The 52326-nt window shown below is 49.2% G+C and carries 77 protein-coding genes and 3 pseudogenes (2 of these 80 cut by a window edge); 18 read left to right on the top strand and 62 right to left on the bottom strand.

Going from position 1 to position 52326, the window contains the following annotated elements; all coding sequences use genetic code 11:
• From HVZ39_RS26220 to HVZ39_RS26180, 9 genes are all read right to left on the bottom strand, one after another.
• Nucleotides 1-38, bottom strand: the 5' end (the start) of a protein-coding gene (locus tag HVZ39_RS26220) for a hypothetical protein (protein ID WP_008786584.1). Its footprint begins 232 nt before the window's first position; only the first 38 of its 270 coding nucleotides appear in the window; it begins with the start codon at nucleotides 36-38; its stop codon lies beyond the left edge, outside the window.
• 46 nt (nucleotides 39-84) lie between these two features.
• Entirely contained in the window at nucleotides 85-606 is a 522-nt protein-coding gene (locus tag HVZ39_RS26215) for a hypothetical protein (RefSeq protein ID WP_007372310.1), read from the bottom strand.
• 455 nt (nucleotides 607-1061) lie between these two features.
• A complete protein-coding gene (locus HVZ39_RS26210) occupies nucleotides 1062-1313 on the bottom strand; it encodes a hypothetical protein (RefSeq protein WP_024196080.1) in 252 nt (83 codons plus the stop codon).
• 487 nt (nucleotides 1314-1800) lie between these two features.
• On the bottom strand, nucleotides 1801-2577 hold the full coding sequence (locus HVZ39_RS26205; RefSeq protein WP_249419404.1) for an HNH endonuclease signature motif containing protein: 777 nt from the start codon (nucleotides 2575-2577) through the stop codon (nucleotides 1801-1803).
• A gap of 567 nt (nucleotides 2578-3144) precedes the next feature.
• Nucleotides 3145-3309: a hypothetical protein gene (locus tag HVZ39_RS26200; protein ID WP_007372306.1), complete on the bottom strand. Its 165-nt coding sequence runs from the start codon at nucleotides 3307-3309 to the stop codon at nucleotides 3145-3147.
• A gap of 286 nt (nucleotides 3310-3595) precedes the next feature.
• Nucleotides 3596-4039: a hypothetical protein gene (locus HVZ39_RS26195; protein WP_007372305.1), complete on the bottom strand. Its 444-nt coding sequence runs from the start codon at nucleotides 4037-4039 to the stop codon at nucleotides 3596-3598.
• Nucleotides 4040-4098: 59 nt separating this feature from the next.
• The gene (locus HVZ39_RS26190; protein ID WP_007372304.1) at nucleotides 4099-4377 is read right to left on the bottom strand and encodes a hypothetical protein; all 279 of its coding nucleotides are present in this window, start codon (nucleotides 4375-4377) and stop codon (nucleotides 4099-4101) included.
• The gene (locus HVZ39_RS26185) at nucleotides 4349-5191 is read right to left on the bottom strand and encodes a hypothetical protein (protein ID WP_007372303.1); all 843 of its coding nucleotides are present in this window, start codon (nucleotides 5189-5191) and stop codon (nucleotides 4349-4351) included. Before HVZ39_RS26185 ends, HVZ39_RS26190 begins: the two co-directional genes overlap by 29 nt.
• A 41-nt stretch (nucleotides 5192-5232) precedes the next feature.
• Entirely contained in the window at nucleotides 5233-5550 is a 318-nt protein-coding gene (locus tag HVZ39_RS26180) for a hypothetical protein (RefSeq protein ID WP_007372302.1), read from the bottom strand.
• A gap of 148 nt (nucleotides 5551-5698) precedes the next feature.
• On the opposite strand from HVZ39_RS26180, the gene HVZ39_RS26175 reads away from it, so the two are divergent.
• From HVZ39_RS26175 to HVZ39_RS26165, 3 genes are read left to right on the top strand one after another with little or no spacing between them, the layout of a single operon-like run.
• Nucleotides 5699-6145, top strand: coding sequence for an antitoxin Xre/MbcA/ParS toxin-binding domain-containing protein (locus HVZ39_RS26175; RefSeq protein WP_008786588.1), 447 nt, complete (start codon nucleotides 5699-5701; stop codon nucleotides 6143-6145).
• Nucleotides 6142-6600: an RES family NAD+ phosphorylase gene (locus HVZ39_RS26170; RefSeq protein WP_007372300.1), complete on the top strand. Its 459-nt coding sequence runs from the start codon at nucleotides 6142-6144 to the stop codon at nucleotides 6598-6600. The genes HVZ39_RS26175 and HVZ39_RS26170 overlap by 4 nt, the downstream gene beginning before the upstream one ends.
• 43 nt (nucleotides 6601-6643) lie before the next feature.
• Nucleotides 6644-6874: a hypothetical protein gene (locus HVZ39_RS26165; protein WP_007372299.1), complete on the top strand. Its 231-nt coding sequence runs from the start codon at nucleotides 6644-6646 to the stop codon at nucleotides 6872-6874.
• 67 nt (nucleotides 6875-6941) lie between these two features.
• Here HVZ39_RS26165 and HVZ39_RS26160 read toward each other — a convergent pair whose 3' ends face one another.
• From HVZ39_RS26160 to HVZ39_RS26145, 4 genes are all read right to left on the bottom strand, one after another.
• Nucleotides 6942-7208 carry a hypothetical protein gene (locus tag HVZ39_RS26160; RefSeq protein ID WP_007372298.1) on the bottom strand — a complete coding sequence of 89 codons (267 nt, stop codon included), beginning with the start codon at nucleotides 7206-7208 and terminating at the stop codon, nucleotides 6942-6944.
• 49 nt (nucleotides 7209-7257) lie between these two features.
• A complete protein-coding gene (locus HVZ39_RS26155) occupies nucleotides 7258-7812 on the bottom strand; it encodes a hypothetical protein (protein ID WP_007372297.1) in 555 nt (184 codons plus the stop codon).
• Between the two features lie 158 nt (nucleotides 7813-7970).
• Complete coding sequence (locus tag HVZ39_RS26150) at nucleotides 7971-8312, bottom strand: hypothetical protein (RefSeq protein ID WP_007372296.1); 342 nt, start codon at nucleotides 8310-8312, stop codon at nucleotides 7971-7973.
• Nucleotides 8313-8430: 118 nt separating this feature from the next.
• A complete protein-coding gene (locus HVZ39_RS26145) occupies nucleotides 8431-8874 on the bottom strand; it encodes a hypothetical protein (protein WP_007372295.1) in 444 nt (147 codons plus the stop codon).
• Nucleotides 8875-9111: 237 nt separating this feature from the next.
• On the opposite strand from HVZ39_RS26145, the gene HVZ39_RS26140 reads away from it, so the two are divergent.
• Nucleotides 9112-9450 (top strand): hypothetical protein, encoded by a 339-nt coding sequence (locus HVZ39_RS26140; protein WP_007372294.1) that lies wholly within the window; start codon nucleotides 9112-9114, stop codon nucleotides 9448-9450.
• 362 nt (nucleotides 9451-9812) lie between these two features.
• Here HVZ39_RS26140 and HVZ39_RS26135 read toward each other — a convergent pair whose 3' ends face one another.
• The 39 genes from HVZ39_RS26135 to HVZ39_RS25945 form a co-directional block, all read right to left on the bottom strand.
• Nucleotides 9813-10139: a hypothetical protein gene (locus HVZ39_RS26135; protein WP_007372293.1), complete on the bottom strand. Its 327-nt coding sequence runs from the start codon at nucleotides 10137-10139 to the stop codon at nucleotides 9813-9815.
• Nucleotides 10140-10222: 83 nt separating this feature from the next.
• Nucleotides 10223-10621, bottom strand: coding sequence for a hypothetical protein (locus HVZ39_RS26130; protein ID WP_007372292.1), 399 nt, complete (start codon nucleotides 10619-10621; stop codon nucleotides 10223-10225).
• Between the two features lie 10 nt (nucleotides 10622-10631).
• Nucleotides 10632-10919, bottom strand: coding sequence for a hypothetical protein (locus HVZ39_RS26125; protein ID WP_016241556.1), 288 nt, complete (start codon nucleotides 10917-10919; stop codon nucleotides 10632-10634).
• 301 nt (nucleotides 10920-11220) lie between these two features.
• Entirely contained in the window at nucleotides 11221-11691 is a 471-nt protein-coding gene (locus tag HVZ39_RS26120; RefSeq protein ID WP_007372290.1) for an HAD domain-containing protein, read from the bottom strand.
• Between the two features lie 82 nt (nucleotides 11692-11773).
• Entirely contained in the window at nucleotides 11774-12391 is a 618-nt protein-coding gene (locus HVZ39_RS26115) for a hypothetical protein (protein WP_007372289.1), read from the bottom strand.
• A gap of 69 nt (nucleotides 12392-12460) precedes the next feature.
• A complete protein-coding gene (locus HVZ39_RS26110) occupies nucleotides 12461-13015 on the bottom strand; it encodes a hypothetical protein (protein ID WP_007372288.1) in 555 nt (184 codons plus the stop codon).
• A gap of 154 nt (nucleotides 13016-13169) precedes the next feature.
• Nucleotides 13170-13328, bottom strand: coding sequence for a hypothetical protein (locus HVZ39_RS26105; RefSeq protein ID WP_016241558.1), 159 nt, complete (start codon nucleotides 13326-13328; stop codon nucleotides 13170-13172).
• A gap of 20 nt (nucleotides 13329-13348) precedes the next feature.
• Entirely contained in the window at nucleotides 13349-13657 is a 309-nt protein-coding gene (locus HVZ39_RS26100) for a CcdB family protein (protein ID WP_007372286.1), read from the bottom strand.
• Nucleotides 13658-13659: 2 nt separating this feature from the next.
• Entirely contained in the window at nucleotides 13660-13899 is a 240-nt protein-coding gene (locus HVZ39_RS26095) for a type II toxin-antitoxin system CcdA family antitoxin (RefSeq protein WP_007372285.1), read from the bottom strand.
• A 138-nt stretch (nucleotides 13900-14037) separates the two neighbouring features.
• Entirely contained in the window at nucleotides 14038-14502 is a 465-nt protein-coding gene (locus HVZ39_RS26090; RefSeq protein ID WP_008786596.1) for a hypothetical protein, read from the bottom strand.
• On the bottom strand, nucleotides 14499-15173 hold the full coding sequence (locus HVZ39_RS26085; RefSeq protein ID WP_008786597.1) for a hypothetical protein: 675 nt from the start codon (nucleotides 15171-15173) through the stop codon (nucleotides 14499-14501). The genes HVZ39_RS26090 and HVZ39_RS26085 overlap by 4 nt, the downstream gene beginning before the upstream one ends.
• 457 nt (nucleotides 15174-15630) lie before the next feature.
• On the bottom strand, nucleotides 15631-16263 hold the full coding sequence (locus HVZ39_RS26080; protein ID WP_007372282.1) for a hypothetical protein: 633 nt from the start codon (nucleotides 16261-16263) through the stop codon (nucleotides 15631-15633).
• Nucleotides 16264-16278: 15 nt separating this feature from the next.
• Entirely contained in the window at nucleotides 16279-16419 is a 141-nt protein-coding gene (locus HVZ39_RS26075) for a hypothetical protein (RefSeq protein ID WP_007372281.1), read from the bottom strand.
• Between the two features lie 147 nt (nucleotides 16420-16566).
• The gene (locus tag HVZ39_RS26070; RefSeq protein WP_008786599.1) at nucleotides 16567-17025 is read right to left on the bottom strand and encodes a hypothetical protein; all 459 of its coding nucleotides are present in this window, start codon (nucleotides 17023-17025) and stop codon (nucleotides 16567-16569) included.
• A gap of 52 nt (nucleotides 17026-17077) precedes the next feature.
• The gene (locus tag HVZ39_RS26065) at nucleotides 17078-17275 is read right to left on the bottom strand and encodes a Lar family restriction alleviation protein (RefSeq protein WP_032155220.1); all 198 of its coding nucleotides are present in this window, start codon (nucleotides 17273-17275) and stop codon (nucleotides 17078-17080) included.
• 22 nt (nucleotides 17276-17297) lie between these two features.
• On the bottom strand, nucleotides 17298-17993 hold the full coding sequence (locus HVZ39_RS26060) for a hypothetical protein (RefSeq protein ID WP_007372278.1): 696 nt from the start codon (nucleotides 17991-17993) through the stop codon (nucleotides 17298-17300).
• 130 nt (nucleotides 17994-18123) lie between these two features.
• Nucleotides 18124-18315 carry a hypothetical protein gene (locus tag HVZ39_RS26055; protein WP_016241560.1) on the bottom strand — a complete coding sequence of 64 codons (192 nt, stop codon included), beginning with the start codon at nucleotides 18313-18315 and terminating at the stop codon, nucleotides 18124-18126.
• A 181-nt stretch (nucleotides 18316-18496) separates the two neighbouring features.
• Complete coding sequence (locus HVZ39_RS26050) at nucleotides 18497-18892, bottom strand: hypothetical protein (protein ID WP_024196081.1); 396 nt, start codon at nucleotides 18890-18892, stop codon at nucleotides 18497-18499.
• Nucleotides 18893-18918: 26 nt separating this feature from the next.
• Nucleotides 18919-19083, bottom strand: coding sequence for a hypothetical protein (locus HVZ39_RS26045; RefSeq protein ID WP_007372277.1), 165 nt, complete (start codon nucleotides 19081-19083; stop codon nucleotides 18919-18921).
• Nucleotides 19084-19164: 81 nt separating this feature from the next.
• The gene (locus HVZ39_RS26040; RefSeq protein WP_024196082.1) at nucleotides 19165-19587 is read right to left on the bottom strand and encodes a hypothetical protein; all 423 of its coding nucleotides are present in this window, start codon (nucleotides 19585-19587) and stop codon (nucleotides 19165-19167) included.
• An 87-nt stretch (nucleotides 19588-19674) separates the two neighbouring features.
• Complete coding sequence (locus HVZ39_RS26035) at nucleotides 19675-19995, bottom strand: hypothetical protein (protein ID WP_016241561.1); 321 nt, start codon at nucleotides 19993-19995, stop codon at nucleotides 19675-19677.
• Nucleotides 19996-20015: 20 nt separating this feature from the next.
• Nucleotides 20016-22088, bottom strand: a complete 2073-nt coding sequence (gene dinG / locus HVZ39_RS26030) for an ATP-dependent DNA helicase DinG (protein ID WP_181633727.1) — start codon at nucleotides 22086-22088, stop codon at nucleotides 20016-20018.
• A 94-nt stretch (nucleotides 22089-22182) separates the two neighbouring features.
• Nucleotides 22183-22476, bottom strand: a complete 294-nt coding sequence (locus HVZ39_RS26025; protein ID WP_007372274.1) for a hypothetical protein — start codon at nucleotides 22474-22476, stop codon at nucleotides 22183-22185.
• Between the two features lie 12 nt (nucleotides 22477-22488).
• Nucleotides 22489-22794, bottom strand: coding sequence for a hypothetical protein (locus HVZ39_RS26020; protein WP_016241563.1), 306 nt, complete (start codon nucleotides 22792-22794; stop codon nucleotides 22489-22491).
• Between the two features lie 154 nt (nucleotides 22795-22948).
• Complete coding sequence (locus HVZ39_RS26015; RefSeq protein WP_007372272.1) at nucleotides 22949-23221, bottom strand: hypothetical protein; 273 nt, start codon at nucleotides 23219-23221, stop codon at nucleotides 22949-22951.
• A gap of 114 nt (nucleotides 23222-23335) precedes the next feature.
• Nucleotides 23336-23611, bottom strand: a complete 276-nt coding sequence (locus HVZ39_RS26010; protein WP_007372271.1) for a hypothetical protein — start codon at nucleotides 23609-23611, stop codon at nucleotides 23336-23338.
• A gap of 74 nt (nucleotides 23612-23685) precedes the next feature.
• Nucleotides 23686-24162 carry a hypothetical protein gene (locus HVZ39_RS26005; RefSeq protein WP_007372270.1) on the bottom strand — a complete coding sequence of 159 codons (477 nt, stop codon included), beginning with the start codon at nucleotides 24160-24162 and terminating at the stop codon, nucleotides 23686-23688.
• A 35-nt stretch (nucleotides 24163-24197) separates the two neighbouring features.
• A complete protein-coding gene (locus HVZ39_RS26000; RefSeq protein ID WP_007372269.1) occupies nucleotides 24198-24656 on the bottom strand; it encodes a hypothetical protein in 459 nt (152 codons plus the stop codon).
• Between the two features lie 108 nt (nucleotides 24657-24764).
• Entirely contained in the window at nucleotides 24765-25031 is a 267-nt protein-coding gene (locus tag HVZ39_RS25995; RefSeq protein ID WP_007372268.1) for a hypothetical protein, read from the bottom strand.
• Nucleotides 25032-25123: 92 nt separating this feature from the next.
• Entirely contained in the window at nucleotides 25124-25717 is a 594-nt protein-coding gene (locus HVZ39_RS25990) for a hypothetical protein (protein ID WP_181633726.1), read from the bottom strand.
• A 147-nt stretch (nucleotides 25718-25864) separates the two neighbouring features.
• Nucleotides 25865-26200, bottom strand: coding sequence for a hypothetical protein (locus tag HVZ39_RS25985; RefSeq protein ID WP_007372266.1), 336 nt, complete (start codon nucleotides 26198-26200; stop codon nucleotides 25865-25867).
• Between the two features lie 792 nt (nucleotides 26201-26992).
• Nucleotides 26993-28165, bottom strand: coding sequence for a hypothetical protein (locus HVZ39_RS25980; RefSeq protein WP_007372264.1), 1173 nt, complete (start codon nucleotides 28163-28165; stop codon nucleotides 26993-26995).
• A 168-nt stretch (nucleotides 28166-28333) separates the two neighbouring features.
• Nucleotides 28334-29038: a hypothetical protein gene (locus HVZ39_RS25975; protein WP_007372263.1), complete on the bottom strand. Its 705-nt coding sequence runs from the start codon at nucleotides 29036-29038 to the stop codon at nucleotides 28334-28336.
• 62 nt (nucleotides 29039-29100) lie between these two features.
• On the bottom strand, nucleotides 29101-29484 hold the full coding sequence (locus HVZ39_RS25970; protein ID WP_007372262.1) for a hypothetical protein: 384 nt from the start codon (nucleotides 29482-29484) through the stop codon (nucleotides 29101-29103).
• 13 nt (nucleotides 29485-29497) lie between these two features.
• A complete protein-coding gene (locus HVZ39_RS25965; protein WP_016241565.1) occupies nucleotides 29498-29770 on the bottom strand; it encodes a hypothetical protein in 273 nt (90 codons plus the stop codon).
• A gap of 15 nt (nucleotides 29771-29785) precedes the next feature.
• Nucleotides 29786-30037, bottom strand: a complete 252-nt coding sequence (locus HVZ39_RS25960; protein WP_007372261.1) for a hypothetical protein — start codon at nucleotides 30035-30037, stop codon at nucleotides 29786-29788.
• A gap of 121 nt (nucleotides 30038-30158) precedes the next feature.
• Nucleotides 30159-30575: a hypothetical protein gene (locus HVZ39_RS25955; RefSeq protein WP_016241566.1), complete on the bottom strand. Its 417-nt coding sequence runs from the start codon at nucleotides 30573-30575 to the stop codon at nucleotides 30159-30161.
• A 12-nt stretch (nucleotides 30576-30587) separates the two neighbouring features.
• On the bottom strand, nucleotides 30588-31151 hold the full coding sequence (locus HVZ39_RS25950) for a hypothetical protein (protein WP_007372259.1): 564 nt from the start codon (nucleotides 31149-31151) through the stop codon (nucleotides 30588-30590).
• Between the two features lie 594 nt (nucleotides 31152-31745).
• Nucleotides 31746-32435, bottom strand: a complete 690-nt coding sequence (locus HVZ39_RS25945; RefSeq protein WP_009652897.1) for a hypothetical protein — start codon at nucleotides 32433-32435, stop codon at nucleotides 31746-31748.
• A 772-nt stretch (nucleotides 32436-33207) separates the two neighbouring features.
• Between HVZ39_RS25945 and HVZ39_RS25940 the strand changes: the two genes are divergently transcribed.
• A protein-coding gene (locus HVZ39_RS25940) for an IS3-like element ISSen4 family transposase (RefSeq protein ID WP_085954994.1) occupies nucleotides 33208-34334 on the top strand; the annotation gives its coding sequence in 2 pieces (ribosomal slippage) (nucleotides 33208-33472 and nucleotides 33472-34334; 1128 coding nt in all).
• A 242-nt stretch (nucleotides 34335-34576) separates the two neighbouring features.
• Here HVZ39_RS25940 and HVZ39_RS25935 read toward each other — a convergent pair.
• Nucleotides 34577-35281: an IS6-like element IS26 family transposase gene (locus HVZ39_RS25935; RefSeq protein ID WP_001067855.1), complete on the bottom strand. Its 705-nt coding sequence runs from the start codon at nucleotides 35279-35281 to the stop codon at nucleotides 34577-34579.
• Nucleotides 35282-35339: 58 nt separating this feature from the next.
• On the opposite strand from HVZ39_RS25935, the gene HVZ39_RS25930 reads away from it, so the two are divergent.
• The 6 genes and pseudogenes from HVZ39_RS25930 to HVZ39_RS25905 form a co-directional block, all read left to right on the top strand.
• Nucleotides 35340-35591, top strand: coding sequence for a hypothetical protein (locus HVZ39_RS25930; protein ID WP_001515736.1), 252 nt, complete (start codon nucleotides 35340-35342; stop codon nucleotides 35589-35591).
• A 113-nt stretch (nucleotides 35592-35704) separates the two neighbouring features.
• Nucleotides 35705-36850 carry an ABC transporter permease gene (locus HVZ39_RS25925; protein WP_001325018.1) on the top strand — a complete coding sequence of 382 codons (1146 nt, stop codon included), beginning with the start codon at nucleotides 35705-35707 and terminating at the stop codon, nucleotides 36848-36850.
• A 5-nt stretch (nucleotides 36851-36855) separates the two neighbouring features.
• A complete protein-coding gene (locus HVZ39_RS25920; RefSeq protein WP_001325019.1) occupies nucleotides 36856-37647 on the top strand; it encodes an ABC transporter ATP-binding protein in 792 nt (263 codons plus the stop codon).
• Nucleotide 37648: 1 nt separating this feature from the next.
• On the top strand, nucleotides 37649-38587 hold the full coding sequence (locus HVZ39_RS25915) for an MlaD family protein (RefSeq protein ID WP_000449980.1): 939 nt from the start codon (nucleotides 37649-37651) through the stop codon (nucleotides 38585-38587).
• Nucleotides 38587-39228 (top strand): ABC-type transport auxiliary lipoprotein family protein, encoded by a 642-nt coding sequence (locus HVZ39_RS25910; protein ID WP_000948259.1) that lies wholly within the window; start codon nucleotides 38587-38589, stop codon nucleotides 39226-39228. The genes HVZ39_RS25915 and HVZ39_RS25910 overlap by 1 nt, the downstream gene beginning before the upstream one ends.
• A gap of 206 nt (nucleotides 39229-39434) precedes the next feature.
• Nucleotides 39435-39533: pseudogene (locus tag HVZ39_RS25905) on the top strand (IS1 family transposase); the annotation flags it as partial.
• Between the two features lie 286 nt (nucleotides 39534-39819).
• Here HVZ39_RS25905 and HVZ39_RS25900 read toward each other — a convergent pair.
• A complete protein-coding gene (locus HVZ39_RS25900) occupies nucleotides 39820-40842 on the bottom strand; it encodes an IS110 family transposase (RefSeq protein WP_016156516.1) in 1023 nt (340 codons plus the stop codon).
• 218 nt (nucleotides 40843-41060) lie between these two features.
• Between HVZ39_RS25900 and HVZ39_RS25895 the strand changes: the two genes are divergently transcribed.
• Complete coding sequence (locus HVZ39_RS25895; RefSeq protein WP_021570610.1) at nucleotides 41061-42041, top strand: IS5-like element IS5 family transposase; 981 nt, start codon at nucleotides 41061-41063, stop codon at nucleotides 42039-42041.
• Between the two features lie 109 nt (nucleotides 42042-42150).
• On the opposite strand, the gene HVZ39_RS25890 is transcribed toward HVZ39_RS25895, so the two are convergent.
• From HVZ39_RS25890 to HVZ39_RS25880, 3 genes and pseudogenes are all read right to left on the bottom strand, one after another.
• Complete coding sequence (locus HVZ39_RS25890; protein WP_016156518.1) at nucleotides 42151-43794, bottom strand: diguanylate cyclase; 1644 nt, start codon at nucleotides 43792-43794, stop codon at nucleotides 42151-42153.
• Between the two features lie 30 nt (nucleotides 43795-43824).
• A pseudogene (locus HVZ39_RS25885) lies at nucleotides 43825-44661 on the bottom strand (IS3-like element ISSen4 family transposase); the annotation flags it as partial.
• Nucleotides 44662-44729: 68 nt separating this feature from the next.
• Nucleotides 44730-45052 (bottom strand): annotated as a pseudogene (locus HVZ39_RS25880) (transposase); the annotation flags it as partial.
• A 252-nt stretch (nucleotides 45053-45304) separates the two neighbouring features.
• Between HVZ39_RS25880 and HVZ39_RS25875 the strand changes: the two are divergent.
• Complete coding sequence (locus HVZ39_RS25875) at nucleotides 45305-45730, top strand: hypothetical protein (RefSeq protein ID WP_016156520.1); 426 nt, start codon at nucleotides 45305-45307, stop codon at nucleotides 45728-45730.
• A 249-nt stretch (nucleotides 45731-45979) separates the two neighbouring features.
• On the opposite strand, the gene HVZ39_RS25870 is transcribed toward HVZ39_RS25875, so the two are convergent.
• Nucleotides 45980-46201: a hypothetical protein gene (locus HVZ39_RS25870; RefSeq protein ID WP_001124949.1), complete on the bottom strand. Its 222-nt coding sequence runs from the start codon at nucleotides 46199-46201 to the stop codon at nucleotides 45980-45982.
• Between the two features lie 456 nt (nucleotides 46202-46657).
• Here HVZ39_RS25870 and HVZ39_RS26775 point away from each other — a divergent pair, with 456 nt between their 5' ends.
• A complete protein-coding gene (locus HVZ39_RS26775; RefSeq protein WP_071528507.1) occupies nucleotides 46658-46729 on the top strand; it encodes a DUF4113 domain-containing protein in 72 nt (23 codons plus the stop codon).
• A 46-nt stretch (nucleotides 46730-46775) separates the two neighbouring features.
• Here HVZ39_RS26775 and HVZ39_RS25860 read toward each other — a convergent pair whose 3' ends face one another.
• Complete coding sequence (locus HVZ39_RS25860) at nucleotides 46776-47555, bottom strand: DsbA family protein (protein WP_225623106.1); 780 nt, start codon at nucleotides 47553-47555, stop codon at nucleotides 46776-46778.
• A gap of 134 nt (nucleotides 47556-47689) precedes the next feature.
• On the opposite strand from HVZ39_RS25860, the gene HVZ39_RS25855 reads away from it, so the two are divergent.
• Both HVZ39_RS25855 and HVZ39_RS25850 read left to right on the top strand, forming a co-directional pair.
• Complete coding sequence (locus HVZ39_RS25855) at nucleotides 47690-48160, top strand: hypothetical protein (RefSeq protein ID WP_016156522.1); 471 nt, start codon at nucleotides 47690-47692, stop codon at nucleotides 48158-48160.
• Nucleotides 48161-48188: 28 nt separating this feature from the next.
• Nucleotides 48189-48886 (top strand): IS1-like element IS1A family transposase gene (locus tag HVZ39_RS25850; protein ID WP_231392228.1). Its coding sequence is split into 2 segments (ribosomal slippage): nucleotides 48189-48438 and nucleotides 48438-48886, totalling 699 coding nucleotides; the frame shifts between segments, so codons are not numbered across the junction.
• 110 nt (nucleotides 48887-48996) lie between these two features.
• Here the strand turns inward: HVZ39_RS25850 and HVZ39_RS25845 are convergent.
• On the bottom strand, nucleotides 48997-49797 hold the full coding sequence (locus HVZ39_RS25845; protein ID WP_001515712.1) for a hypothetical protein: 801 nt from the start codon (nucleotides 49795-49797) through the stop codon (nucleotides 48997-48999).
• A gap of 757 nt (nucleotides 49798-50554) precedes the next feature.
• On the opposite strand from HVZ39_RS25845, the gene mobI reads away from it, so the two are divergent.
• Nucleotides 50555-51040 (top strand): conjugative transfer protein MobI(A/C), encoded by a 486-nt coding sequence (gene mobI, locus HVZ39_RS25840; RefSeq protein ID WP_000045622.1) that lies wholly within the window; start codon nucleotides 50555-50557, stop codon nucleotides 51038-51040.
• Entirely contained in the window at nucleotides 51037-51402 is a 366-nt protein-coding gene (locus tag HVZ39_RS25835) for a hypothetical protein (RefSeq protein WP_001515713.1), read from the top strand. Before mobI ends, HVZ39_RS25835 begins: the two co-directional genes overlap by 4 nt.
• Here the strand turns inward: HVZ39_RS25835 and HVZ39_RS26850 are convergent.
• The gene (locus HVZ39_RS26850; protein ID WP_123009397.1) at nucleotides 51315-51521 is read right to left on the bottom strand and encodes a hypothetical protein; all 207 of its coding nucleotides are present in this window, start codon (nucleotides 51519-51521) and stop codon (nucleotides 51315-51317) included. The two genes, HVZ39_RS25835 and HVZ39_RS26850, sit on opposite strands and share 88 nt — an antisense overlap.
• On the bottom strand, nucleotides 51503-52326 hold the 3' portion of the coding sequence (locus HVZ39_RS25830; RefSeq protein ID WP_000019450.1) for an IS5-like element ISKpn26 family transposase. It continues 157 nt past the right edge of the window; the window shows 824 of its 981 coding nt (coding positions 158-981); its start codon lies beyond the right edge, outside the window — the gene reads right to left on this strand; the stop codon is at nucleotides 51503-51505. The genes HVZ39_RS26850 and HVZ39_RS25830 overlap by 19 nt, the downstream gene beginning before the upstream one ends.

The raw sequence follows: 52326 nt of genomic DNA, 5'->3' as shown, positions 1-52326 counted from the left end.
TGTAGCTGAAGCTGGGCGATAAGCTCTTTAACTTTCATAGTGATCCTCTGCGCTAGAATTATCCAATTCTACCACGCTTGATGGTCAGGCGTATAAGTGCTTACTGTACAGCTCGAAAGCTTCATCATGTTCCAAATCGTCCAGGATAACGATATCAGGGCCATGTTCTTTTTTGATTTGTGCGATGTATGAAGCGTATTGAGCCTGGCTTTTGTAGCCCACTGTCCAAAGTCTACCTTCGCGTAAGACGCAGATTTTCTTGCGGTAAACCTTCTTGAAACTTGATTTAGTTTTCCGGTTACGCTCCTCGTCACTGACAAGCTGGTCGATTACTTCAATCAGGTTTGAGTCTATGAGAAATGGCTTGCCATTGTGTTCGCCAAGGCAGATTGGCAGAAGACCCTTCGCATATGATTCGGCCTGGCGGAACAGCTCTTTTTTTCCTGGTTCGAACAGTACGCGAGTTTCGCCACCATGCCCATCATTATCAGCTGTACCTATGCTCAGCCCGTCGAAGAGGACAGTAGCGTTAAAGCAGACTGTTTCCTGGCTCATGCCAGTATAGATTTTGAGGCCTTTCAATTTGATTCTTGTCTGAGTGTTCATTGTGTGTTCCCCGCTTTCTAATTGTGATTCTATTTTCAATCACCTTGAGCAGGTGACGAAGTGATACGGAGAAATAATTGTTGGGTCGCCTGATAGCCGGGCTGGTGGCAGCCGCAACCCTTAGTCAGTACTTCGGGATCGTAGTTCCGAAAAGCCACAACAGTCTCCACAGCGTTTTGGGGGTGTTAACCCCCATACGCTTTGAGACTTTGCCCTAGCGGGCCGCGAATTCGCCTAATCGCCCCGTGAGGGCTCTATTCGAATTTACATGTCGTGCCTGCTTCGCTTGAGAGCGAAGCTTTTGGACGGCGATTGCCCGCGTGGCGGGCAGACATTTTTACGTGCGCATTGCGCACGATTTTCTTCGGTTACATTACAGGGCTGGCTGGGGATTGGCTTATTGCAATATTCTACAACGAAGCTGGGAACGGCTGGCTGGAACGCGAAGATTTAAATCATACTCTATATCGACTGATATCAACGACGGTATCAGCGGGGTCTGTTGCCAGCTTACAGGTCACTTGACCTTCCTGATCCAGCATCAGTGTCGCGGTTAACGGTTCATTTTGAGCATCGATTACAGTGACATTCACGCGTAACCGTGTTGGAAGCATCATCAGAATTCGCGTAGGGCTCTCTGATAATGACACGTTTCTGGCTTGCAGAACCGCTAAAACACTCTTCATTAACTCTGCTTGGTCGATCATATAGTCACATGCCACTGGATGTATTGGGATGAAATCGTGCCTACCGCAGGGCTACACGAAAGATATAAATCAGTATGACATGCGGGCCGGACTCAAACCATCAATTACTGGAACCAGTCCGAAGATAGCGCTCTGGTTTTTATGCTGTTGAATTTACATAGTTGTTATTTAGTGAATTATTCGTACCTTATCATTCACTGATATCACTTAAATTCAAAGTGAACAGGAGAGGATTGGATTAAAAGTCCATAAAATGTGAATTAAAAGTGCGCTAGGAAATGCGATAAACTGATTGATTTGTTTTGATATGGTTTTTATGTGAATTATCGGTGAGTTACTTGTGTGCTACTTATCTCCATGCTGCTATGCCTTTCCAATAAATAGATTGGATAGGGCAGGGAGATGGAAGAGGGGAGAGGGCTTACTCCGCAGGTGATTTCACTTTAAATTCAAGCCATCTTGCCCCGAGCCTGTTTTTATCCAGATTTTAGAACAACGGTTTTATACAGACCCCTTCATACTCAGGGAACTCTATACCGCTGGCGAAGTGAATCTGTAGTGTATCAGGATCAATACCCATCATGTTTGTGTCAAACAGCCTGTGGAATGTTGGTGATAGCAAAATGCCGTTACTGGCGTTATAGCAGCCTGCTACGGATGTTGGTTCAATATGTGCTGCCTCCAGCACACCGTTGAGGTGTTTGCCCGATACCGCGCACAGGCTTCCGAAATTCTTATCCACCAACTCACGGAACTGAGACTGGACATGCACATCGCGAACGCTAACCTCTCGGCGGAAGCTCGGGGAGCGCATACGGATATCTGCATGGGGGAGGTGACCGCGTGGTAATGGCAATACAGCCGGTTGCTCATCCATTACTGGATTCTGCTCCTCGCAGTAGGTGTCCACGGACTCAATCAAACGGGATGTGTCATTACCAAATCGGCGAGTGAACCAGAGCCTGAAGTGAGCCAACCGTGATGCCGGAATTTTGTTACGTGCGTACTCCTGAGCATTCTCCTTTTCGATTTCAGTATTTAGTAAAGCCAGACGGGCCTGAGAAGCACGAATTTCTTCCTGGACTCTGAGATATCCTGCCAGTAGACAAACTTTGGATTCCTGATGTTCAGGCCGTCGCGGATAACCAGATCCTGTTTCAACCACGCCAAAGGCTTTGTACCGGAACATTCGGGGAAAAAGCGTTAATGCCACCCGGTTGTTACGACGAACGAGGGAACGAATCAGATTGGTTATCTTCCTCATGTTCTGAATAGTGCGGGGAGAAAAGAACGCGGCGTATTACCTCTGCTCTATCTATTCCCGACATTATCCCTCTGCGAATGACACCACGGAGGTGAGCATTATGTCTTGCCCCGCTTACTAGGCCGAACTCACGGGACAAACTGACATACTCTTTCAGGAGGTGATGCTTAGGGTCGGTAAACGCCTCTGGAGGAATCACCTGATATGCAACTGACGAAAGTATACGGAAAGTCAGTTCAGATGCTGTCCAGCCCTCACGCCGAAGCCGAATAATTGTTATAACGAGATCATCGATACCAGGCATATCCGGTTCGATATATAGGGACATCAGAGTGTCGTTCATTCCGGGAGGAAGGCTAGCAGAGTGTGACGGGTTGCTCATAGGGTAAGGTACTGATCGGACGTAGAAGAAGCGCTTATGTTACGGAATTCGCTCTGGTGGGTTTTAGCTCCAGTGGCGAACGCTGGAACTACGGGTAAAAAAATCCCCGGTTTACCGGGGAAGTTAACAACTACCTCCAGAAGGGTTGGAGGCAAAGCCGGTTGGGCGACCGGCCACAGGGAATGCTACGGCTTAATGCCGAGTACTACACCGCCATAGACCAGGTACATCACGATGGCGAACAGCATGAAGAAATGGGTTACCGGGTGCGCCAGCGCGGCTGCTGCCGCATTGCTTGCGCTGAGCTTCAGTGAGCCAAAAGAGTGATTACGAACAGCTTGTGCTTTCATGGGTCGCTCCTGATAACGGGTTACATGTTGTGGCTTCTGTATCCAGTATCTGGTGAGTGACTCAGGTGACGAAGAAAACCAGGGCATAAAAAGCCCTGTATTTTCAGAAAGATAATATCGGTTTCGTTTTGTGTTGTGCTTGCTATTCCGGGCATAAAAAAACCGCCTGGTGAACCAGACGGCTTTGGGATAAACAGGCTTTACACAGACAGGTCAGTGGATCATTTAAGTCACTTAACCCCCTTAATCGCCAGTGTATTGCCACCAGCAGTACGTGGTCTAACGCTTAAATATCGTAGCGACCTTCTTTGATTTGCTGGAGCTGTTCAGCCAGCACCTTCGCCAGTGGTTCGGCTTCTTCTTCATCATCAAGATTGTCGATGAGCGTCAGATTCGACTCACCCGCACGGCGGGCATAAACCCCATACGCTCGCTGGCCGGAGATATCGGTGACCGAAGTCTGAGAGTGATCGCAGATGATATTGCCGTGACGGTCTACCGGCCCGAAGCTGATGGCTTCATAATCCGCATCGTGGCCCAATGGTAAATCGCGCAAAACAAACAGGCGTAATGGGAGAACGTCGTACTCAGCACCACATTTTGCTGCCACATCCAGATCGTTAATTTCACGGAGAAAATCTTTCGCTACCACCGAGTCAGAATGCATCCGGTAAATGGTCGATGCGGCCCAGATTGCACCAGCATAAAATTGTGATTCTTCTTTTGTCATTTAGCACCTGCTCTTATTGTCATGGGTATGCCGGTCGAACGGTATCCCCGTGCAGACCGTCAGTAAACGGTTATTTCCTTTGCGCAGCAGTCGCATTGGTATTCGTTGATACCACCAGTTGCGACCCAGTTTATTGCGCCGCAGCGGCAACTCAACAGCTGGCGCATACCAGGAGCAAGTGCCCGCTCTGAAAACGACTCAACCGGGACTTCGCCCGGGTAGTAGTAACCTTTTATCAGCTTGCTGCGTGAATGCCCGTCAGTGTCGGTGTAATGCAGATACACCTTCCGGGTATAAATCATACCCGAGTCAGTGCCGAACTGCGTTTTCAGAAGCATACATATCCTCCAGACGCTGAATACATTGTTGTGCGGCCTTATCAAGTAGTTCAGCCGTGGGTTCATCATAGATGCCACGTACCAGCAGACCAAATATTTCCGGGTCTACAGACAAATCGTACATGCATACGCGAACGCCAAGCGCTGTACGTAGCGCATAGACATGGCGGTTAGGCTTTCCGCCGATACCGGTGACTGACGCGACATTTTCAAAATTACCAGGGTTAACCAGGTTAATCACGGGGCACGATATACACTCAGGGATCCGCTTCAGAGCCACAGCATCCAGATACAGGCTGTGGCCCACTTTCAGGTTTTTTGGCAACGCTTGCAACGGCATGGCTTCGAGGGCCAGATTTTCTTCAAGATGCAGGTTATCCGGCAAAGTGGTAATACGGGTGTTTGACAGCATCATACTGCCAGCTACTTTCAGCGTATCCGGCAGATAGGCGATATCAGTACACATGATGTCCAGAACGCGGCCCACCGTCAGATTTTCCGGCAGATACTTAAGACGTGAAGAATTCGCCATGAGCGTACCGGTAATGGTCAGGTTGTCAGGGAGAGATTCCAGCTCAGAGTAGCTGATAAACAGATTGCGGGCCACCAGCCCGGCAGGGATGCTATGAATGCCCGACAGAATGGTCAGGGTGTTCGTCACGGTCAGATTCGCGGGAATATAGTCGCAGGGAATTGCCGGATCTTCTGGCTCAAGCGTAAACCCGACACGAAGATCGCCTTCAACGATGATTCGTCCGTCCTGAAGGGTAAAGGCCACACCATTCGCTGCCAGTTTATCAATGAAGTCTGTCATATCGGTTTCCTTTTAATAGCCCGACGAGCCGGGCCGGAGGTTCAGAGTTTGCTGACAAAGTTCTGCTGCGTGAACAGGTACATATCGCCCTGCTCATTGAACATGCACAGATTTTCGAGGATGCGCTTTTCAATCCAGACGACCGGCTTTTCACGCATATCCTTCGCGAGCGAAAAGGTGTTTCGCAGCCGGGTAATGCGGTGCTGATCATTGATTGCCTGGTGAATTGCGGCCTTTGACGCTGCCGCCTGCTTTTTTACGTTGTTGCGGGCACACCATAATTCGCCACTAGCGGCTGATGCCCGCGCTGCTGGCTGACGTGAGGAGTCCAGTTGGTCATAACGTAAGAGATTCGGCATGATGCCCCCTGTCATAGTTTTGTCGTTATTGACCTATTATCTGGCAGGTGGGGCTGGTGACGAAGGGCGCTGAGGTTGTCTGATGGTTAAAAGATTGCCGTTAGTGTTCCATATGGTATAATTGAATTACCAAATGGGAGGGCTAGTTATGACGATGAAAGTTTTTTCTCCAGACGTTACCAAAACGAATCAGCACTGCTTATGGCAGGTTGCTGGGCTGGATAATGACGGTATCGCGCTGATGGATAAAATCAATCACGGTCTCGATGGCACAGTAGCTAAGCACATTTCTGAATGGGCTAACATCACGCCGTCTGAGCTGCGCAAAATGTCGGGTATACCTAATACGACGTTTAATCGTAGCATCAAAGACCGTTTCACTGCCGATCAGAGCGAACGTCTGGTGCGCATTATCCGCGTAATTGAACGCGCTGTAGAGCTGTTTGAAGGTGACAAAGAAGCGGCGCACAAATGGCTGAACGAAGCGAACCGTGGTCTGAGCTGGAAATCACCGGCAGAGCTTGTTTCTTCTGAGACAGGTGCGCTTGAAGTGATGCGCCTGATTACGCGTATTGAGCACGGGGTATACTCGTGATCCTTTACCGACTGACCAAGACCCGTTATCTGATGACTGCGTGGTCTGGTCTGGGTGCGAAAGAAGCGGGGGGCCGCTGGAACAGCGTAGGCACTGCAATGGTCTACCTGTCTGAAACGGCCAGCCTTACCATGCTTGAAACGCTGGTACACATTCACGCGCCGCAGTTACTGGACGACTTTACACTGCTGAGTCTTGATGTACCGGATGATCAGATCCAGACCTTCGACATGAGCCGTCTCCCTGATAACTGGGCGAGTGAGGATGCTCCTGCTGAGCTGGCGCTCTACGGTGATAACTGGGCTGAAAGCGGTTCTTCTATCGCGCTGCGTATTCCAAGTGCGTTGTCTCCGGTTGAATTTAACTACTTGCTGAATCCGGCACACCCTGAACTCTTTGACCTGATGGCTACGGTTAAGAAAATTCCGTTCCGGTTTGATTCCCGCCTGAAATAACACACAGGCAACTCCCCGGCATTGACGAACTGAGGTGTCTCTGATGATTCAGAAAGCGAAAGTCGCTAAAGCGTTTATCTCTGTAATTGCCTTGTTCGCCTTTGTCTACTGGGGACTTGATCCCGATTCAATTTGTCAGGCAGTTGGTGACGCATCTCAAACCTGCGGTTACTCCGGCAAGAATGGCGATGCGAGTCTGGTTGGTTCCGTGTTTGCTCTGATGCTGACGGTGTTGGCGGGTGCGATGCTTTGGGCGTGGGTCAGGAAAGGCTAATCAGAACTCTTGCAACTCCCTCCGTGATGCCGGGTGACGCTCCTCACTGAGCGCCACCAGTCAGTCATTACAAACGGGTTGATGATTCAATCGCGGGCGGAAGGCTACTATTCAGCGCGTCGAACCCGCCAAATGCCCGGCCCTCTTTTGTCAGCACCAGATGCATCGGCGTTTCGTTGATATTACGGGCGATGTAATCGTTGATGAATGCCCGCGCCTGATCGGCATTTTTAACCTCTGCTGTTTCCGGCATGGAGTTATGGGAACGATTAAAGACGACAGAGACATAATTCCCTTCAATTCTTACCGGGCGAGTCGATACGGTGAGTTTCATGGTCATTTTCCTGTAGTGAGTGTTGTGTGTATTGGTGTTCTGCCACTATCTACTGCAACGTTGCGGCCACAGGGCGAAGAATTGCTATCGCCTTTGATAACGCCTGCCGCTCACCACCATCAAGGATTCTGACTGCTTCTACGCAAGCCGCTTCTGCTGTATCAGCACGTTCTACCAACGTCCTGACGGTATTTTCATATGATCCGCAATCAGGCTCCTGATTGCTGTCTTCGCTCAGCGTGTTCCATGACTCAGTGAGGTTAACTGCAACAGCGACCAATTGGTCAGTGCTGATATCACCTTTTACGCAACGGCAGGCCACTTCAGCGCCCAGACGTTCAGCAATGTCGTAGTACCAGACTCCCGGTTCTTCAGATGCCTGATACGCAGGTTCGCAGGCTTTACAGATCTGCTCTGCGGCATCCAACATCCAGTGAGCACATTCAATTTCGCCACCAGCCAGCGTTTCACAGATCATTGTCTGTACGCTGTCACAGTTGAAGGTGAGGGGGATAGGATTAGCCACTGATAATGCGGTCAGACGGGAGACTTCATGCTGGAAGCCCTGAAACATGAACATGGCGCAGATAGCTGGATTTAACATGGTAGACCCCTGTAGTTATGTGTGTTGTTCGTTTTGTTTACATAACCAGTTAACCACGCTCCCCGCAGGTGACGAAGGCTTTCGGGGCAGAAAATTCACAAAAAAAACCGACCATTAAGGCCGGTTATGATCTGGAGTATATGGGGCTGAAAACCGCGTTATGCCTTCACTTTCGCCATAAACAGCTGCATGGTTTCTTCAGCAAGCGGAGTGCCAACCTGCTCAAGAACATACTCCGCGACATGCGGGGTGAGAATGAAGTCGATAAACTCCGGCAAGGACATGCTGTTCAGGCTCGGTAGCTGTCTGGACAGTGCATTCTGGTAATTTTCCACTTCACCCAGTTTGCGCTCGGGCCAGCCCACCAGCTCAGGGTGCTTTTCCTTAAGTGCGAGGCCGCGCTCCGGGAAACTGTTACTGATGGGGTGTCTGGCGAGGGTGGGGATCAGGAGATTCGCCAGAAAATCCACTTTCTCGTAATCAAGACAGACAGAATTCATATAGGTTTACCTCTTGCCACTGGCTATGATGTTCGCTTGCTATCTGGAAAACTCTACCAAAGCGGCTGGCGATATCTCATTGAAAACGCCAGCAGAATGCGGTCATTTCCAGCAGGAGTTACCCCATCTGATAACTGTCATAAGATGCCCCGCAGGCTTCCACCAGCGCATCCAGATCACCGGTAAACTCTCTGGCCCGCTTCATCAATGCACGGTGTAATTCCGCTGGTGGAATGTCATCGCTACTCTTCGCCGGGTATTCAACACTGAACGCGATGGTAAACGCATGGCTATACCACGGCCCGGCATTCTGGTTTTCAAAGCGGGCCATCAGCTGGCTTTCGGTTGTATCGGTAGCAAATGTATCGAGGTGGACGACATCGACCGGCACGTTGAGTGCCCCGGCAGTGGTTGATGCCAGCTGCCGGGCTTCGTCTCCTCGCTCTGGTGGTGCGCAGTAGAGACATTTCCCGTTCAGTACCACCAGCGTCTGACCGTAGGTCGTACTGACGATACTCACGGTGTTAGCCGGTTGCGGGTGTGTGGTTGCAGTGTGCTGCATGGTGTTCTCCATTAGGTCACTCACATGGCAACCAGCTTACCCGGCACAATTCAGCTGACGAAATCAGGACGGACTGGTGTATATCGTTCGCAAAATAAAGATATTTTTTATCATCAGCACCGGTAGTTACGGGGCAAATTGCAGGTATCCGGTACAATGGTGATATGAGGGGCATTACATGCAGAATCGTGTGGCCCGGCAGACGGATACCGAATATCAGCAGAAGGAACCAGGACAATGCAGGAACTCGACTTTGACCATATCCAGATAAACCTGAACCCGCGAGCGTGTGCTGTCACACCTATCCCGGAAGACCTGAAAAGGGAGCTGGCTTATCTGGGCGCTATCGCAGAGAGAAAGAAATTCGCGGCAAGCCTGATTGTTAATCTCTACAACCCGGACGTTTGCGGGGCGAATATGTACAAACTCACGGCCTATTGCCGTAACGAGTCATGCGATACCCTTCGCGATGGCATGATGACCCTGATACAGCTTTGTGCATACATGGAGTCACATGAGATCTATGGCGAGACGTTTGTCAAAAAGCTGATTAAACAATGGGAGTTTCGTAAGTAGTCTGCTGCTTCAAAATACCTTTCTGACAGGGCGCTATGTGCGCCCTTTTATTTTAAAAAAACGGGAAGGTCTTGCCCGGGTATTACCTGCTATTTTCAACTACCAAACCACAACGGCAGAAGAAAATTGACCAGTCGAAGCAATTCGACCAGGAGTTCGACATACAGGAAATGGAAGTCTTTCATAACAGTCTCTTCATATAATTGGCTCGACAAAATCGTTGCATCACGACGATCGCAGGTGTGAGGTTTGTTTTCTTCGTGGGGGTTGTCAGCTATCACGACATTGAGGCAGGCAAGCGCAGGTGTCACAGTTTCGGGTATATTTTATGCTGGTGGGGTGACCACCAGCTGCGGGTATAGTTACTTAATGGTTTTCAGGAGGGTGAACTTGGTTTTGCACCGGGTGCATTGCGCTTTCAGAGACCCGGAGCGCACCTGTTTCAGTTTCCCGGCGCACTGGGTACAGGCTACGTCCTTCACACGTTGTGCCATTCGCTCATCCACAGCGAGTGTTTTGGTCGGGTTATGCTTACGCTTGGGAGCCTTCAAAAGCCCCAGCGCCCGCAACGTGGCTTTGTACTCCCGGGTGATCCATTGACCGTCGCGCTCATAGTGCAGGCCATCCCCCATCATATCGCCAAGCTGTATCAGCCGCTGATGCAGCACTTTTTCTTCTTCAGGACTCATATACCGTGCTCTCTTTAAATTATTGAGACGGAACCGAGCCGATTGATACCTCATATGAGGCCACCAGCGTCTTTACTGGCGTTTCAACGAAGCTGACGCTCTGCTGAGTAGAGTCGAATGAGAATCGCGTCCAGCGCCCCACAGAGCGCGATCCTGAAGCTTTCGCTATGACCGTCCCGTTCGCGCATCTCCAGAAGGGCATCCAGCTCGTTATCGTCAATCGGCAGTGGCCCGGAACAGAAGGTTTTCACCATGTCAGAGGTGTCAGGGTTTATACCTGCAATGCGCAGGATATCGGGAACCTCAGACCGGTAGATCACCGGTCGGCCTGATGGCGGTGTCCACGTTATCGGCTCTATCTTCAGTTGCGGTAAGCCAGCACCGGCGAGGGCGTTATTCAGATCGTCTATAAGCACGACATCCGCTCCTGAAGGAGGATGTACGCCGAGGGCCGCAGGGATTTCGACAGAGATATTGTGCATGGCGTTTACCTCAGTGAAGGACGTGATTAACCAGCGACGGGGGGATATCGAGTGACCCGACACTCCAGCCATTGGCAGTTGTCGCAATAAGATCTGGCCGGAACCCACCCCAACCCGTCACACGGCCCGAATCGTTGACCACCACCACCAGCGGCGCACCGGTATTTTGTGTCAGGCGAACGAGATCTGCGTTGTCCACCAGCGGGATCTCATTCACGTCCACCCCAGCCAGAGAAAAGCGGGTAAGCGTCATGCGACATTTCGGACAATCAGGGGCAGTAAACACAGTAATTTTCATTGGGATAGCCTGGTGTATACGGGATATATTCATTATCCCAGCTTTCCGCTTCTGACGAAGCGTTGCGCGGGTAATCAGAGCGTAAGCAGGTAAGATATTGTTGGGGCCATCCTGCAACATCAGTTGCGCCAGTTGCCTGGCTATTCGTCGCTCTCTCCATTAGAGAAAATAAACCAAATAAGCAGAACGCCTCCGACCCACATTCCAACAAAGAGGCAAATACCGATCAGGTCATAGACGTATTGTGGGATTTCATTCATAACGCATCCTCATTAATAATTTGTATTCAGCCTTAAACCGGTCATTTCATTAACCGAATCCGGTCTATCAAAGCGCTACCCTGCGTTGCATTCAGCCCCTCGTGCCGGTGAGTCAGGAACAGGGCAGGGCAGTCAGTTGGAAAGAGTCGAGCGGTATCGTCCACGAAGGTGTAATGCTGTAGGCCGAACCGTTTAACGACCGCCATGCATTCGTGATAACGCACGTGGTTATTCACCAGCCCATCCAGATCGGGATTGAGTCCAGCAATCCGATCGCGTATACCCGCAGGGAAATGACTCAGCACCATCTCCCGGGGTACGCCGGTACGCCAGTTTGTGGAAAGGATAATTCCCGTCTGCGGGCATTGCGTCAGCACGTGATCCAGCACAGGCATAAACTCCAGTGACCCGTTTTCCGCCCGGTGGAGTACACCGTCGATGTCCAGGAAAATCCAGTGACGACGGGCATCTATTTCCAGCCAGAACTCGCCCGCAGAGCGCCGGGTCGACATACAATCTATATCGTCCTGACAGGTAAACCTGACTAACCACTTCTGTAATAATCGGAACATAGAGGCCTCTCGCGGTAGTTGACTATATGCAGAACCGGCAACCATCAAAATCATACGGATTCTGTTGCCATGAAATACGGCCACACCCGGGGCAATTCCAGCGAGTCAGCCCCTTTGACTGTCGGCGATTTTGGCGTTTCAGCCAGGCAGGCATCAGCAGACCGGCCCCCTGCGTCATTTTACGGCGGTCTATCCGCTCAACACTGAAGGTAGGGCGCTTTGCAGCGTCAGGGATGTGATGGGGTAACCAGACGACATCAGGTCTATCTGCCTGTGGTGAGTCAAAAACTCTGGCAAGGGAAAAATCCGTGGTAGTACCCGCATCAGCCAGCCAGAACAGATCGTTTCCGTCCCATTGGCCATTAACGAAGCCGACATATTTGGTGGCGCTTTCGGAGAGAATGGTTTTTCCCGGTACAAACTGATGATCAACATGAAACACGAGATGGCGGTCGACTGCATCGGCATCAACCGGCAGGTCAAACTCCCGTCCCGTATTCCATGCGCGTTGTGCTTCCTCGCGGGTGTAAACCCGGGCATTACGCTGATCGGTGCTGTAACCTCTGCCGTGATGGCTATGAAAAGCGGTATTGCTACCAACGGTGTCACGCAAGCTGACCAGATAAAAACGGTCTTTCATGAAACACTCCAGAGGATGATGGCAGGAAAATAGCCCGGCGCGGCGGATACCGACACCGGGGAGGAGGGGTTAGCTTTCGATTTTGCTGACGTTTACGGTGTCATCGTCGTTACGCTTTACACCCAGCATGGTATCGCCATCGACTTCGATAATGCCGTCAAAGTAGTCGGTCATTTCGTCATAGCTGACTTCATCAAGGTCATCCAGCCGGTAGGAAGAGCCATCCGGCAGAACAAACTGACCATCCAGCGTGGCAAGGTCATACGCCAGCGGGGTAACCGTGAAGTAATACTCATCGGTGAACCAGACCGCGCCAACCACCAGTGGGTGAGAAATGTGGAATTCGACGGTGTTATAGCCCTGCGCTGCGATTGCATCCAGCAAATCAATGAAGCCGGGCATCGTATCGCCATCCCAGCCATCAGCCGATAAGGAAGGCTTGAGGTTATCCCAGTCGCTCAGACTGAAAAACACTGTGCCCTCACCGTCATCGCTGATATGGGATGAAATGTACGTCGCGCTTGCTTTTGAAGCCATTGCAAACAGGAAGTCCTCATCGAGCACGTGTTTGAGGGAGGTTTTAAAAACCTTGTCAGTGCCTGCTGCCGGGATAATCGCTAACATGAAACACCTCAGTGGTTGTGTTGGTCTGTTTTTATTATCGAACGACTGAGTCTGCTGACGAAGGAAAAAAGGGGACAAAAAGAGGCTGTTTTCTCAATAAAATCAGAAAGATTGTGACGGCCCGAATTCAGATGAAACGGGCGCAGACGGGGGGTTATTTGCTGGCGGATTCGGCTTCGTAAATGACTTCGTCGGCCCAGTCTCGATCAAATCCCGGCATCACCGGTAATGCTGCAACGACATCGGTAGGGAGGGCATCAATATAATCGCGCATGGCTTTTGCCACTTCCAGCAGTTCATTTTGCTTCATCATTTTCTCGCTCATTATCTCTGTCAGAAACCATCCAGCAGGAAGTCCACCGCACTTTTGATAGTGTGCCGGAACGGAGATGCGTCCATGACCGCCTGACCGAGCTGCTTCACGCGGACTGAAGCCATTTCATGCGTCATCAGGATAACGTCATTCCCTTCCACCTGTATGACCGGAGTTAATCGCGCAACCGGGGCCGAGGCTCCTTTTTTAAGCCGATGAAGGGGGATCACCAGGCGGGTATTTAACTCGCCAATGATGTCGCTCTGTATATCCAGCAGGTAAGGGTATGCCTGGCTGTTGCCGGGATTGCGGTAAACGGTATATTGCATTATCAGAACGTCCTGTATTCGTCAGACAGTAACCCATGCTCTTCAGTGATGCGGTTCAACTCCTGAATACCAGCACGATTCTGTCGTTTCCATTCTTCCGCTGCACTGGCCTTCAGTTTGCTCTGAAGCGCTTCTGCCAGCGTGGCGGACAAGTTAATCCCAGCGTCTTTTGCCTGCTGTACGAGCATTGGCTCAAGGGTGACACTGACGGTTTTTTTCTGGCGAGCAGCTGTAGCCTGCATGTGTCCTCCAATAAAAAAGCACGTGTCGATTACACGTGCTTTAAGTATGCGCCCATTTTATCCCACCAGCAAATTTGTTTGCCTCCGAGAGAGTCTACTGCGTCAGTTCAGCAGGTCAGATGGCCTAGACCGCAGAGGCTACGTTTTTCCAATCATGATAAGCAACACACGCCTGTTTGGCAGGTTGGCTGCAACTTTAGCTGCTTTATCAATGCTTTGTGCTGTATACACTACCCCTCTTTCTTTCAGGTTCTCCGCGTTCTGACGCAGCGTTTCCTCTGAAAAGCTGGACGACTCATCAATGCCAACTGGGCCGGGCTTTGCACCGCGCAAACTGAATGGCACAGGACCATGCCAATCATTCTTTACCAGTAACAGTCGGGCATCAATGATCCGTCCTGGTAGCGTTCTTTCGATGAGGTAACTTTTTCCGGTTCCAGTGCTGCCAATCAGGCAAACGGTGTAACCGAAACGCAATGCCCATCGAATGATTAGAGCCCAATACCGCGCCCGGAACGCGGAAATGACAGGCATTTCACCTGGTCTAAATACCGCTGCGAAAAGACATGAATAGCTATATTTCTCAGCGTTACAATCTTTCATAAAACTTTATCCAGTGATGTGTTTTTGGGGAATTTTCTGCCCGCCCAGCAGGTAGCTGGTGTATCTGAAGTACATAACATCTTGTAGTTGCCTCTGACTATCTCTCTGGATATAGACTTATCAAATTCATTTCTATCCATATCAAATAGCCAGTAGAACCCATCAGCATAGATAATTGTGGTTCGATTGGGATCCGAAGCTACGACGCGAGCATCCGTAATCAAATTCTCCTCATAGCGCAAAGGCGAAGCGGAGAAAAAGAATATTATTAATACGAACCAACTCCCTATGAAACACGGTAAAACATGTTTTTTGCAATCCTTTAAACCATCTTTGTTGCCTTTCATTTTGTAGTCATAAAGACCAAGCAAAAAAAGTAAGAAAGAAAAAGCAAACCCCAGAAAAACGTGAGTATAAAACTGATGGATGCCGTCACTCCATGTAATACTGATACTTCCAGCATTTGTTCTTTTTGTTGTTATTTCTAATACGGAAATGAAAATGGCTGTTAACTGACTAAAACAAAATATTTTTATGCTTAATTCAGACTTAAACGCTTTGTTATATACTAATACAATCACAAAAAGTATTACGATTACAAAAGCTGTAATCATAAACTCACTCATCATCATGAGCACACTGTTATTAATACTGTAATTTATGTTCATCATCACTCCTTAATTTCACAACTTTTCATCATTTTATTTGAGAATTGACAGGCTTATCGAGTAGGGGGTTTAGCGTCCTTGAATATGTTCGCTCGTGTGGCGCTCACTAGACACCAGATAACAGAAGAAAGCAGAGCAAGCATTGCGTAAACCATTCGGAAGTTTGAATCCCACTTCGCGGTTACTATTGATTCATCGACCGCCTCGCGAACGCAGGGAGATTCGATAAGTGTCGGGGGAGTCGTGGATTGTGGCTCTTCGGTACATACCATTAGTTTGCCGACCGGAGCACCATCAATGACAGCCCTGGCTGCACTAACCAGATGCGCTGAAGGTGAACCTGAATAGTTCATGCAGATGAACGTGATAAATAAAGCAATCGCCGGGCCGGAGACCAGAGTGAAGAATGCGAAGCTGCGGCAGGCCGTAGTATGGCGATGCAAATTAGCGAGAAATGTCATCATGATTTGTCACTCTGGGTTTTAGTCGTATCCGACTCGGTGTCACATCGCTGGAAAGCTACTTGAGGAGGAATTTGATCAACCCCGGTAAAGCAATATTTCAGGGATAGTTGCTTTTTTCCCTCATCCAGTCCAACAAAAAAGATATCGACCGGATCTTCATGAAGTAGCTCTTTTGAGAGCCGGTTGTAGGCCATCCAGCTCCCAACCATATCGACCATTGGCTTAAATTTATCAGTTGCGTTATCTGTAGGTTTAAATGGAATTACACGGAAAACATTCCATCGTGAGCAACGAACCAGCAATTGAGCATCACTCTGAAAGACGTCCAGATCAGTGTTATTTGTCAGGACTTTACACAGCGACTTGAGATCGTTACCCCTGACCTCCAGTTGGCTGAAGCTTCTATAATACTTTTCACATCCAGTTAAGTGCTGAGCGTAGCACTGCTTCAACAGTGTTGTGTCGTTACTGGCCTGCAATTGAGTATCTTTCGCCACATAGGCATCACTGATAAGAAAATCGGGATAGAGGTGTCCCTCCCATAGCAGTTTCTCGGCGATAGCGCCCCCCAGCACCACCACCAATAAGATAAAAAAAATTGGGAACGTCTTACCCAGAGGTATTTTCATAAATCTCACCAGTCGTTAATTTGAGGTAAATTTGCTTTCCAGATTCAGAATGCATTTTTCATGTGCATACATGACGGCGGAATCATGGCCGTAATAGAGTTCGCCATTTTCACGCTGCCACTCACGCGCTTTTCGGGTACGGAATGCTTCTGACATATGTTTTCCACACAACTCACATGGCCCGAAAAAGTCGCTGCTGCGGCCTGTTGATTTTGTGAGTCTGACGATATTGCCTGTAGGTCTACCCATACTGCCCCCTGTGCTGCTGGCATTGACCGGCTGTCTGCCGTGCTAAATGAGTGGTTATTTATCCGCGTCATCATCGGATTCTTTCGGCACGAGTTTTGTATAGCTAAATGTCATATCAGAGGGACGGATCCCATAGCGCCACGGCTTTCTGCGGTAGTTAACTGCCTCGCTTACCATCCAGCAGATAAGAGCGATACCCGCCACTATCAGGTAGCCTTTGAGCAACAGCGAGTCCCATTGTTTAATGGCATCATCGGCATTCACCACGTGTCGCTGGCATTCTGAGGAGCGGAACGCGGCAAACACTGCTTTCTCTTCAGGGCAAACCATGACCGAGGTGCTGGTGGCATTTCCAACCAGACTACGGGCCTGATCGAGGAAGACCTTGGATGGTGAACTGGTAAGAACTGTGCAGAACAGAATGAGCAGTAACGCAACTGCCGGAGCAGTGACAAACGAGAAAATGAATGCCTGCCCGGATTTCCATAAAACGTCGCTGATGTAAAATTTCATGTCGGTGTTTCCTCTTATCGGTATTCAGGCCCAGAGCAGCCCGGGGCTTAATTTATGCTGACTGGAGTCCGCCAGATTGTTTCTCTTCAGCGCGGGTATTCCAGCGCGTCACAGCGGCTTGTTCGGAGTCCTGAAACGCCACCGTGGCCTCACAGGAATTGCAGCAGGCGCGAAAATTATTCGAAATCTCCCGAACCCGGATAGATGAACAACCGCAGAAAGGGCAGGGCTTGACGTTATCGTGTCTCATCGTATTTCCTCGCTGGTGGGCTTTATCCACCGAAGCTATTGAGCCGAATTTCAGGTTCATCACCGAGCTCGTACATGTGTCCCATTTCGTTCATGATGGTGCTACTGCCATTGAACCAGGTAACCATGCATCGCCAGTGCTGACTGCCGTTTTCACCCCAGCGGCTCACGCCCGCAGCATCCATTTCGTCTTCAGTGATAAAGAAATCCGCGCCCGGCAGTTTCTCGGCATCAAGGCAGATCTCAGGCTCAACGACGAAGCAGATACCGTTGCTGTTCATGACGTACATACGCCGCTCAAGGGTTTCAGTACTGACAATGACCTGCTTATCAGAAGTAAGGTGTGATTTAGTGACTTCCATGCGAATCAGGTTCTTTGCATTAGCCTGTCCACTCGCAAAAACCATTGACGCATTGCGAACCATTAACTCAGCAGCTTCTTCACCGAAGCTACGAAGGCCCATCAGTGCAAGCAACTCACTACATTCGGCTTTACCGAGGTTGCCAGTAGTCAGATTAACCACGCCTTGTAGAGTGCTCAGTTCAACCGGTTGTGACCGGAGGATGTCGCGAAGCAGTGTATTACCCGCCGTGCCCGGGTCGCTCCAACTGGAGGATTCGGGACGCTGATTTTCAAGAAATAGGGCGCTTTGCAGTAAAGCCGCTGGTGGCTTTCCGGCAAAACTCAGTTTTACTCTGACCGAATCGAATGGGTGCATGACGGCGGTTTCTCCATAATATCGTGAAGCTAAAAACTGTTTTAATCCTATTATCCCACCGGTCGACAATTGACGAAGTAATCGGGTATGAAATGGACACCCCTTCGATAATTCACATATAGCGAAGCCTTTACGCCTTTGTCTTATCCGCAGGCTGGGGAATGCAATAACTTAAGATGGTGATAGTTTCCCCACGCTTTGCTTTAGGCGCGGCACTCTGGCATTCATCATAGGTTTTGTAGTCAGGTATTTTCTGAGAGGTGACACCACTTGGATTAAGACCACTTGAATAAAGCCCAATCACGAGAACTAAAGTAAACATGTTATTACTCCAGAATGTATTGATGGAAAGTAAGTGAGAATGCCATTATCCATTTCTCCTAAAATCCCGAAAAAACTTTTCAAGAAAGGTACTTTTCGGTTACTTCAGCGTAAGCATACTTAGATCGCAAAATGAGTGAATAAATAACTTTGCTCTGCAATTGTTTTTGCTGAACTTCAAATTAATCAGTCATCGATTTCATCAGGCAAGTGAAAAGCTGAGACGTAAAGCTTGCCATCATGAAAATCCAAACCATCTTGGCAGTGATAATCGGAAATTCGAGAGTGCCAATATAATAAATAATAATTATCAATCCCCCCAAGGCCAGACATCCAAGGAGACCTGCTGCTGCCTTTAGGAAATCACTGCCTTCAGGATTCTGGAATGTGAATCCAGTTATAATCAGCGAGGAAAAACAAGCGAACAAACAAGTTCTATACAAAGGCCAGTCCCCGGATATAACATTTTCTCGAATAAGCACTGCCCATATCAAAAATTCAATGCTGAAAATAATCAGCGGAACTGCGAGCACACGAAATGAAAGTTTTTCATATAAAGTGGTAATAATTGATGTCATAGCAAACCCCGCTTGCAATATTCAAATTAATTTTCGTGGTTTTTACCTGCTTTTAACAAACGCGTTATTTCATCAGTAAGGCAGAAACTTTTCCCAGATGATGGTTTCCCGATAACCACAACGTGACCAGTACTTGGAGTTCCCTCTACTTTAAAAAATGCAAGTTTTGCATCGATAATTTTATTTTTCATTGCATCGGTAACCTTGTATGACGTGGGGGTAAATTTTGTGCGTTAATGTTCAATGATAATATTAATCGCGAAATACTGTATCTATAGGGTCTGTTGATTAAGACTATCCCTCTTGAAGTAAAATACAATCATCATTCCTATCTGTATGGAATAGGAAGCCAATTCAGCATATGTTACATAATTGCTTGTGATGAAGGAAAAACCTCGCGCGATTACAAGTAGGAGTATTGATGCAATAAACACTAAAACCCAAACGGTAAGCATTCCCAGCACTGAAAGAAAGTACTCATATTCATTTGGGTCGTAAAATACAAATGCTGTTGAGAATATTGCAATAATACATAACGGAAGTGATGTAGCGAGTTCCGACCATTGAAGGTCAATTTTTCCAACCACCAGCAATGTAGAAATGACAGCGTACTGTATAGCCGATAGAACTGTTACCGGAATCGCAGCTCGAATGAACTTAAAAACAGAATGTTGTGTTTTAGCCTGGTTTTTCATGTGTTACCACCTGTCATTTGTTTCGAAACCAATCATAACCAGAGTGATAGATTTCAGAGTGAATAAACCACTACAAAACGCCCCCATTTATTGCTGGACATCATCCGCAGGAGTGGCATAAAACTCACGACCTGACGCGCCGAGTTTTTTCTGAAGCTTCTTTGTTGCTTCAGCCTGACTTCGGGCCTTGAAATAGAACGTCCTGATAAAATCCCCATTGTTGTAGTTAACGTCCTCTGGATTTGCCCATTTCTGCATAGCAACAAACCGGATAGAAGGCTTCGGGATGGTTTTCACCTCGACATACCCCCGGCCCTTGCAGCGAAAACACACACCGCCTTGAACGTGCCGGAACGCTCGGATCTCACCCTTACCACCCAGACAGCGTGGGCATTCAATTTTATGCATAGCAACCTCTCGACTGTTGATTAACGAATTTCGCGCCTGAAAGGGGGCAGGGATGCGAGGATGTCTTTCCCGTAGGCTTTTGTCTTCAGGCGTTTATCCAGGATAGTCACCGCGCCGGTATCGCTCTCTGTGCGGATAAGCCGACCAACGGACTGGGTCAGTTTGAGGCAGGCCTCCGGTATCGAGATTTCCCGGAAAGCATCACGCCCGTTTTTCTCCAGCCACTCCGTCAGGGTCTGGCCCACCGGGTCGGTCGGAACGCTAAAAGGCAGCTTGGCAATGATGACGTTGTTGCAGTACACGCCAGGCAGATCCACCCCTTCACTGAAAGAAGCCATACCAAAGATAATGCTCGGCTCACCACGGTCGATTCTGAGCTTATGGCGCAGCAGTATTTCCCGTTTTGGAAGTGCCCCCTGTATCAGCAGAAGCGGTGAAATGTGTTGAGGCATCGCCTTGCTGACTTCTTCCATCTGCCTGCGGGAGGCGAACAGCACGAGGCAACCCTGAAGCCGAAGCACCAGTTTGGGAAGGAGTTCGATGATCTCCGCCGTATGTTCTTCATGATTGGTCGGAACCGAGCGCATACGGGGGATGAACAACACGCCGTTGTTCTGGTAATCAAACGGGCTGCGGGCCAGCAGGGTAGGTGTATCGACTGGAAGACCGGCCTGCTCCAGGAATGCGTCAAACTTGCTAAGGGAGCGGATTGTTGCCGAGGTCACAATGGTGGCATAAGCCTTCGACCAGAGCTCGGATTTCAGGTGTTCGCCCGCATAGACCGGACTGCAATTAATCACCACTTCGGTGCTGCGTTTAGTACGACGGACGTTAATCCACCGGGCCATAGGCATACCAGAGACGGTTTTATTCCCGCAGTATGAGGCCAGAGCCTGATGCATACCCGCCAGGCGATTTGCCAGCTCGCCGACAGCCATCTTTTGAAGGGCCAGTTCTTCCTCGCTGATATCCCGCCCGGCCTCATCTACAATCGCCGTCATTTTCACAACGATATTCTGCATCTCGTTTACTGTCTTTAACCCAGGCTTAAACAGGGCCGCAATATCTTCAGGAACGAAACCTTCCGGGAAGCGATAGATGTCCGATTCCGTGCCATTTGGCATTTCGTGATCGTTTCGCCAGTTCAGGGAGCGTAAAAGTGTCCCCCGCAGCTCACCGAGCTCATCACCGGCATGGCCCGCAAGCTCCACCAGCTGCTGCACGTGCTTTTCCATAGTCCCGCCGTAGGACTCTGGCATGGTCATTACCATGTCGAAGATTTCGCTCATGAAATGCCTGCTGGCATCGAGAGAGGCGGAGGTCGCAAAGTGGTTAATTGCTTTCTGCGGAACGTGGTGACCTTCGTCGAACACATAAATGGACTCTTCCTGCGGGGGAAGGATAATACCGCCTCCCAGTGACAGGTCAGACAATACGATGTCATGGTTGGCGATAACCACATCCACCGACTCCAGCAGGGCGCGGGCGAGGAAGAACGGACAACGGTGATAATGTGGGCAACGCTTTTTAGGGCACTGACTGCCAATAGCATTGACCCGACCCCATACCGCCTCATTGATCTCATCAGGATAGGAATCACGCTCTCCTGTCCAGTGACCACCAGCAAAGGCCTTGCTGATATCCTCCACATCATCGCGGATGTAGCCATAGGCATTCATCTCGCTTTCCATATGAACGTCACAGCGCATCTGGCAGAAGTAACGGCTACGGCCCTTCGCCATCGCATAGGAGAAGCTCAGGCCCGCTCTCGCCTGTATTTCTGGCAGATCCTTGGAGATGATTTGTTCCTGAAGCGCAACGGTTGCCGTGGAGATGATCAGCGTCTTATGCTTTTCCATCGCCAGGGGGATCAGCGGCAGACAATACCCGAGTGTTTTCCCTGTCCCCGTACCGGCCTCAATAACCCCGACGCGATACTGCTCCTCAGCGGGGGTAGCGTTAACGACTGCGCTGCAAAACGCCATCATGTCTACCTGCCCGGCACGAGGGGACAGACCCTTTGCGTCCAGGAGGAAGTGATAGGCTCGCTCAGTCATTTCAGCGGCAGTCATCCGGGGTTTATTGTCTGGCATATCCGTACCTTGTCCTCTGCTGCTCAGGAGGCACAGCCCGGCAGCGGCTATCGAAGTCAGGTACATCCTCATGCTGGTGGATGTACCGGGTTCATCAGTCTTCCAGTGAATGGCCTTTAAAGCGTCTCACATAGCGTTTAATTTCAGTTTCGGCCTGTTCCAGTACAGCTCGGTTGCAGTGCTCAAGAACACAGTAAGGCCCATGTGCTGGCCCGCCATCGCTGGTTTCGCAGGCATCAAGCTTGAGCCGAACGGAGGCATCGAAGATAAATTGGGTGATTTTCGCAATGGAGATCTGGTCTTTGTCTTCCTGCTCTTTGGTGTCGATGACATCGCCGTTATACACGTCGAAATCGAGCCGCAGGCGGTAAACTGTGTCGATTGCCATAATCGGATCCCTTCAGAGGATGTCGTAGATGACTGGGACGCGGCCACGTTCTACCTGTTGATTCAGGGTGCGGAAACCACCGTGATCAACGATGTAGAATTCACCCGCCACGGCGGAGCGATGGAAGTCGGCGAGCTCTTCAGTGCCAAAGACGAAAACCGGGGTTCCAGAGGGGACGGTCATGCAGGCAGTTTTTCCGCCATAGCCGCGAACCGTAAAGGTGATTACCCCATCCGCGCTGGTGGGCAGGAAATCGGCGAAAATCGAATGAAAGGCTTTATTCGCCTTATCGCTGAATACGTCGGTCAGTGTCTGCATGATGCGCCCCGTGATCTCGTTTTATGTTGTACTGATACCAGTACAACACGGGCCCGGCAGGTGACGAAGGCGATACGTCGGGTATTATCAGAATGAATATGTCGGTCTGAAATGGTTTATCAGTGAGCCATCAGCTCCGGCCCCGGGACGCGAATCAACGGTCGTTATGCTGTAGCACCTCCACGAACTGTCCGCAGCTGTCGCAGCAGTACTCATTGGCGAACCTGCCATCGTCTTTCCAGTTGTTTGCCCCGCAGCGGCAGAGCAGTACACGTACCTGAGAAGGGCGGATGCGAGCTTGACCGAATTTGGTTGTCCACTGAGGCTCGCCATCAAAGCGAAAAGAGTCAATGCGAAACCTGCTTTCGCGTTCGTAGGTGTTGAGGTATTTGAAGTACAGCTCTTCAGAGAGAATGGCATCGGTCATCGTGTATTCCCTGTCTGGCCCCGTGGAGGGTGATTTGCGGCAGAGTGTTGCGTTGCGAAAACTGCCAGGTTGTCGGAGCCATTACACCACGGGTCATACAGGTCACGAAGGGGGTTACTTACCAGCCAGCGCTTTCTCTTCCCTGGTAGCCAGGCGCATTTGCCCGAAACCTTCACGGATCAGCAACGGCTTTTCTTTCTTCCAGCCCTTAACGACGGACTCACCGAAACGACGCGGGGCGTTACCATTCCAGGTGGCTATGACGTGGTTATCATGGACTTCGACAATCACGACCGGGTGGACGACAACTGTTTTAAGTGTGGTGTTGCCCATATTTACCCGGCTAACCGACCAGACACTCATCCCGACTTCCAGCTGGCTTATTTTCATCTTCATTTCCTTCTAAACGAACGTAGTGCGCCACGGCGTAATGTCGTGACGCACATTACCATGCCCGGGGCTTATCAGAACATAAGCCAGGTGGCGTTACCGGCAGTATTTCTGGACTGGTAGGCTTTTGCCTGCGCGTGAAGCAGCTTCCACAGCTGACGAAGTGTAGCAGCATGATTTTCACCACCAGCATTAACCCGCAGTTCGCCGATCTCGCGGGTAACAGTGAAACAATTCCGGCTCTCATCCCAGCCTGAATGTTCACGCGCTTCCACCACCAGATCATTAGACGTATCAGGGCCGGTCTTTGCTGCATTCAGCACGAACTCCGTTTTAACAGTAATACGGCTGGCGTTATCCGGCGCATCCAGAAAGACGGTGAACCCCTCAGTTCGGCGGTCAGTTATACGACGGCTCCCCCAGGAGGTGATCCCCCTCTGGACACGCATCATTGAAAGAGCGTGGGACTCGGTTGCCTGCACTGTGCGATACAGGTCGGTCAGGGAAGAAAGGCTGAAGCTTTCAGGGGCAGTCTGGATAGCGTCGGTCATGGTAGATCCTCGGTTATATGGTGTGTTTTCTGGCTTCAGTAGCTGTCGTTTGCCACGTAATAGGACGTGCCTGGATAGAAGTAGCGGTAATCCGGCTGCATGTCATTGGTGATGACGGATGCTTCTTCCCAGACCCCGCTGGTGGACATAAACTCATCTGTCGTTTCATTCTCCAGCCGCATATAGCGTTCAGGAGCGCATTCCGCCCAGGCGCGTTTCACCGTATCCCAGTTAGCGTACTGGCTGATTTCAATATTCAGGGGCGCATTCTTCTCAGGCTGGTTACGGCGGGAACTCAGCACGAAATTCAGCTTCAGGACGATACGACTGTCGTTGTCAGGAGTATCCATCCAGATCTGGTATTCAGCCGTAGGCCGGGATGACTGGTTTTTGCGGCCCCACGAGGTGACACCGGTTTTAACCTGGACTATCGAGACTTTATGCGCATCAGTCTTGCCAACGCTGGTCATCAATTCAGACAGACTTTTAAACATGGTGCATCCCCAGTGATTATTGGTATGTTCGTTTTGTTTACTTATTAAATCACTGGTTACCCGGGTGACGAAGTCAGAGCCGGGTAAAAAAAGGACAAAATTTGCGGATTAGTGGCTGGTGGTGGTATTGGCCTGCGGGACAGGGCCATCGAACAATTTGTCAAAAAATTCCACGCCACGCTGGTACACATCGCGCAGCTCCATATCTTCACGCTCGGTCAGGCCCATCTTATTGAGCACGGCAAGGCCGGTACGAAGGCGAGGAATCAATACGGTTTCCAGATAGATCCTGCGGCCCGCAATAATTTCCGGGGATGCTTCATTGATGTAAAAATCAACGGTTTTCGTGATGCTGAAGTGCTTTACTTCGCTCATCGTCTGGTACTCCTCAGAATGATGTCATGATACTCGGTTTGATTCAGGGGAGGGGAGCAACCCGGGCAAACAAGCCCGGGCGCAGGCAGCAGTTATTCGAGACCCAGTGCAACGTGATCGCCATCATCAGAAAGGCGAATGAATAGCATCTGCGTACCGCCGCTCAAGCCGAACTGGAGATCCCAGCCTGGGACAGAAGATGTCTCGCATTCACGCACATCGATGACCTGGTCACGGTAGAGCAAGAAGCGTGTATCAGACTTGTCATCTTCAGCGACGTGGGCCATCTGATCAGCAAATTTGTCTTCGAGGTCGAACCAGCTTTCCAGCCAGACCTTATCAGAGACCAGGCTGATACCGCAGGCGGATTCCGCCGTGCCGGTCACAGCCTCAGCGACTGGTTCTACAGAAGTCATATTAAATACCGCATCAACTACCAGTGCCTGCTCTGAGGTCGCCGGGTAGATACCTTGCAGATAAACGCTATTGCCGTTCACTTCGAAGCCGTCTTCAAGACTGATGTCGTCATGATCAACGTCATAAACATCCGCGAGGTTGCGAAGACAGATCAGGTTGGCTTCATCTTCGTTCTGCGCTTCAATGCGCATCAGTGGCAGTTCGCCACCACTGGAGTCGGATTCATAGTAGTGAACGTAGAATACATTTTTCTCTTTGCTGGTGGTCATGGCGTTGCCCCGTGTTGTTCGTTTTGTTTACTTATAGTCTCACGGGGTATTCAGGTGACGAAGGAAATCGGGCATAAAAAAGCGGGGATTTAACCCCGCCAGTTTTGATATTTATAATTATGCCAACATGTAGTTCCAGCGCAGTTATTACTTAGGCCTTGGGCCTTTTCGTGTATTACTTTTTTCTGGCTCTTCCACCGACTCTTCTGCTGGTTTTTCCACCGACTCTTGTGTTGGCGTTGTAGTGGCTGCGGCTGCTGCTGCGGCAGTAGCGGTTGAATCGTCATAATCAGTGGTAGCAGTAACATCACCCGATTCAGTCATATGGAGAGTGACAGTGACAGGTTTGCCATCAACAGCAAAATTGAGACTAACTGAACCTTTCATCTTCAGTAAGAGTGCGGCCCGGGTATATCCATCGGAAAGTTTTAAACCAACAGAAGCTAAAGCATCAGCAATTTTGTTATGAATATCGTTGCTCATTTTCATTCCTTAATGTGTGTGTATTAGCGGAATATCAAATCATAAGACTTCAACTGAAAAAGGGTCAGAAGTGAAAAGTTATTTTCTATACGTATGATGGCACAGGAAGGTGGGGTGACGAAGAAGAATAAGCAAAAAAAAAGCGGGGTATTATCCCCGCAAAACTACACACAGCAATTCAATAAAACAACTTCCAGGGGGGCGATGCACACATCACAACTTCGGTCTGTCAGACGGGAACCGGCCTTGGGCGCTTGTATCCCATTTGACGAAAATTTGGTTTTAAAACCGGTAAATCGTTACTCTTTCTTCCTGCTACCCCGGTCTATCACCGGGGTAGCGGAGTCCGCCATTCTCGGCAGCGCCAGCTGATCAGATTACATAGACTCAGATTTAAAGTTACGCGTTCGCATATAACCTCCTTAGTGTGGGCCGGTTCACTGGATTGTGAATTGTCAGTAACGCTAAATTTGTAGACTTCAGGTCTACAGCCTGGCTTATATAGGCAGGCGCGGCAGTTTTTTAAGAGTTTGAACGTAACGAGAGCATTTACATAAATCCTCCTTTCTGTAGCTGACCAGATTTAACGTCTTTGTCTATTCAGTGAACCATACCCTATTCATGTGACGAAGGTTTCTGAGTGTAAAAATACGTAATAAGCAACGCTATTATCGCTAATTCTAAAAATAGGGCGAATTAAAATACCGGCAAAACGCGGACGTTTATACCGGTATTATTTCTGAGCTGCTGGTGCAATATCGCGAGGTAAGCTGTAGTCAGCGCGGCAGGTACTTAACGGCTAGGCTTGCTGGTGGTTAAGGCCTCATCCTGCGCCAGCAACGTGATCACATCCCCGGCAATCTCCGGGCGGATACCAGGCGATTTATGCGCGGCATGGGCCGCGACAGCCAGCGGTCTCCAGTTGAGTGATGCTGCAATACGTCTGATCTCTTCAATAACCCGGAATGTATCGCTCTCCAGCGCCAGACCCGCACGGGCGGTATCGAAAGATACGCGCTGCGCCGAAGTGAGCGGCGAGTGCTTCTTCAGTTCTGCGGTGATGATACGCTGCGCTTCAGCACCGATTGACGCGCCACCTTCGACGACCCCGGTTAAACCGACGAGCTTACCTCCATCACTGCGGCTATTATCGTCTTTAACCCTGGGTGGCGGGGCCAGGGCGGTCAGATCCACGTCCTGCTGTAAGAGCTCCAGCAGGTCAGCCAGCATATCGGGTTTAATCACACCTTTTAAACCCGCTGCGCGTTTCGCTAGGCTGACAGGAGAACGGCCCAGGCGGGCGGACATCGCAATAAGGCAATTAGCCAGAACAAAGAGGTCATCAACCCCAATCAGTGGCGCACACTCTTGCCTGAACGTCTGATCATCCCGGAATGCAGGAGCTGGTGGGGCCGGTTTAGGCGTTTTGGCCTTTGCCTGCGGCTTGTCATAACCACGTAGGGCTTTTTCTGCACTGTCTGAAACCTTACGGATGCTTTGCGCCAGATCATCACCACCTGCCAGGCCTGCGGTCAACTGAAGCATATAATCGAGCCTGCCGAGCATGTCAGGGGAAGCAAGCCCGGTCGCTATCTTCTGGCTGATGTCGTTAAGGTTGCTGAGTATACCACCGGCGATTTTAGACGGAGGAGTAACAACCGCCTGGACATTATGGCTGGTATGAATTTCCCGCGACACCAGGGTGAGGACTTTGCGCCAGTCAGGTTGTACACCAGCATCAAGCGTCTCAAGGTGGCTTATTGCATTTCTCAGGCTATCCCATCTGGATAGCTGTAGAGGGTCACCGTTCTGCTTTCCTGATTTCAGCCACTGAACGAGGTAGACGAAGTCAGATGTAGCTGAGGCCACCAGCCCGGCAATAACGCGCTCTCTTGCTTGAGGCGTTGTAGGGTTAGATCTTCGCACCGGCAGACGGTCATTTTTATGTGCCGTTGGTCTTTTCATTTCGAATATCTCAACTTGGTTCCATCAACGATAACTCCGCGCCCGGGAGCCAGACAGCATGAAACAATGTATTTACCATGTTTGATAAAAGCGCAACCGGCAGCGCCGTCAAAAAAATGCTATATGACAGCGCTGGTTAGAGCAGAAAGATTCAGGGAGGTTTTACATCTACTCTCGATCATCTGTGAGGAAGAGATGCAGTTGAGTCACAAAGGCATCGAGATAAGGGGTATTTCTGGCATTGTCTGCAAAGTTCATTTTGGCATTGGTGTCGTCGTATACATGCATCCAGCCGCTGTTTCTGGCAATACGACGTACATCAGTATTTGCCGGGTAGAGTTTCCCAATAGCTTCACGCAGACCTTCAATTTCTGAGATCAACTGCCGGGCATTCGCAGCAGGCTCAGGAGCCGATGGGACGAGAACCCGGAATTCAGCGGTTTCCGGCTGCATCTTAATCACTTCAATGACTTTGTCCCGGGCAACGGAATTCCATTCAGTAGTCATGCCGTTGTACTGGTTTCGGATGCGGAACTGGTAAACCGGCTGCTGTTCGTTAACAAGCAACCAGGCATCGGCAAGTGCAAGATAGAACGAGACAGGCCGGTTTATCATCTGGTGTTCCTGAAGGGCTTTTTTATAGCTATGGACATCTTCAGGAAGGACATCAGTGATACTGGAGGTGAATTTTAGCGGATCCAGTGGACAGACCGGGCCGATAACCCTAAGCACAGCAACAGGATTATTACCATCATCAGTAAACCAGAAGTCATTTTCTGGGCCGATATTGAGCCTTACATCTGCGGTCTGATTCTCTGCGAGAACGGCCTGCACCCGACGACCGTTCTGCCACCAGCGTGGTGTACCTTGCATACATACCTCGTACAGGAAATTAGCCCGAAGCCCACCTGCTGGTGGGCGGTCGGAACACAAGTCTACTGAAGGTACTGCTCTGCCTGAGCAATACGAGAAAGAGTACCGGCATTCGGTTCAATCATCTGGATACGTCGGCTGTCCTCCAGTAAACCGGCAATAAGGTGCTTGTCGGTATATGGGGCATCGTCATCCCCGAGCATACGGCGGATAGCAGATAAATCGCCGGATGGAACCGGGTATACCGACTCAATAAAGAGCTGGTCACCGTGAGGATTCTCCCACTCATATGGGGTTTGGGCGGAAGCAGCAAAACCCGAATCATTCAGACGTGCGAAATCTTCAAGCGCCTGGAGGCGGGCCGCAGATTCATCGGTAGCGTAGATTAGGATCATTCGCGCCGTCTCAGGCGATGAGCAGAACAGCAAAATGAGAAATGGCAGCATGTTATAGACTCCTTCAGTTTGCGACTTGTTGAGCTGGCGGTGTGGCTACGCTAGTGAGTTGCTTAAGGCGAATGTTCAGCTCATGAATTACATCATCGCGTTTGCGCCAGCTGGTGGATGGTAGAGCCAGGAGCGCTTCAGCTTCGGACACGGAGAGACCGGCCAGGTGAGCTTTCGATGAAATCTCTGCGTTATATAATTGCTTCAGCACAATCAATGAGTGCTGGGAGGATGCAGCCATCATCATGAAATGGCGAAGCACCGCACAATAGATTTGAGTAGACATATTAAGCCGCCTCGTTCAATGCGTGAGGTAATGATTAATGGCATGTTCAACATAGCCAACAGATTTACCCACCAGGTGTGCAAGCTGCTGCACATGATGATGGTGAACTTCACGGCACGGGCCAAATGAAGTGGTGTAGCGATACCAGAGGCTGCGGCCTACAGAAAAAAGTTCTTTCTCTGTCTGCGGGCGAACTGGATAACAAACAGGACGTGCAGATGTAGTGCGACGAACGTTATTTCGTACTTGATGAATTGCAGTATTCATAAATCACCCCGCGTATGTTTTTCGTTTTGTTTACTAACTTCAGTTAAACACACGCTGGGTGGCTGACGAATAGAAAATCCATAAATAAATGAGCTAAAGATTTAAGCTCTTTATGAAAGAATTATTCTGGGGTTGGAAACCAGATAATGTCCGAAATAGGCTTATTGCCCGTCAGTAAAGCGAGGCTGGAATGCAGTTCTTTAACGACCTGCTTATTATCCTGCGTTTGCTCAAGTGCGGTTATAGCCTTTAGCAGGGTATTTGCCACAGATGCTTTAGCATATGCCTGCGGTGAGCCGATTAGCACCTGACGCATTAGCTCCGCATTGTTAGAAGCCAAATAGCCTTGCTCCTCGGAAATTCTTTCTGCATCGGGTGCTGAAATAACCAATGCGGCAAGTTCGTGATCGTTTGCATAGTTGATAACATCAGATAGCATTTCGAGAGCTGTGGTATCTGTCATGATAAAGCCGTCAGCTACCCACTGAGGAGCAACATCGAAGCGAACTACCCAGGAATAAGGTTTAACGTTTGACATACAGAGACCTCATTAAAGAGAGATATAAGCGTCGGGATTTTCTTCAACAGAAAGAAACTCAATATCTTCGAGATGCATTCCTGCATTACGAATGCCTACCTCGGATAACCACGACAGTATTGTTTCATGATCCGGTTCACCAGAAAAATCAACAAAGGCTGGAAGAGCCCAGTCGGGTGTATAGCCAGCGCTATACATTACAGTGGCAGTAAAGCGCCCAATGTGGGGAATTTTGAAAAGGATGGATGCCTGCTCAGGGGTATTAATTACCATGCCGTGATGATAGACGACATCCCAGTTTACCCCATGCTCCCCTGTATTTCCTCGATAGAGATGGTGGCGGTCAACGGCCCAAAGGACACCTTCGCTATCCAACCAGCAGAAATAATTATTATCTGGGGATAACGTGATCCCAAGGTTCATTAACTCCGCCACCAGCAAGCAAGGGTTAATATCAGTTACAGTTTTAATAATCGTCAGCCCCATCTCGGTTCCGGTAGTAACTGTCAGTACCTTGGAGGCACTGATCCAGAATTGATAACCTGCTTCTTTAGCCTTCGCGATTAAATTAAACATTGTTGCTTCCCATTGAATGGCAGTTAGGTCAATAACAACATGAGGCTGGTGGGTGACAAATAGGGAATCTGACGATATTTCAAGAAAGAATTTAGCGATGAGAAATGCAGGGGGAACAATATGGTCTGTACTTGCCAGCGCTTCGCTCGGCCAACCCCTCGACAGCCCGAAAACAAGTTTCGGTCTGCCTCACGGTTATCTACTGACAAAGGCGGGGATTATTCGGGGTACTGTATGAACTACACAATTTCAATCGGAACAAAAGAAAGCAGCAACCCCTAAACAAATGATTGAGAGTAACCAGAAAAAGGCGAGTACTACTACAGCGCTTAAAGATAGTGGAACGGTTTTTGATAGCATAACGCCCATACCTACACCAAATGAACATAGTGCGATAGATCCTAATTTCAATTTGCTCTTATACGAAATTAACATTGGCTTCTCCTCAAAATAGGTGTGGTGCTTGCCAGCGCTTCGCTCGGCCAACCCCGAGACAACCCGAAAGCAAGTTTCGGTCTGTCCCGGGGTTCCGGGTAACGGCCAGACTTACCGCAGATCTTCTTTAGCGTTAATCATATGACATATGAATAAGAATTAATCACGATACAACTGGATAAAACTCTCCACACGGGTTCCATCACAATAGCTCGGCCAGGCGTTCATCACAGGTAGTTCTTCTGTTGTGAATCTTCCCAGTGCGAGAGCTACAGAATACCAGACCGGGAAAATCGTATTGGCTGATGTCATATTCCCATTGTTGATTAACTCATAGAGTCCGCGTCCATTAGCCCATGCACTTTCTGGTGTATCACCGGCAAGGTAGTTATCCACCCAGATGGATGGTGACAGAGCCTGACCTTTCGCCAGTCTCGCTAACAACTCGTACCACTTCAGATATTCCGTGGTTCGCAGTGAGAGAATCGGGATTCCGCCACGTCTTAACAGTGCTGCCGCAGAACGTGAGTCTACCGGTGCGGCAATTCTATCCAGGTGGTTACGGGCTTGCTTTATCCGTGCTGATATTCCCGCAGGGCTCACTCGGGAGATGTATTTCTCCACCGTCTCAGTAGCTTCAGCGATATCCGGGGCCAACGAACCATCAACATGGAGGGGACATAAAACAAGGCCGGTATCATCGTGAGTCACCCAGGCAGAATTGTCAGTCGGGTTCCTGACGATAGACAACGACTCACTTTGACCCAAGATCGTTAACCTGAATGACTTAAGCCTTTCGGCTATCCAGCTGCCTCCATCACCAAAAACCTCAATGCGCTCGTGACTCATACCGCATCACCTCTACAAGTGCTTTACATTCAGACCTAATCATAACGGCTTCCCCGTTCGGAACAAAATCAGGGCATAGCCAAACCATACTCAGGAAATTTACAGATATGTCGATCTACAAAACGCGCTCAAAACGCTCAGGCGCGTTTTAATCAATCCGATCGTGAAAATACCAGGGGGATAAGCTCAGAATCGTTCTGAGGCGATTCTGGCGTGGTTTTATCCCAATAACGGATCCTTTTGCGAATACAGATCGGTTTACAAGGGAATTTGGCTGGTATGAGACGGAGATGATCCACTTTGATAATCTGAGCGATAATTTGTTAATGGTTTCGTTTTGTTTACGCGTGTATCGGGAGGGAAGTTATTCCGAACGAGGGTATCGACTTCATATTGTCCGTTTCGATAGCCGATCACAATTTCTAAGCGGTACTCGCCGCGACAAAAACCCCCGGAGGAAAACCATGTTGGTTATTCACTTTTGGTTTTCCCCGGCGATTAAAACCAGGGCAACCTCCGGTTGCCCATAAAAACCCCCGGAGGAAATTCATCTTTCCTCCGACATCGTGCGGTTTGATTATTACCATGCTCAACCTCCCGATGTAAAAATAGAGAAAACCGACGCTATCGCTTCCGCTTTGTTTACCTTCCATATTCGCGCCCGCGAAATAGTCCGCTGCATTCCCACCCGATCATACCCGTGACCTGCTCCCCGTTGATTAGTACACCCCGATGTTAGTAATGTCTTCATAAGCCACATGAGGACATCCCCATGAAGAAGCGTTTTTCCGACGAACAGATCATCAGTATTCTCCGCGAAGCCGAAGCCGAAGCTGGGGTACCCGCCCGTGAACTCTGCCGCAAGCATGCCATTTCCGATGCCACGTTTTACACCTGGCGTAAGAAGTATGGCGGTATGGAGGTGCCTGAAGTTAAGCGCCTGAAGTCGCTTGAGGAAGAGAACGCCAGACTCAAGAAGCTGCTTGCCGAAGCCATGCTGGATAAAGAGGCGCTTCAGGTGGCTCTTGGGCGAAAGTACTGACGACAGACCAGAAGCGGGAAGCCGTGATGTTGATGTGTGATGCGACCGGTCTGTCGCAACGTCGTGCCTGCAGGCTTACAGGTTTATCCCTGTCGACCTGCCGCTATGAGGCTCACCGTCCGGCTGCTGATGCGCATTTATCAGGGCGCATCACTGAGCTGGCACTGGAGCGCAGGCGTTTTGGCTACCGTCGTATTTGGCAGTTGCTGCGCCGTGAAGGGCTTCATGTTAATCATAAGCGCGTGTACCGGCTTTATCACCTCAGTGGCCTGAGCGTAAAACGCAGAAGACGTCGTAAAGGGCTGGCAACAGAACGTCTGCCGCTGCTCCGTCCGGCGGCGCCCAATCTGACCTGGTCGATGGATTTCGTCATGGACGCACTTTCCACCGGTCGCAGGATCAAGTGTCTTACCTGCGTCGATGATTTCACAAAGGAATGCCTGACGGTCACTGTTGCCTTTGGGATTTCAGGCGTTCAGGTCACGCGTATTCTGGACAGCATTGCACTGTTTCGAGGCTATCCGGCGACGATAAGAACTGACCAGGGGCCGGAGTTCACTTGCCGTGCACTGGATCAATGGGCCTTTGAGCATGGTGTTGAGTTGCGCTTAATCCAGCCGGGCAAGCCAACGCAGAACGGATTTATTGAGAGCTTTAACGGACGATTTCGCGATGAATGTTTGAATGAGCACTGGTTCAGCGATATCGTTCATGCCAGGAAAATTATTAATGACTGGCGGCAGGATTATAACGAATGCCGCCCGCACTCCACGCTGAATTATCAGACACCGTCTGAATTTGCAGCGGGCTGGAGAAAGGGTCATTCTGAGAATGAAGATTCCGACGTTACTAACTGAGTGTTGTATCTAATCGTGGGGGCAGGTCACTTGGTCGGTGCCATGACGCGACTATTTTCAGGTGATTGCTGATACAACTCACAACAGGCTTGAGCAATGTCGCTCTTTGCCGTTTCGTGGAAGTGAATAGCCCCCGTACTTAGTTTTTCAGGCACGATACCTTGATTAATGAGCTTGGAGTATTCAGGAAGGCACTGTTGCAAAGTTAGCGATGAGGCAGCCTTTTGTCTTATTCAAAGGCCTTACATTTCAAAAACTCTGCTTACCAGGCGCATTTCGCCCAGGGGATCACCATAATAAAATGCTGAGGCCTGGCCTTTGCGTAGTGCACGCATCACCTCAATACCTTTGATGGTGGCGTAAGCCGTCTTCATGGATTTAAATCCCAGCGTGGCGCCGATTATCCGTTTCAGTTTGCCATGATCGCATTCAATCACGTTGTTCCGGTACTTAATCTGTCGGTGTTCAACGTCAGACGGGCACCGGCCTTCGCGTTTGAGCAGAGCAAGCGCGCGACCATAGGCGGGCGCTTTATCCGTGTTGATGAATCGCGGGATCTGCCACTTCTTCACGTTGTTGAGGATTTTACCCAGAAACCGGTATGCAGCTTTGCTGTTACGACGGGAGGAGAGATAAAAATCGACAGTGCGGCCCCGGCTGTCGACGGCCCGGTACAGATACGCCCAGCGGCCATTGACCTTCACGTAGGTTTCATCCATGTGCCACGGGCAAAGATCGGAAGGGTTACGCCAGTACCAGCGCAGCCGTTTTTCCATTTCAGGCGCATAACGCTGAACCCAGCGGTAAATCGTGGAGTGATCGACATTCACTCCGCGTTCAGCCAGCATCTCCTGCAGCTCACGGTAACTGATGCCGTATTTGCAGTACCAGCGTACGGCCCACAGAATGATGTCACGCTGAAAATGCCGGCCTTTGAATGGGTTCATGTGCAGCTCCATCAGCAAAAGGGGATGATAAGTTTATCACCACCGACTATTTGCAACAGTGCCGGCAGATTTACCCGCTGATCTGGTTACACAGGCCAGTGCTTCTATCAGTGAAACCATTCAGGTGGTCAATAGCCTTGGTGGGGACGAGCATCTACTGAGCAGCGCCAAACTGGCCTTTTCTGCCTCACATAGTCTGGTATTAGGTACTGCCAGCGTACTGTTAATTCTGCTGGCGGTAGTCGTTTGGTTTACCCTGCCAGAGAGGAAAATACGGCAATTGGGCAAACAGCGTGCCACACCTCACTGATTAGGGTGTGGTTAACACTTCATTAATTAAACAGTCATTACTCTTACTTAACTGTGTGATATACCTATTTAGGGTTTGAAACATTAGAGTTTGAAATAGGTAAGGTCTGAGCAATGACTGAGCAAACGTCCCCCGCACAACTTGATCTCGATAGCGCGGCTCAGCCCCCCAGAGTTTATATCCGGGGGGACTGGGTGTTGGCGCATTACTGCGTTTTGGAGCCGCGCGTTGCGCAATTGCGCGCTAATATGCCCAGTGGGGGGGTATTTGATCTCAACCAACTGGGGGCGTTAGATACCGCCGGTGCAACGTTGTTAGCTCTGCTTCTGGGTGAGGACCGTGTAGCAAATTTACGCGAACTTGCGCCTAAATTGCCAGAAGAGCGGAGGATATTACTTGAAACGGTAAGCCATGTATTGCCTGACTTAACCCCTGAGTTGTCTGAAAAACCCACACGGTTTTGGCTTGAGATGCTGGCTAATACCGGCCGTTCGGTAGATAACTTATGGCAAGATATTAAGTCACTATTGGGCTTTATTGGTCTGGCGCTGGAAACCTTGCTGGGAACACTTTTTCGCCCCTCCCGCTGGCGCATTACCTCATTAATTGCCAATATTCAACAGATTGGCCTCAATGCTGTGCCGATCATTATGTTGCTCACCTTTTTGGTGGGGGCAGTTATCGCCTTTCTCGGTGCAACCGTACTCACTACTTTCGGCGCGGGCATTTTTACCGTCGATTTGGTGGTATTTTCTTTTCTACGTGAATTTGCGGTACTGCTTACCGCGATCCTGATGGCAGGGCGAACAGCCAGTGCTTTTACCGCTGAAATTGGCTTGATGAAAGCCAATGAAGAGATTGATGCTATCCAAACACTGGGCTTGAATCCGGTCGAACTGTTGGTGCTACCGCGCGTCTTGGCACTATTGATCTCTCTGCCGATGCTAACCTTTATTGGCATGGTTTGCGGTATTTTCGGTGGCATGGTGGTGTGTGCCTTAACACTGGATATCTCTCCCACTATGTTTTTGTCGATTATGCAAAACAGTAATGGGTTGCAGCATTTTCTGGTGGGAATAAGTAAAGCCCCTATTTTTGCTTTCCTGATTGCTATTATTGGCTGTCTGGAGGGGTTCAAAGTAACCGGTAGTGCTGAATCAGTCGGGGTTCATACCACCACCAGTGTGGTGCATTCGATCTTTGTGGTGATTTTGCTTGATGCCGTGGCAGCGCTATTTTTCATGGAAATGGGGTGGTGAGCCAAATGACGCAAGATGCAATCATTCAAATTCGCGATCTGGTTAACTGCTTTGGCGTACAGTGCGTGCATCAAGGGTTGAATCTTGATGTTAAGCGCGGCGAAGTTCTTGGCGTGGTTGGTGGCTCGGGTACCGGTAAATCTGTTCTGTTACGCAGTATTGTTGGGTTACGTCGTCCGACTGACGGGAAAATTCATGTTTTTGGCAAGGATTTAATGGCACTGTCAGGTCAATCCCGCGCCATGGTCGAGCGCCGATTCGGCGTATTATTTCAACGAGGCGCACTGTTCAGTTCTCTAACCGTGACCGAGAACGTGGCATTACCATTAATAGAAAACGCCGGATTACCCCGGTCTGAGGCTGAGCGATTGGCTCAGGTTAAACTGGCACTGGCTGGGCTACCGCCGGGCACTGGCAGTAAGTATCCAGCATCTCTGTCGGGTGGTATGGTCAAGCGTGTTGCGCTAGCCCGTGCCTTAGCACTGGACCCGGATATTCTGTTTCTTGATGAACCGACTGCGGGTCTTGATCCCATTGGTGCGGCGGCGTTTGACAGTTTGATCCGCACCCTGCGGGATGCCCTCAATCTAACGGTATTCTTGGTGACCCACGATCTGGATACGCTGTATACACTGTGTGATCGTGTGGCGGTGCTTTCGCAGAAAAAAGTGCTGGTGGTTGATACTCTGGATAAAGTTGCAGCGACTGATGATGGCTGGATTCAGGCGTATTTTCATGGCCCACGTGGCCGGGCTGCTTATCAGGCAGCGGCAATTAACAGTGGAGAGAGGTTGTAATATGGAAACCCGTGCTCATCATGTCGTTATTGGTTTGTTCACTCTTATTGTGGTGAGTGCCGCGCTGCTGTTTTGCCTATGGCTGACAAATTCCGGTTCTGATCGCCAGTTCAGATTGTACGATATCGTTTTCAATGAGCCTGTGAGTGGCCTGTCACAGGGTAGCACCGTTCAGTACAGCGGGATTCGAGTCGGTGAGGTGACGCAATTACGCCTGGACCGAGACAATCCGAATAAGGTTTGGGCACGTATTCGCGTTTCTGCATCTACTCCGATACGCGAAGATACCCAAGCTCGTCTCACCGTCGCGGGTATTACCGGCACCTCAAATATTCAATTCAGCAGTGGCAGCCAGACCAGCCCGTTGCTGGAGGGCAAAGATGACGAGGTTCCTATCATTATTGCTACCCCTTCGCCGATGAGCCAGTTACTGGCTAACGGTGAGAATTTCATGACCAATGCGAATGAAGTGTTGGTGCGTTTGAACCAGTTGCTGGCACCGGATAACCAGCAGCGCCTAGTAACGACACTGGATAATCTCGCGCTGGTCACCCAAACTGTGGCTGATCAACGTGGTGATCTCCGTACCCTGTTGCAGCAGTTGGCGCAGGCCAGTAAACAGGCTAATGAGACACTGACTCAAACCAATCGCCTGCTGCGTAATGCTAACGGCTTAATGGATGGGCAGGGGAAACAACTGGTCAGTGATGCCGCCAAAACCATGGCATCGTTGCAAAATACCAGTACCATCCTCAATAAATTGGTGAGTGAAAATAAAACCTCACTCAATAACGGGATGCAAGGGATGAATGAGCTGGGGCCGGCAGTAGATGAGCTGCGCAGAACATTAGCGACATTACGTGCCGCCGTTTCTCGTTTGGAAGAAAACCCAGCGGCCTTGTTGCGCGGCCGTGAAAGAACACAGGAGTTTACGCCTTAATGCTCTCTTTTAATGTGATGCGCTATGCAGGCCGCCGCGTGTGGCTATTGATGATATCCGGGGGGGCGATACTGCTCTCTGCCTGCACCATTTTACCTTCGGCCCCTGTATCACAAGTTTATCTTCTGCCGGTGCCACCTGCAGTCAGTGTGCCACACGCGCAGACAGTAAACTGGTCATTACGGGTTTCACAACCGGCGACGAACCAGTTTCTTAATAGCTCACGCATAGCGGTGCAGCCTCAGGGCCAGGAGATTGCGGTTTATAAAAACTCCCGTTGGAGTGATTCGGCGCCGATTTTGGTGCGCAATCGTCTTATTCAGGCGTTCCGTAGCGATGGGCGAATCCGTGCAGTCAGTAGCGACGATGATAGCTTGCAGGCTGATGTGGAGTTGAGTGGTGATCTGTCCGCGTTCCAAGGGGTATACCATGTTGGTAGCAGCGAAGTGCTGATCCGTTTTGATGCTCGGCTGGTAAGAATTTCAGATCGTAGGATTATTGCGACTCGCCAGTTTGACATTCGCCAACCGATAAAAGGTAACGAGATGAACGAGGTGGTTCAGGCCTTTGGCCTGGCCAGTGACCAGTTAGCCACTCAAGTGCTCAACTGGACGATGCAGCAATCCCCTGCGCAGGGTTGATATCTAAACCAGCACCGGTTGGTTTTATCTGAGGCGAGTTGGCAGTAGCTAACTCGCCTTTTTTATCGTCTAGTTTAATGATTCAAGGCGAATAATTGCGTCTAAGGGGAAAATATTCTCTTTATTGTTTTGTGATTAGTATCTCATTGAGGGTAATGCTACCAACTTGCTGATTTAGTGTATGATGGTGGTTTTGAGGTGCTCCAGTGGCTTCCATCTCCATCACTTGTCCCTCCTGCTCAGCTACTGAAGGCGTGGTGCGTAACGGTAAAAGTACTGCCGGACATCAGCGCTATCTGGGGTCAGTTTGGATATAGAGAATTATTGTACTATAAGGGCTTCCCCGGCATGTCAACGCCGGTGTTTACGGTTTCTGTCTGCACTATAGTAAAAAAATAAAGGGGAGAGACTGCGGTACTATAAACGGTCATGATGAATCGTCATCGATTCGGACCCTGATGAAAGACGCTCGTGAGGTTCTTGTTCGTTAAGCGGATACGTATATCCTGTACAATAGCCAGATAGGCCTCACGGGGTCTAACCCTTTATCATCAACGAATTGCAGGTCAGATGGTTATACAGCTTCGAGCTTTAGTTGACTGAGTACAGCCGGAAATCATCACCGTAATGTAGTGATGCCCAACACAGCCGCGCATTTTTGGCGGCGATGGCCACAACAGCCCGCCAGTACCCTCTGCGCTCAACCAACATACAAACCCAACGGCTGAATGAGTCAGTCCTTTTCCCGGCGCCAATAAGCACTGAACGAGCCCCCTGAACCAGAAGCGTTCGCAGATACGAATCACCGGCTTTTGTGATCCTGCCGAGTTTCGACTTTCCCCCGCTGCTGTATTGTGATGGCGTCAGCCCCAGCCAGGCTGCCAGTTGACGTCCATTTTTAAAATCATGTGCATTACCGATACTGGCGACCAGTGCACAGGCCGTTGTGGGACCAACGCCCTTTAGCTCCATCAGCCGCTGACTGCGATGATCTGTTTTGGCTATGTGGGACAAAATTCGGTCATATTCAGTGATGTTAGCTTCAATGCGATCAACGTGTTCCATCAAATCATCAACACATTGCTGAACCTGAAGCGGTAAAGAGCTCTTCTGCACAGAAACCATGTGGCGCAGGGCATCAGCACTTTGTGGCGCGATGACACCGAATTCAGATATCAATCCTCGCAGACGATTATACGTTGCTGTTTTCTCTTCGATAAAACCCTGACGGGTACGATGTAAACACTGCATGGCCTGCTGGCTTTCGTCTTTCACTGGTACGAACCGCATATGCGGACGACGAACAGCTTCACAGATAGCCTGAGCATCAGCTGCATCATTTTTTCCTGATTTTCCGGCCATACGATAAGGCGATATAAACTTAGCAGCCATCAGACGTGGCTCATGACCATACTGCCGAAACAATCTTGCCCAGTAATGAGCCCCGGAGCATGCTTCCATCCCGATAACACAGGGAGGCAAACTTGCAATTAACTCAGGAAGTGCAGCACGCGATACTTTAGGCTTAACCAGAACAGTTCTACCATTTTGATCAACACTGTGAACAGCAAACACATTTTTAGCAAGATCGATACCGACAGTCGTGATAGTCATAACGAATTCCTCCGGGACGATGTGTACCCCATGATTGCACAAGAGTTAATCAGGCGCATAATCAGGGGAAGTCCCTTCCATTCGTTAAGATCAAATTTTAACCTGTAATACACTGATAAATTACTGCGCACCTCCTCCCCCCTGCTCTAAGGAAGGTGCGAACAAGTCCCTGATATGAGATCATGTTTGTCATCTGGAGCCATGGAACAGGGTTCATCATGAGTCATCAACTTACCTTCGCCAACAGTGAATTCAGCAGTAAGCGCCGTCAGACCAGAAAAGAGATTTTCTTGTCCCGCATGGAGCAGATTCTGCCATGGCAAAACATGGTGGAAGTCATCGAGCCGTTTTACCCCAAGGCTGGTAATGGCCGGCGACCTTATCCGCTGGAAACCATGCTACGCATTCACTGCATGCAGCATTGGTACAACCTGAGCGATGGCGCGATGGAAGATGCTCTGTACGAAATCGCCTCCATGCGTCTGTTTGCCCGGTTATCCCTGGATAGCGCCTTGCCGGACCGCACCACCATCATGAATTTCCGCCACCTGCTGGAGCAGCATCAACTGGCCCGCCAATTGTTCAAGACCATCAATCGCTGGCTGGCCGAAGCAGGCGTCATGATGACTCAAGGCACCTTGGTCGATGCCACCATCATTGAGGCACCCAGCTCGACCAAGAACAAAGAGCAGCAACGCGATCCGGAGATGCATCAGACCAAGAAAGGCAATCAGTGGCACTTTGGCATGAAGGCCCACATTGGTGTCGATGCCAAGAGTGGCCTGACCCACAGCCTGGTCACCACCGCGGCCAACGAGCATGACCTCAATCAGCCGGGTAATCTGCTTCATGGAGAGGAGCAATTTGTCTCAGCCGATGCCGGCTACCAAGGAGCGCCACAGCGCGAGGAGCTGGCCGAGGTGGATGTGGACTGGCTGATCGCCGAGCGTCCCGGCAGGGTAAAAACCTTGAAGCAGCATCCGCGCAAGAACAAAACGGCCATCAACATCGAATACATGAAAGCCAGCATCCGGGCCAGGGTGGAGCACCCGTTTCGCATCATCAAGCGGCAGTTCGGCTTCGTGAAAGCCAGATACAAGGGGCTGCTGAAAAACGATAACCAACTGGCGATGTTATTCACCCTGGCCAACCTGTTTCGGGTGGACCAAATGATACGTCAGTGGGAGAGATCTCAGTAAAAACCGGAAATAACGCCAGAAATGGTGGAAAAAATAGCCTAAATAGGCTGATTCAAGGCATTTACGGGAGAAAAAATCGGCTCAAACATGAAGAAATGAAATGACTGAGTCAGCCGAGAAGAATTTCCCCGCTTATTCGCACCTTCCCTATGTCTTTACGCACATAAATATCCGGCAGAATAAGGATAAACTCATCTCCGCCCTGCCGGGCAACCAGATCGATTTTACGGGTACAGGACCGCAACCGGCTGGCGACTTCATTGAGTAACGCATCGCCCGCATTGTGGCCGAATAAATCATTTACCGGTTTGAATTTATCTAGGTCGAGGCTGATCATGGCCAGGGGATGATCCGGATCGGGTAAAGAACGCAGCTCATCTTCCAGAAACTCTTTCATTCTGACCCGGTTTGGCAGGCCGGTTAATTCATCATGCCGCGATAAATACTCGGCACGCTCCTGCGCCTCCACTTCCAGAGTGACATCGGTCACCGTACCGCGAAAGCCCATAGAACCATCATCCATAATGGCGTGCTTCGCCACCACATTGCAGTAACGCTGATGGCCCTGAGCTGAGAAATAGCGGGCCTTTTTGAGCGTGTAATTACTGCTCGTCTGCGGATTCAGCAGCCAGTGATGAAAAAGGATTTTGTCGCTGTGGATGAAATCCAACATGTTCCGCCCAAGCCAGTCGTCAGAATGATGACCGGTAACGCCAGAAAAACGGTCGGATAACCACGTTAGCCGTGCCTCGCTGTCCGCTTCCCAAATCCAGTCGGTGGTGGCTTCAATGACGTCGCGAAAGCGTCGTTCACTTGCCGTAAGCGCTTGTCGGCTTTGCTCAAGCAGGAAAACATTTTCGTCATTAATTTGCGCTTTGATTAACGCACCACGCCGCATCAACCAGGTAAATGCAATGGTCGATAACATCAGAATGATGATTAACGGCAGCTCCCGGTTCATCAGCGCTCTGCCCGGATCGTCGCTTCGCCACTCAATCAGAACATCGCCATTATCAATGGGTAAAATAAGCTGAGCTTCCCGGTAGTCGGCTTTCAGGTGTGGCTCCATTCTGCCGAACGTATGCGCATTATGAATGCCGTATTCGTTGCCCATTTTCTCCAGTTTAACGGGCGTTAACACGTCGGCGAAAATCAGTACCGAGGCATCTTCCGCCACCGGCGTGATGCTTTCATCGTCTCCCGACGTGATCCGGGCCGCCGCCAGTAAGGTGAGTTGCCCGTTGGTCATCATAAGGCGTGAGACGGCTTTACCCTGGCTTTGTGAGAGGTCGTTAAAAAGTTCTTTGGTGATGTTCCGGTTGAGCCATTTCTCGAAAGGCTGGCTGACAAGATTTCCTTCAATGACGCTATAACGCGTCTCCCCGGCGGGAGACAAAACAAATACGCCTTCATACTGGTAATTCGTGTAAAGCGATTCACCAAGGTTCTGGCTGTCCCATGCCCATTTAACATTCACCTGCTTGTGCAAATTATTATACGCTTCGCCCCAGTCGGCATTATCCATTAAATTTGCGCGTATCTTTTCCTGCCGGTTAGTGAGGGCTTTTTGCAAAAGTAAACTGCTGCGCGCCTCTGCTTTATTATTAAGATTATCCGCGATATATAAAAGACTCACTATTGCCGCCAGAAAGAGACTGCTCAGCAACGCCGCGGTAATAATAAAATTTTTCTTTACTATGCCACTGGTTTCTCCTGAAAAACTACTTACTTTGTTGAAGCGCTGCCAGTTCATTTGACCTGCCCCCACGATTAGATACAACACTCAGTTAGTAACGTCGGAATCTTCATTCTCAGAATGACCCTTTCTCCAGCCCGCTGCAAATTCAGACGGTGTCTGATAATTCAGCGTGGAGTGCGGGCGGCATTCGTTATAATCCTGCCGCCAGTCATTAATAATTTTCCTGGCATGAACGATATCGCTGAACCAGTGCTCATTCAAACATTCATCGCGAAATCGTCCGTTAAAGCTCTCAATAAATCCGTTCTGCGTTGGCTTGCCCGGCTGGATTAAGCGCAACTCAACACCATGCTCAAAGGCCCATTGATCCAGTGCACGGCAAGTGAACTCCGGCCCCTGGTCAGTTCTTATCGTCGCCGGATAGCCTCGAAACAGTGCAATGCTGTCCAGAATACGCGTGACCTGAACGCCTGAAATCCCAAAGGCAACAGTGACCGTCAGGCATTCCTTTGTGAAATCATCGACGCAGGTAAGACACTTGATCCTGCGACCGGTGGAAAGTGCGTCCATGACGAAATCCATCGATCAGGTCAGATTGGGCGCCGCCGGACGGAGCAGCGGCAGACGTTCTGTTGCCAGCCCTTTACGACGTCTTCTGCGTTTTACGCCCAGGCCACTGAGGTGATAAAGCCGGTACACGCGCTTATGATTAACATGAAGCCCTTCACGGCGCAGCAACTGCCAAATACGACGGTAGCCAAAACGCCTGCGCTCCAGTGCCAGCTCAGTGATGCGCCCTGATAAATGCGCATCAGCAGCCGGACGGTGAGCCTCATAGCGGCAGGTCGACAGGGATAAACCTGTAAGCCTGCAGGCACGACGTTGCGACAGACCGGTCGCATCACACATCAACATCACGGAGCAGCCGGACGGTGAGCCTCATAGCGGCAGGTCGACAGGGATAAACCTGTAAGCCTGCAGGCACGACGTTGCGACAGACCGGTCGCATCACACATCAACATCACGGCTTCCCGCTTCTGGTCTGTCGTCAGTACTTTCGCCCAAGAGCCACCTGAAGCGCCTCTTTATCCAGCATGGCTTCGGCAAGCAGCTTCTTGAGTCTGGTGTTCTCTTCCTCAAGCGACTTCAGGCGCTTAACTTCAGGCACCTCCATACCGCCATACTTCTTACGCCAGGTGTAAAACGTGGCATCGGAAATGGCATGCTTGCGGCAGAGTTCACGGGCGGGTACCCCAGCTTCGGCTTCGCGGAGAATACTAATGATCTGTTCGTCGGAAAAACGCTTCTTCATGGGGATGTCCTCATGTGGCTTATGAAGACATTACTAACATCGGGGTGTACTAATCAACGGGGAGCAGGTCAAAATAGAGAATGTACTAACCCCACATTTTCGAAACTTTCTCATCCGTCAGGGTTTTATCTTTCCAGGAGATTCCTGGATGTGTGGATCTGGTTATTGGATATATGATACAGAAATACTTTTAAATCATACTCAAGATTTACCTGTATAATTACACTAACATTTATATGAGAGACATTAATAATGCCAACTAGCCGTTCACCCGCCTCATTCCCCACGCTTATGAAACTTGCGGAAGATGCTTATAGCACTTACAAAGAAATCCTCAAAGAATGTGGCGCAAGTGATACCATCGGGACCTGCATGTTCGCCAGCATATCTCTTTGTGAGTTGGCACTCAGCCGGAACTTTGAGGCGATAATACGAGGAGGAGATGGCATAAACAATGGTGGCCTTTTCAATGAGTTTGGAGGACACGGACACTACTGGTGCGAAATAACTCTCGATGGTTTATCATTTTATATTGATATTTCCGCCGAGCAGTTCGGTTATTCCTCTTATATTGTAAAAAATGTCAATGATGTTACTGGCTGGCCGCGTTATATACCCGGTGACCAAACACTTATTGATCATCACATCCACCTCGCATTTACAGAGGGTTTACTGTAGTTCTCATGGAGGTATCTTAATCGGTGTCCTGCTATCTTAATAATGGCATAGGTTATAGAGCAATCCGGCTATTCTTCATGCTCTAAACCTATACTGATGCACGTGATTATTGGTAGTTAAAACTAATTTACGAGCAACTTTAAATTGTTAGAAGGCTATGTTCTGTATACCTTTATAACCATACAAAGAAATTATACATAACCCCGTCTTTAATATTATTAGCTTATCAGAATGAAATTCCACTCAATCCTATATTGCTGGAGTTTTTTTCCAAGCACCTATTTGCTCATAAATTTGACGCTCTATTTTTTCTACATCATTAACCAAGTCAGAATAGTCAGGTGGGTTGGTACCAATTGCCCCCTCCCATTGCCTCGTCAGCTGTGAAACTTTATTTTTGATTGTAGAGAGCTGATTTAGCTGCTTTTTGGCAAACAATACTTCTTCCGAATACAGGTTTTTTTTGGGCATTACAGTACCAGACAACGAATTTAACTTAAGTGCAGGCCGTCTTTTTAACATAAACAACTATCATTGCAACACATTTTCCGAGTTTTTCGTGGTAGGCCCTTCTTAGCAGAAGCATCTCTGATGTGTGGTCATCCACCAGCGGTCCTATGTTTCGATAACCAAAACTATGCATATTCGTCTACACGCATTGTGCAAAAATCAGTGACCAGCTATCCGCTTACGGAATCATCACGCCTGCGAGTTTTATGAAAGTGATGTGCGGATATTACGAAATGCAATCGGGTTGAAATGGATCGTAAAGGCAGTAGTGATACCCTCTTCAATAACCGATGCATCAGACCTGCCATCGCTGTTTGATGAGCAGCCCACCAGGCGCATCAGCGAAACACTGATGAAAGTGATGGACAGGTTTAACAAAGAACTGTTTCTGGTTATCGAAGGGATCAGCAGGATTCCATGATGAATCAGTCCAGGCTGTCTCCACGATATACTAGTCGCTGGAACGTGCTACTTTTCATAAAAACCTGACATCCATGTCGCTGTTAACCGATAATTTCCGGAAACAAAAGTAACTTTAGCCACCACGAGCCTTCTGGATTGCATATTTCAGGGTGGCCTCGTCAACAGCGCCCGGGATGAATGATGTCGTTGCAGCGTCGGGTTTTTGCATGTTCATGATAATGAACCCTGGCGTTCCGTTGATCCCGAGAGCTTCACCCAACTGCATGTTTCCGGAGATGACATTCTCATAGCGGCCTTTCTCACGGTCGCCGAATGAGCTGTTGAACCCGGATTTGTTCACAACCATGTCTAAATCACTGAGTGTAAACTCACGCTGGTTATTGAAGAATACATACGCACTGGTCATCAGGTTGTTGTGGTACTTACGATACGCTTCAGCGCCGAATGTCTGATAAACATGCAGGCCAGTTGCCGCCCCCATCGCAGAAACGGGTTTCGAACCAGCGAAGATTGGAAATTCTTTAAAGAAGAATTTAACATCGCTGCTCTGGCTCAACACGGATTCAACGACCGGCGCTACCTTCATACAGAAATGGCACTGGTAGTCGAAAAACTCGACGACGGCGACGGCAGCATTATCAGGTCCAATGTTAGGTGTCTCTTTGGTCTCGAAGAGAGCCGGGGCGTAAGGGATGATCCGCTCAAGGGAGGCGTTAGTGTTCAGGTTCTCAAGCGCCTTACCCGCTTCAAGCAGATACTGGGGTTTTTTTACCAGATAGGTAGCCGCGACTCTTCCTATTTCATCGTTACCGGGGAGCTCAGTTTTAAAATATTTCGACGTGATATATACAGAGCCAGCCGCTGCAATCACCGCAGAAATTAAAACAGACACCACGGGTTTAAATAATTTAATTTAGTCATAGCCACCTTTAAGCATTTTAACTTGTTAGTTATCAATCTACGTTCGATTATACTGTCACAACACATCGGAATTATTCGTTAAAGAACCTTTTTGGAGAAATTAGAATGTTACGGCATTTTTTATTACTTACCGCCACAACGTTCTTATGTGGGTGCGGCTATCATTTTGGAAATGACGTTGATGCTTACGATTTAATGTCCAGGCCGGTAGGCGACAAGAAATTTGAAATTGTAGCGCCGGATGACAGTATACAGTCGCGGATGTTTGCAGCCCGGTTTTCGAATGGGTTAACGGGTATAGGGTTTAATATTTCCAGCCATGTTCCCGACTATATTCTCAGATTCAGTTACAGCAAGACCCAGGAAAATCTGCAATACAGTGAACAGCCAGTGACGGGCGTAACCGGATATGTCGTCGAGAAGAAAATAACGAGGAAAGTTAAACACGGGCAGACTCAGACGGACTATGACTATAAGCCCGTCAGTGGGATCGTGGGATCTGAGACGGTATCACAAAAGCATTACTGGCGCCGCCTTGATGTGGAAGTCGGTGATGCTGCCAACTTACTGATTTAGTGTATGATGGTGTTTTTGAGGTGCTCCAGTGGCTTCTGTTTCTATCAGCTGTCCCTCCTGTTCAGCTACTGACGGGGTGGTGCGTAACGGCAAAAGCACCGCCGGACATCAGCGCTATCTCTGCTCTCACTGCCGTAAAACATGGCAACTGCAGTTCACTTACACCGCTTCTCAACCCGGTACGCACCAGAAAATCATTGATATGGCCATGAATGGCGTTGGATGCCGGGCAACCGCCCGCATTATGGGCGTTGGCCTCAACACGATTTTACGTCACTTAAAAAACTCAGGCCGCAGTCGGTAACCTCGCGCATACAGCCGGGCAGTGACGTCATCGTCTGCGCGGAAATGGACGAACAGTGGGGCTATGTCGGGGCTAAATCGCGCCAGCGCTGGCTGTTTTACGCGTATGACAGGCTCCTGAAGACGGTTGTTGCGCACGTATTCGGTGAACGCACTATGGCGACGCTGGGGCGTCTTATGAGCCTGCTGTCACCCTTTGACGTGGTGATATGGATGACGGATGGCTGGCCGCTGTATGAATCCCGCCTGAAGGGAAAGCTGCACGTAATCAGCAAGCGATATACGCAGCGAATTGAGCGGCATAACCTGAATCTGAGGCAGCACCTGGCACGGCTGGGACGGAAGTCGCTGTCGTTCTCAAAATCGGTGGAGCTGCATGACAAAGTCATCGGGCATTATCTGAACATAAAACACTATCAATAAGTTGGAGTCATTACCGAGTATCCTTATGGAGTTTTTATTGGCACCAAGAGACATCGTTTTTGTAGCGCTCAATAACATGTTAGCTTTAGTTTGATCGACTTTAGCCATATTCAATAATCCTTCAAGAGCACTTTATTTGCCAAAGTATTGAACACATCCTGACGGTGGCATGTAAACATAGTGTCGTAACGCAGTAATTCCATTAAAACGTCACTAACTTTACCCAAACGAATATCGGCAGATATTTCGTATGCCCAAGCAAATACCTTTGATTTTAGCGTAGCACTGTCATCCCCCAGACCTGGCGTAAAGGGAATTGTTCGTGGAAAGAGAACGACATCATTAATTAATTTAAGTGATGACATCCCGACATCTTTTATTGCCTCCACGGTGGTAGGTTTTAATCCAAAAAAGATACTAACAAACTCAGGTGCAAGCATTGACATAAAGAAAACTTGCATTAAGTAATCATTTTGAATGTCTACACACTTAGAACGTAGTTGCTGAATTTTTCTCGGATTATAAAATTCCTCCTGCCCGCTGAGCAAAGTTACTTTTTCACCTTCATTGTAAATGCCGAAGTCAGTATCTTCACTGTCATATTCTCGAATGACGTTAGTGTCGCCATCAACTACAGCTACAAAGAATTTGTCCCAAGAGATCTCTTTACTTAAAGAACGAGGAACGAGGAAGCTTCCTGGCCGAGTTTCAACTTCAAATGCATTATCAATCATAGCTCCAAATCCATTACCAAATAGTCGGCGTTGGAGGAGTGGTGATCCAGTTTGATACTTAGAAGATCCATGAAGAGGCAATAACATTAAGAAGGCACGGTAACTACGAATAATCGAAATCTCGGTACGTAATAGTTTACCGAGTAAGTTACGCGTGATGTTATCTGATTCTGACATGTGCGGATTGTCCTTGCGCCAATACAATTGTACGAATCTTCTACATGAAATTAAGGTCTGGATTCTGAAGGATGAAAAGTAACTTTTGGAATTTTAATACTGCCGCTTTGAACCTTAAAACTAACCTTTCAGCCATTACCCATACTTGTAACACTTTTTAACCAAACTAACCAGAATTTTATCAAAAAACCCTGACCTTGCTAACGAAATGTGAACCGTATAAAAAAACCTCAAAGCCTGAGTCGTTATCGGCATTAAGTAGCAATAACCTTAGGGAAAAATGCGCGTAAGCATGATTATTTTTTCGATTGTTTAACATGACTACTACATAGGGTCACTTTTTGCTGAAAAGTGGCCCTATGCACCATCGACATAGGGTCACTTCTTGATGAAAAGTGACCCTATGTAATCACGACATAGGGTCACTTTTTTTAAAAGTGGCACTATGCGTCAAAATCATAGGGTCACTTTCCTTTAAAAAGTGGCACTAGATAGATGTATAACTTAGTAGGTAAAACAGTTCTTTTCAGATCACGATCTCAGCAATAAGCATTGCTGGAAAAGTTACTTTTCTTCCACGATAAAATGCGGACCTTTTGGCCGTTCCCGTTTACATCTGATGTCACTCACTCTCAGTGCTTCCTCCATTCTTAAATTTGCCATGCAAAATTCTCGAAAAAATTCACAGAAAAAAGTCCCGTTCGTGAAAAAAAATTGAAAATCACTTCGGTATAGTGATTTCACATCAGGAGGCCCCATGTCTAAATCGAAGCTATTAAAGTCATTAGAGATTTCACGTACTTTATTGCGCTCACAAATCGATGTTCTTCGAGAAGAGGCTGAAGAACTGATCACCAATTATTGGATCGAGTGGAAAGAACGGAATCACATTGAGAGGAATTTACCCAGGGATAGCAAAACTCTAAAGAAGGAGTATCTGGGTTCATATGCACCAAAAGTTGAGCTAATTGGTAATGCCAGGAAAGTCACCATTACCTGGCATCAGTTTAGCCCGTATAAAAACAGGCCACCTAGTCACATGTCGAAACGGATTTCACCGATGAAAAGTGGAAAATATACGAAAAGCTGCTTTGTTAATCATGCCAGCTGGGAATATGAAATGATTGAAAAAACGGAGGGATTACTGGAACCCTACAGAGAATTACTTGAGTTCTACCATGCTGCATATATCGAACTGGGACGAAAAGTCCGTCAATACTCAAAATCAGAGGTGGCACAATGACCGATGTAACAATGAATGAAAGCGAGCATAAGGTACCTGACGTAAATACCCGCTCCCCTCATGCGTCCGATAATAGCCGTAGGGTCGTGCAAAGTAAAAATGAACATTACGGCATGGCTACAGTAACTATTACCCCAGGCACGCCAGACTTTAACCGATTTCTCACGGCACGTAATCGTTCCGTAATAAGAGGGTTTGATGATGTCAGTATTGCCATTTCATCCTTATTCAGAACGGTCAATGCAGTTAAGCACCCCGAACTAGTGCAGGCAATTCAAGACTGGTTCAATGAATTGCACGAAGAAAATAATCTAAGGAAGGTGCGAATAAGCAGGTCATTTCTTCCCAAGCTGACTCGCTGATTAAAATTTCGCGGATCTGGGCCGATTTTTTTCCCGCAAACACATCGAATCAGCCTATTTAGGCTATTTTTTCCACCATTTCTGGCGTTATTTCCGGTTTTTACTGAGATCTCTCCCACTGACGTATCATTTGGTCCACCCGAAACAGGTTGGCCAGGGTGAATAACATCGCCAGTTGGTTATCGTTTTTCAGCAGCCCCTTGTATCTGGCTTTCACGAAGCCGAACTGCCGCTTGATGATGCGAAACGGGTGCTCCACCCTGGCCCGGATGCTGGCTTTCATGTATTCGATGTTGATGGCCGTTTTGTTCTTGCGCGGATGCTGCTTCAAGGTTTTTACCCTGCCGGGACGCTCGGCGATCAGCCAGTCCACATCCACCTCGGCCAGCTCCTCGCGCTGTGGCGCTCCTTGGTAGCCGGCATCGGCTGAGACAAATTGCTCCTCTCCATGAAGCAGATTACCCAGCTGATTGAGGTCATGCTCGTTGGCCGCGGTGGTGACTAGGCTGTGGGTCAGGCCACTCTTGGCATCGACACCAATGTGGGCCTTCATGCCAAAGTGCCACTGATTGCCTTTCTTGGTCTGATGCATCTCCGGATCGCGTTGCTGCTCTTTGTTCTTGGTAGAGCTGGGTGCCTCAATGATGGTGGCATCCACCAAAGTGCCTTGGGTCATCATGACGCCTGCTTCGGCCAGCCAGCGATTGATGGTCTTGAACAATTGACGGGCCAGTTGATGCTGCTCGAGCAGGTGGCGGAAATTCATGATGGTGGTGCGATCCGGCAGGGCGCTATCCAGGGATAATCGGGCAAACAGGCGCATGGAGGCGATTTCGTACAGGGCATCTTCCATGGCACCGTCGCTCAGGTTGTACCAATGCTGCATGCAGTGAATACGCAGCATGGTCTCCAGCGGATAGGGCC

This window comes from Citrobacter sp. RHB35-C21 (assembly GCF_013816515.1).
GTDB lineage: Bacteria > Pseudomonadota > Gammaproteobacteria > Enterobacterales > Enterobacteriaceae > Citrobacter > Citrobacter braakii.
This window is presented reverse-complemented; position numbering and strand designations above follow the sequence as displayed.

Coding starts and splice junctions, on each gene's coding strand:
- HVZ39_RS26160 (WP_007372298.1), bottom strand. CDS start 7,208: ATGAAACTCACCGTATCGACTCGCCCGGTAAGAATTGAAGGGAATTAT.
- HVZ39_RS26080 (WP_007372282.1), bottom strand. CDS start 16,263: ATGAAAATACCTCTGGGTAAGACGTTCCCAATTTTTTTTATCTTATTG.
- HVZ39_RS26000 (WP_007372269.1), bottom strand. CDS start 24,656: ATGTTTAAAAGTCTGTCTGAATTGATGACCAGCGTTGGCAAGACTGAT.
- HVZ39_RS25970 (WP_007372262.1), bottom strand. CDS start 29,484: ATGCTGCCATTTCTCATTTTGCTGTTCTGCTCATCGCCTGAGACGGCG.
- HVZ39_RS26065 (WP_032155220.1), bottom strand. CDS start 17,275: ATGAGACACGATAACGTCAAGCCCTGCCCTTTCTGCGGTTGTTCATCT.
- HVZ39_RS26110 (WP_007372288.1), bottom strand. CDS start 13,015: ATGTTAGCGATTATCCCGGCAGCAGGCACTGACAAGGTTTTTAAAACC.
- HVZ39_RS25915 (WP_000449980.1), top strand. CDS start 37,649: ATGGAAACCCGTGCTCATCATGTCGTTATTGGTTTGTTCACTCTTATT.
- HVZ39_RS25985 (WP_007372266.1), bottom strand. CDS start 26,200: ATGAGCAACGATATTCATAACAAAATTGCTGATGCTTTAGCTTCTGTT.
- HVZ39_RS26035 (WP_016241561.1), bottom strand. CDS start 19,995: ATGCATAAAATTGAATGCCCACGCTGTCTGGGTGGTAAGGGTGAGATC.
- HVZ39_RS25920 (WP_001325019.1), top strand. CDS start 36,856: ATGACGCAAGATGCAATCATTCAAATTCGCGATCTGGTTAACTGCTTT.
- HVZ39_RS25835 (WP_001515713.1), top strand. CDS start 51,037: ATGACCGATGTAACAATGAATGAAAGCGAGCATAAGGTACCTGACGTA.
- HVZ39_RS25895 (WP_021570610.1), top strand. CDS start 41,061: ATGAGTCATCAACTTACCTTCGCCAACAGTGAATTCAGCAGTAAGCGC.
- HVZ39_RS25925 (WP_001325018.1), top strand. CDS start 35,705: ATGACTGAGCAAACGTCCCCCGCACAACTTGATCTCGATAGCGCGGCT.
- HVZ39_RS26090 (WP_008786596.1), bottom strand. CDS start 14,502: ATGAAAGATTGTAACGCTGAGAAATATAGCTATTCATGTCTTTTCGCA.
- HVZ39_RS26200 (WP_007372306.1), bottom strand. CDS start 3,309: ATGAAAGCACAAGCTGTTCGTAATCACTCTTTTGGCTCACTGAAGCTC.
- HVZ39_RS26195 (WP_007372305.1), bottom strand. CDS start 4,039: ATGACAAAAGAAGAATCACAATTTTATGCTGGTGCAATCTGGGCCGCA.
- HVZ39_RS26095 (WP_007372285.1), bottom strand. CDS start 13,899: ATGCAGGCTACAGCTGCTCGCCAGAAAAAAACCGTCAGTGTCACCCTT.
- HVZ39_RS25960 (WP_007372261.1), bottom strand. CDS start 30,037: ATGAATACTGCAATTCATCAAGTACGAAATAACGTTCGTCGCACTACA.
- HVZ39_RS25900 (WP_016156516.1), bottom strand. CDS start 40,842: ATGACTATCACGACTGTCGGTATCGATCTTGCTAAAAATGTGTTTGCT.
- HVZ39_RS26070 (WP_008786599.1), bottom strand. CDS start 17,025: ATGAAATTTTACATCAGCGACGTTTTATGGAAATCCGGGCAGGCATTC.
- HVZ39_RS26025 (WP_007372274.1), bottom strand. CDS start 22,476: ATGGCAATCGACACAGTTTACCGCCTGCGGCTCGATTTCGACGTGTAT.
- HVZ39_RS25890 (WP_016156518.1), bottom strand. CDS start 43,794: ATGAACTGGCAGCGCTTCAACAAAGTAAGTAGTTTTTCAGGAGAAACC.
- HVZ39_RS26205 (WP_249419404.1), bottom strand. CDS start 2,577: ATGAGGAAGATAACCAATCTGATTCGTTCCCTCGTTCGTCGTAACAAC.
- HVZ39_RS26185 (WP_007372303.1), bottom strand. CDS start 5,191: ATGACAGACTTCATTGATAAACTGGCAGCGAATGGTGTGGCCTTTACC.
- dinG (WP_181633727.1), bottom strand. CDS start 22,088: ATGCCAGACAATAAACCCCGGATGACTGCCGCTGAAATGACTGAGCGA.
- HVZ39_RS25950 (WP_007372259.1), bottom strand. CDS start 31,151: ATGTTTAATTTAATCGCGAAGGCTAAAGAAGCAGGTTATCAATTCTGG.
- HVZ39_RS26145 (WP_007372295.1), bottom strand. CDS start 8,874: ATGCAGCACACTGCAACCACACACCCGCAACCGGCTAACACCGTGAGT.
- HVZ39_RS26175 (WP_008786588.1), top strand. CDS start 5,699: ATGACGATGAAAGTTTTTTCTCCAGACGTTACCAAAACGAATCAGCAC.
- HVZ39_RS26105 (WP_016241558.1), bottom strand. CDS start 13,328: ATGATGAAGCAAAATGAACTGCTGGAAGTGGCAAAAGCCATGCGCGAT.
- HVZ39_RS26045 (WP_007372277.1), bottom strand. CDS start 19,083: ATGAAAAATAAAATTATCGATGCAAAACTTGCATTTTTTAAAGTAGAG.
- HVZ39_RS26215 (WP_007372310.1), bottom strand. CDS start 606: ATGAACACTCAGACAAGAATCAAATTGAAAGGCCTCAAAATCTATACT.
- HVZ39_RS25955 (WP_016241566.1), bottom strand. CDS start 30,575: ATGTCAAACGTTAAACCTTATTCCTGGGTAGTTCGCTTCGATGTTGCT.
- HVZ39_RS25965 (WP_016241565.1), bottom strand. CDS start 29,770: ATGTCTACTCAAATCTATTGTGCGGTGCTTCGCCATTTCATGATGATG.
- HVZ39_RS26005 (WP_007372270.1), bottom strand. CDS start 24,162: ATGACCGACGCTATCCAGACTGCCCCTGAAAGCTTCAGCCTTTCTTCC.
- HVZ39_RS25975 (WP_007372263.1), bottom strand. CDS start 29,038: ATGCAAGGTACACCACGCTGGTGGCAGAACGGTCGTCGGGTGCAGGCC.
- HVZ39_RS26140 (WP_007372294.1), top strand. CDS start 9,112: ATGCAGGAACTCGACTTTGACCATATCCAGATAAACCTGAACCCGCGA.
- HVZ39_RS26165 (WP_007372299.1), top strand. CDS start 6,644: ATGATTCAGAAAGCGAAAGTCGCTAAAGCGTTTATCTCTGTAATTGCC.
- mobI (WP_000045622.1), top strand. CDS start 50,555: ATGTCTAAATCGAAGCTATTAAAGTCATTAGAGATTTCACGTACTTTA.
- HVZ39_RS25875 (WP_016156520.1), top strand. CDS start 45,305: ATGCCAACTAGCCGTTCACCCGCCTCATTCCCCACGCTTATGAAACTT.
- HVZ39_RS26180 (WP_007372302.1), bottom strand. CDS start 5,550: ATGCCGAATCTCTTACGTTATGACCAACTGGACTCCTCACGTCAGCCA.
- HVZ39_RS26060 (WP_007372278.1), bottom strand. CDS start 17,993: ATGCACCCATTCGATTCGGTCAGAGTAAAACTGAGTTTTGCCGGAAAG.
- HVZ39_RS25995 (WP_007372268.1), bottom strand. CDS start 25,031: ATGAGCGAAGTAAAGCACTTCAGCATCACGAAAACCGTTGATTTTTAC.
- HVZ39_RS26155 (WP_007372297.1), bottom strand. CDS start 7,812: ATGTTAAATCCAGCTATCTGCGCCATGTTCATGTTTCAGGGCTTCCAG.
- HVZ39_RS26040 (WP_024196082.1), bottom strand. CDS start 19,587: ATGAAAAACCAGGCTAAAACACAACATTCTGTTTTTAAGTTCATTCGA.
- HVZ39_RS26130 (WP_007372292.1), bottom strand. CDS start 10,621: ATGCACAATATCTCTGTCGAAATCCCTGCGGCCCTCGGCGTACATCCT.
- HVZ39_RS25910 (WP_000948259.1), top strand. CDS start 38,587: ATGCTCTCTTTTAATGTGATGCGCTATGCAGGCCGCCGCGTGTGGCTA.
- HVZ39_RS26210 (WP_024196080.1), bottom strand. CDS start 1,313: ATGATCGACCAAGCAGAGTTAATGAAGAGTGTTTTAGCGGTTCTGCAA.
- HVZ39_RS25980 (WP_007372264.1), bottom strand. CDS start 28,165: ATGAAAAGACCAACGGCACATAAAAATGACCGTCTGCCGGTGCGAAGA.
- HVZ39_RS26055 (WP_016241560.1), bottom strand. CDS start 18,315: ATGTTTACTTTAGTTCTCGTGATTGGGCTTTATTCAAGTGGTCTTAAT.
- HVZ39_RS26190 (WP_007372304.1), bottom strand. CDS start 4,377: ATGCTTCTGAAAACGCAGTTCGGCACTGACTCGGGTATGATTTATACC.
- HVZ39_RS26010 (WP_007372271.1), bottom strand. CDS start 23,611: ATGAAAATAAGCCAGCTGGAAGTCGGGATGAGTGTCTGGTCGGTTAGC.
- HVZ39_RS25855 (WP_016156522.1), top strand. CDS start 47,690: ATGTTACGGCATTTTTTATTACTTACCGCCACAACGTTCTTATGTGGG.
- HVZ39_RS26050 (WP_024196081.1), bottom strand. CDS start 18,892: ATGACATCAATTATTACCACTTTATATGAAAAACTTTCATTTCGTGTG.
- HVZ39_RS26020 (WP_016241563.1), bottom strand. CDS start 22,794: ATGCAGACACTGACCGACGTATTCAGCGATAAGGCGAATAAAGCCTTT.
- HVZ39_RS26125 (WP_016241556.1), bottom strand. CDS start 10,919: ATGAAAATTACTGTGTTTACTGCCCCTGATTGTCCGAAATGTCGCATG.
- HVZ39_RS26115 (WP_007372289.1), bottom strand. CDS start 12,391: ATGAAAGACCGTTTTTATCTGGTCAGCTTGCGTGACACCGTTGGTAGC.
- HVZ39_RS26015 (WP_007372272.1), bottom strand. CDS start 23,221: ATGACCGATGCCATTCTCTCTGAAGAGCTGTACTTCAAATACCTCAAC.
- HVZ39_RS26100 (WP_007372286.1), bottom strand. CDS start 13,657: ATGCAATATACCGTTTACCGCAATCCCGGCAACAGCCAGGCATACCCT.
- HVZ39_RS26150 (WP_007372296.1), bottom strand. CDS start 8,312: ATGAATTCTGTCTGTCTTGATTACGAGAAAGTGGATTTTCTGGCGAAT.
- HVZ39_RS25990 (WP_181633726.1), bottom strand. CDS start 25,717: ATGACCACCAGCAAAGAGAAAAATGTATTCTACGTTCACTACTATGAA.
- HVZ39_RS25935 (WP_001067855.1), bottom strand. CDS start 35,281: ATGAACCCATTCAAAGGCCGGCATTTTCAGCGTGACATCATTCTGTGG.
- HVZ39_RS25845 (WP_001515712.1), bottom strand. CDS start 49,797: ATGTCAGAATCAGATAACATCACGCGTAACTTACTCGGTAAACTATTA.
- HVZ39_RS26085 (WP_008786597.1), bottom strand. CDS start 15,173: ATGATGAACATAAATTACAGTATTAATAACAGTGTGCTCATGATGATG.
- HVZ39_RS26135 (WP_007372293.1), bottom strand. CDS start 10,139: ATGAGTCCTGAAGAAGAAAAAGTGCTGCATCAGCGGCTGATACAGCTT.
- HVZ39_RS26075 (WP_007372281.1), bottom strand. CDS start 16,419: ATGTCAGAAGCATTCCGTACCCGAAAAGCGCGTGAGTGGCAGCGTGAA.
- HVZ39_RS25945 (WP_009652897.1), bottom strand. CDS start 32,435: ATGAGTCACGAGCGCATTGAGGTTTTTGGTGATGGAGGCAGCTGGATA.
- HVZ39_RS26120 (WP_007372290.1), bottom strand. CDS start 11,691: ATGTCGACCCGGCGCTCTGCGGGCGAGTTCTGGCTGGAAATAGATGCC.
- HVZ39_RS25870 (WP_001124949.1), bottom strand. CDS start 46,201: ATGCCCAAAAAAAACCTGTATTCGGAAGAAGTATTGTTTGCCAAAAAG.